The 47,053-nt window shown below is 29.6% G+C and carries 46 protein-coding genes and 1 pseudogene (1 of these 47 cut by a window edge); 12 read left to right on the forward strand and 35 right to left on the reverse strand.

From position 1 onward, the window contains the following. The 3 genes in view from ACY1IQ_RS02910 to ACY1IQ_RS02920 are tightly spaced (at most 24 nt apart) and all read right to left on the reverse strand, a layout consistent with a single transcriptional unit that may run on beyond the window. Nucleotides 1-263, reverse strand: the beginning of a protein-coding gene (locus tag ACY1IQ_RS02910; protein WP_461612545.1) for an MptD family putative ECF transporter S component. Its footprint begins 343 nt before the window's first position; 263 of the gene's 606 nt are visible here — the first part of the coding sequence; the start codon lies at nt 261-263; its stop codon lies beyond the left edge, outside the window. Between the two features lie 24 nt (nt 264-287). After that, nucleotides 288-1,835 (reverse strand): ABC transporter ATP-binding protein, encoded by a 1,548-nt coding sequence (locus tag ACY1IQ_RS02915; RefSeq protein ID WP_461612546.1) that lies wholly within the window; start codon nt 1,833-1,835, stop codon nt 288-290. Nucleotides 1,836-1,838: 3 nt separating this feature from the next. Beyond that, complete coding sequence (locus ACY1IQ_RS02920; protein WP_461612547.1) at nt 1,839-2,570, reverse strand: energy-coupling factor transporter transmembrane component T family protein; 732 nt, start codon at nt 2,568-2,570, stop codon at nt 1,839-1,841. Between the two features lie 1,029 nt (nt 2,571-3,599). Here ACY1IQ_RS02920 and ACY1IQ_RS02925 point away from each other — a divergent pair. After that, nucleotides 3,600-4,568 (forward strand): AraC family transcriptional regulator, encoded by a 969-nt coding sequence (locus tag ACY1IQ_RS02925; protein ID WP_461612548.1) that lies wholly within the window; start codon nt 3,600-3,602, stop codon nt 4,566-4,568. 241 nt (nt 4,569-4,809) lie between these two features. Here the strand turns inward: ACY1IQ_RS02925 and ACY1IQ_RS02930 are convergent, their stop codons facing one another. The 8 genes from ACY1IQ_RS02930 to ACY1IQ_RS02965 form a co-directional block, all read right to left on the reverse strand. Beyond that, entirely contained in the window at nt 4,810-5,577 is a 768-nt protein-coding gene (locus ACY1IQ_RS02930; RefSeq protein WP_461612549.1) for a C39 family peptidase, read from the reverse strand. 378 nt (nt 5,578-5,955) lie between these two features. Beyond that, nucleotides 5,956-6,624 carry an ABC transporter ATP-binding protein gene (locus ACY1IQ_RS02935; protein WP_461612550.1) on the reverse strand — a complete coding sequence of 223 codons (669 nt, stop codon included), beginning with the start codon at nt 6,622-6,624 and terminating at the stop codon, nt 5,956-5,958. Between the two features lie 9 nt (nt 6,625-6,633). Next, the gene (locus tag ACY1IQ_RS02940) at nt 6,634-8,058 is read right to left on the reverse strand and encodes an ABC transporter permease (RefSeq protein WP_461612551.1); all 1,425 of its coding nucleotides are present in this window, start codon (nt 8,056-8,058) and stop codon (nt 6,634-6,636) included. A gap of 444 nt (nt 8,059-8,502) precedes the next feature. Then, nucleotides 8,503-9,801, reverse strand: coding sequence for a sensor histidine kinase (locus ACY1IQ_RS02945; protein ID WP_461612552.1), 1,299 nt, complete (start codon nt 9,799-9,801; stop codon nt 8,503-8,505). 1 nt (nt 9,802) lies between these two features. Further along, nucleotides 9,803-10,489 carry a response regulator transcription factor gene (locus ACY1IQ_RS02950; RefSeq protein WP_461612553.1) on the reverse strand — a complete coding sequence of 229 codons (687 nt, stop codon included), beginning with the start codon at nt 10,487-10,489 and terminating at the stop codon, nt 9,803-9,805. 195 nt (nt 10,490-10,684) lie between these two features. Further along, nucleotides 10,685-11,425: a WD40/YVTN/BNR-like repeat-containing protein gene (locus tag ACY1IQ_RS02955; RefSeq protein WP_461612554.1), complete on the reverse strand. Its 741-nt coding sequence runs from the start codon at nt 11,423-11,425 to the stop codon at nt 10,685-10,687. An 819-nt stretch (nt 11,426-12,244) separates the two neighbouring features. Next, a complete protein-coding gene (locus ACY1IQ_RS02960) occupies nt 12,245-12,760 on the reverse strand; it encodes a DUF5780 domain-containing protein (RefSeq protein WP_461612555.1) in 516 nt (171 codons plus the stop codon). Between the two features lie 123 nt (nt 12,761-12,883). Further along, nucleotides 12,884-13,021 carry a hypothetical protein gene (locus tag ACY1IQ_RS02965; RefSeq protein ID WP_461612556.1) on the reverse strand — a complete coding sequence of 46 codons (138 nt, stop codon included), beginning with the start codon at nt 13,019-13,021 and terminating at the stop codon, nt 12,884-12,886. A gap of 733 nt (nt 13,022-13,754) precedes the next feature. Here ACY1IQ_RS02965 and ACY1IQ_RS02970 point away from each other — a divergent pair. Further along, nucleotides 13,755-13,982, forward strand: a complete 228-nt coding sequence (locus tag ACY1IQ_RS02970; RefSeq protein WP_461612557.1) for a hypothetical protein — start codon at nt 13,755-13,757, stop codon at nt 13,980-13,982. A 107-nt stretch (nt 13,983-14,089) separates the two neighbouring features. On the opposite strand, the gene ACY1IQ_RS02975 is transcribed toward ACY1IQ_RS02970, so the two are convergent. Next, nucleotides 14,090-14,458, reverse strand: a complete 369-nt coding sequence (locus tag ACY1IQ_RS02975) for a hypothetical protein (RefSeq protein ID WP_461612558.1) — start codon at nt 14,456-14,458, stop codon at nt 14,090-14,092. After that, on the reverse strand, nt 14,451-14,837 hold the full coding sequence (locus ACY1IQ_RS02980; protein ID WP_461612559.1) for a MerR family transcriptional regulator: 387 nt from the start codon (nt 14,835-14,837) through the stop codon (nt 14,451-14,453). The genes ACY1IQ_RS02975 and ACY1IQ_RS02980 overlap by 8 nt, the downstream gene beginning before the upstream one ends. 1,051 nt (nt 14,838-15,888) lie before the next feature. Between ACY1IQ_RS02980 and ACY1IQ_RS02985 the strand changes: the two genes are divergently transcribed. Then, nucleotides 15,889-17,418, forward strand: a complete 1,530-nt coding sequence (locus tag ACY1IQ_RS02985) for a thiol-activated cytolysin family protein (protein ID WP_461612560.1) — start codon at nt 15,889-15,891, stop codon at nt 17,416-17,418. A 137-nt stretch (nt 17,419-17,555) separates the two neighbouring features. Here ACY1IQ_RS02985 and ACY1IQ_RS02990 read toward each other — a convergent pair whose 3' ends face one another. The 8 genes from ACY1IQ_RS02990 to mntA form a co-directional block, all read right to left on the reverse strand. Beyond that, nucleotides 17,556-18,635, reverse strand: coding sequence for a 2,3-butanediol dehydrogenase (locus ACY1IQ_RS02990; RefSeq protein ID WP_461612561.1), 1,080 nt, complete (start codon nt 18,633-18,635; stop codon nt 17,556-17,558). 332 nt (nt 18,636-18,967) lie between these two features. Beyond that, entirely contained in the window at nt 18,968-20,878 is a 1,911-nt protein-coding gene (locus ACY1IQ_RS02995; RefSeq protein ID WP_461612562.1) for a sigma-54-dependent Fis family transcriptional regulator, read from the reverse strand. A gap of 708 nt (nt 20,879-21,586) precedes the next feature. Further along, complete coding sequence (locus ACY1IQ_RS03000) at nt 21,587-22,510, reverse strand: DUF5692 family protein (RefSeq protein ID WP_461612563.1); 924 nt, start codon at nt 22,508-22,510, stop codon at nt 21,587-21,589. Nucleotides 22,511-22,738: 228 nt separating this feature from the next. Next, nucleotides 22,739-22,897, reverse strand: a complete 159-nt coding sequence (locus ACY1IQ_RS03005) for a hypothetical protein (RefSeq protein ID WP_461612564.1) — start codon at nt 22,895-22,897, stop codon at nt 22,739-22,741. Between the two features lie 287 nt (nt 22,898-23,184). After that, on the reverse strand, nt 23,185-23,334 hold the full coding sequence (locus tag ACY1IQ_RS03010; protein WP_461612565.1) for a hypothetical protein: 150 nt from the start codon (nt 23,332-23,334) through the stop codon (nt 23,185-23,187). 67 nt (nt 23,335-23,401) lie between these two features. Next, a complete protein-coding gene (locus ACY1IQ_RS03015) occupies nt 23,402-23,671 on the reverse strand; it encodes a hypothetical protein (protein WP_461612566.1) in 270 nt (89 codons plus the stop codon). 156 nt (nt 23,672-23,827) lie between these two features. Beyond that, a complete protein-coding gene (gene hepT / locus ACY1IQ_RS03020; RefSeq protein ID WP_461612596.1) occupies nt 23,828-24,235 on the reverse strand; it encodes a type VII toxin-antitoxin system HepT family RNase toxin in 408 nt (135 codons plus the stop codon). Further along, nucleotides 24,228-24,635, reverse strand: coding sequence for a type VII toxin-antitoxin system MntA family adenylyltransferase antitoxin (mntA, locus tag ACY1IQ_RS03025; RefSeq protein ID WP_461612567.1), 408 nt, complete (start codon nt 24,633-24,635; stop codon nt 24,228-24,230). Before mntA ends, hepT begins: the two co-directional genes overlap by 8 nt. A 280-nt stretch (nt 24,636-24,915) precedes the next feature. Here mntA and ACY1IQ_RS03030 point away from each other — a divergent pair, with 280 nt between their 5' ends. Then, nucleotides 24,916-26,364, forward strand: a complete 1,449-nt coding sequence (locus ACY1IQ_RS03030; protein ID WP_461612568.1) for a TldD/PmbA family protein — start codon at nt 24,916-24,918, stop codon at nt 26,362-26,364. Continuing rightward, the gene (locus ACY1IQ_RS03035) at nt 26,354-27,682 is read left to right on the forward strand and encodes a TldD/PmbA family protein (RefSeq protein ID WP_461612569.1); all 1,329 of its coding nucleotides are present in this window, start codon (nt 26,354-26,356) and stop codon (nt 27,680-27,682) included. Before ACY1IQ_RS03030 ends, ACY1IQ_RS03035 begins: the two co-directional genes overlap by 11 nt. Before the next feature lie 152 nt (nt 27,683-27,834). On the opposite strand, the gene ACY1IQ_RS03040 is transcribed toward ACY1IQ_RS03035, so the two are convergent. The 5 genes from ACY1IQ_RS03040 to ACY1IQ_RS03060 form a co-directional block, all read right to left on the reverse strand. Next, complete coding sequence (locus ACY1IQ_RS03040; protein ID WP_461612570.1) at nt 27,835-28,359, reverse strand: 2-oxoacid:acceptor oxidoreductase family protein; 525 nt, start codon at nt 28,357-28,359, stop codon at nt 27,835-27,837. Between the two features lies 1 nt (nt 28,360). Continuing rightward, on the reverse strand, nt 28,361-29,143 hold the full coding sequence (locus ACY1IQ_RS03045; RefSeq protein WP_461612571.1) for a 2-oxoacid:ferredoxin oxidoreductase subunit beta: 783 nt from the start codon (nt 29,141-29,143) through the stop codon (nt 28,361-28,363). Beyond that, a complete protein-coding gene (locus tag ACY1IQ_RS03050; RefSeq protein ID WP_461612572.1) occupies nt 29,143-30,267 on the reverse strand; it encodes a 2-oxoacid:acceptor oxidoreductase subunit alpha in 1,125 nt (374 codons plus the stop codon). Before ACY1IQ_RS03050 ends, ACY1IQ_RS03045 begins: the two co-directional genes overlap by 1 nt. Beyond that, a complete protein-coding gene (locus ACY1IQ_RS03055) occupies nt 30,260-30,448 on the reverse strand; it encodes an indolepyruvate ferredoxin oxidoreductase subunit alpha (protein WP_454054858.1) in 189 nt (62 codons plus the stop codon). Before ACY1IQ_RS03055 ends, ACY1IQ_RS03050 begins: the two co-directional genes overlap by 8 nt. A 321-nt stretch (nt 30,449-30,769) precedes the next feature. Beyond that, the gene (locus ACY1IQ_RS03060) at nt 30,770-31,399 is read right to left on the reverse strand and encodes a TetR/AcrR family transcriptional regulator (RefSeq protein ID WP_461612573.1); all 630 of its coding nucleotides are present in this window, start codon (nt 31,397-31,399) and stop codon (nt 30,770-30,772) included. A gap of 534 nt (nt 31,400-31,933) precedes the next feature. On the opposite strand from ACY1IQ_RS03060, the gene ACY1IQ_RS03065 reads away from it, so the two are divergent. Both ACY1IQ_RS03065 and ACY1IQ_RS03070 read left to right on the forward strand, forming a co-directional pair. After that, nucleotides 31,934-33,022, forward strand: a complete 1,089-nt coding sequence (locus ACY1IQ_RS03065) for a DUF418 domain-containing protein (protein ID WP_461612574.1) — start codon at nt 31,934-31,936, stop codon at nt 33,020-33,022. Then, entirely contained in the window at nt 33,009-33,581 is a 573-nt protein-coding gene (locus ACY1IQ_RS03070; protein WP_461612575.1) for a TetR/AcrR family transcriptional regulator, read from the forward strand. Before ACY1IQ_RS03065 ends, ACY1IQ_RS03070 begins: the two co-directional genes overlap by 14 nt. A gap of 254 nt (nt 33,582-33,835) precedes the next feature. On the opposite strand, the pseudogene ACY1IQ_RS03075 reads toward ACY1IQ_RS03070, so the two are convergent. After that, nucleotides 33,836-34,072, reverse strand: a pseudogene (locus tag ACY1IQ_RS03075) (HAD family hydrolase); the annotation flags it as partial. Between the two features lie 12 nt (nt 34,073-34,084). Continuing rightward, nucleotides 34,085-34,531, reverse strand: a complete 447-nt coding sequence (locus tag ACY1IQ_RS03080; RefSeq protein WP_461612576.1) for a hypothetical protein — start codon at nt 34,529-34,531, stop codon at nt 34,085-34,087. Between the two features lie 433 nt (nt 34,532-34,964). On the opposite strand from ACY1IQ_RS03080, the gene ACY1IQ_RS03085 reads away from it, so the two are divergent. From ACY1IQ_RS03085 to ACY1IQ_RS03095, 3 genes are read left to right on the forward strand one after another with little or no spacing between them, the layout of a single operon-like run. After that, nucleotides 34,965-35,591, forward strand: a complete 627-nt coding sequence (locus ACY1IQ_RS03085; protein ID WP_461612577.1) for a TetR/AcrR family transcriptional regulator — start codon at nt 34,965-34,967, stop codon at nt 35,589-35,591. Then, a complete protein-coding gene (locus ACY1IQ_RS03090; RefSeq protein ID WP_461612578.1) occupies nt 35,591-36,838 on the forward strand; it encodes a cation:proton antiporter in 1,248 nt (415 codons plus the stop codon). The genes ACY1IQ_RS03085 and ACY1IQ_RS03090 overlap by 1 nt, the downstream gene beginning before the upstream one ends. Further along, on the forward strand, nt 36,822-37,457 hold the full coding sequence (locus tag ACY1IQ_RS03095) for a GNAT family N-acetyltransferase (RefSeq protein ID WP_461612579.1): 636 nt from the start codon (nt 36,822-36,824) through the stop codon (nt 37,455-37,457). The genes ACY1IQ_RS03090 and ACY1IQ_RS03095 overlap by 17 nt, the downstream gene beginning before the upstream one ends. Before the next feature lie 195 nt (nt 37,458-37,652). Here ACY1IQ_RS03095 and ACY1IQ_RS03100 read toward each other — a convergent pair whose 3' ends face one another. The 3 genes from ACY1IQ_RS03100 to ACY1IQ_RS03110 are packed head-to-tail and all read right to left on the reverse strand — an operon-like array spanning nt 37,653 to nt 39,468. Then, on the reverse strand, nt 37,653-38,723 hold the full coding sequence (locus ACY1IQ_RS03100; protein ID WP_461612597.1) for an FAD-binding protein: 1,071 nt from the start codon (nt 38,721-38,723) through the stop codon (nt 37,653-37,655). Between the two features lie 13 nt (nt 38,724-38,736). Next, complete coding sequence (locus ACY1IQ_RS03105) at nt 38,737-38,961, reverse strand: helix-turn-helix domain-containing protein (protein WP_461612580.1); 225 nt, start codon at nt 38,959-38,961, stop codon at nt 38,737-38,739. Nucleotides 38,962-38,976: 15 nt separating this feature from the next. Next, on the reverse strand, nt 38,977-39,468 hold the full coding sequence (locus ACY1IQ_RS03110) for a DUF2975 domain-containing protein (RefSeq protein ID WP_461612581.1): 492 nt from the start codon (nt 39,466-39,468) through the stop codon (nt 38,977-38,979). Between the two features lie 452 nt (nt 39,469-39,920). Here ACY1IQ_RS03110 and ACY1IQ_RS03115 point away from each other — a divergent pair, with 452 nt between their 5' ends. Continuing rightward, a complete protein-coding gene (locus tag ACY1IQ_RS03115) occupies nt 39,921-40,718 on the forward strand; it encodes a 4Fe-4S binding protein (RefSeq protein WP_461612582.1) in 798 nt (265 codons plus the stop codon). Between the two features lie 81 nt (nt 40,719-40,799). Here ACY1IQ_RS03115 and ACY1IQ_RS03120 read toward each other — a convergent pair whose 3' ends face one another. From ACY1IQ_RS03120 to ACY1IQ_RS03135, 4 genes are all read right to left on the reverse strand, one after another. Beyond that, nucleotides 40,800-41,372, reverse strand: a complete 573-nt coding sequence (locus tag ACY1IQ_RS03120) for a TetR/AcrR family transcriptional regulator (RefSeq protein WP_461612583.1) — start codon at nt 41,370-41,372, stop codon at nt 40,800-40,802. 641 nt (nt 41,373-42,013) lie between these two features. Beyond that, nucleotides 42,014-43,144 carry a zinc-dependent alcohol dehydrogenase gene (locus ACY1IQ_RS03125; protein ID WP_461612584.1) on the reverse strand — a complete coding sequence of 377 codons (1,131 nt, stop codon included), beginning with the start codon at nt 43,142-43,144 and terminating at the stop codon, nt 42,014-42,016. A gap of 719 nt (nt 43,145-43,863) precedes the next feature. Continuing rightward, nucleotides 43,864-44,706 (reverse strand): nucleotidyltransferase domain-containing protein, encoded by an 843-nt coding sequence (locus ACY1IQ_RS03130; protein ID WP_461612585.1) that lies wholly within the window; start codon nt 44,704-44,706, stop codon nt 43,864-43,866. A 103-nt stretch (nt 44,707-44,809) separates the two neighbouring features. After that, entirely contained in the window at nt 44,810-45,766 is a 957-nt protein-coding gene (locus tag ACY1IQ_RS03135; protein WP_461612586.1) for an aminoglycoside phosphotransferase family protein, read from the reverse strand. 676 nt (nt 45,767-46,442) lie between these two features. Between ACY1IQ_RS03135 and ACY1IQ_RS03140 the strand changes: the two genes are divergently transcribed. Further along, entirely contained in the window at nt 46,443-46,937 is a 495-nt protein-coding gene (locus tag ACY1IQ_RS03140; RefSeq protein WP_461612587.1) for a hypothetical protein, read from the forward strand. The last annotated feature ends 116 nt before the right edge of the window (nt 46,938-47,053 follow it).

Here is a 47,053-nt window from a genome sequence, read left to right on the forward strand (position 1 = left end):
CCACCAGGTGCCATAGTTAAAAAACATACTCCAAGAAGTGCGCCACTTATAATAAATATTCCAGTCATATCAGCTTTTGCAATCATAAGCATAAAGATAATCCCCCCAACAAGTGCCAAAATAATTGGCAGCACTACTAAAATTGGTGGAAACAGACCTATAGTAAATCCTAAAAGAAAAAATATTGCAATTATTAAAGCATTAAATATTCCAATTGTTATTAGCTTTCTTACAACATTACTATCGTCTTTCTTTTTAGCCATAATAACATCTCCTTTATTATAAAGTTATTTCATAGTTCTTGAATAAATTAATTCACTTGAATATTCATGAAAGGGTAAACTACTGAATTCTCCATTATTATCAAAATACAATAAACGATTAAAAGTATTCAATGCAAACTCATAATCATGGGTAATTATAAAAATACACTTTTCCTCTTTTGCCATATCTTTTAAAACATCACTAACTATTTTCATATTTCTTGCATCTAATCCACTAGTAGGCTCGTCCAAAAATAAAAACTTACTATCTTGCATGCATGCAAGAGCAATTACCAGACGTTGTTTTTGCCCACCAGAAAGTGAGGCAGGATGAACATCCTTATAGTTTTCTAAGTTAAATAACTTAAGATATTTTTCTGCTTTTTCCACTATATCTTTAGTAGTTTTTTTACCAACAAGCATTTCATCCCATACACTTGGAGCAAATAATTGATAATCTACATCCTGCATAACATAGAAAGAATTTTTAATACGACATTTCTTTCCTGCAGGCTTTCCATTTATGTATATCTTTCCATACTTTTGTCTTGTAAGCCCCATAAGTACTCTTGCTAAGGTACTTTTTCCAGCACCATTTCTCCCCATAATTCCTATAATCTCTCCTTCATTTGCATTAAAAGATATATTAGACCATAGTGTTTTTCTCATCTTATAGCCAAAGCCAAGGTTATTTACTTGAAGTAATGGATAACTTTCTTCTTTTACTGAAAATTTTTTAACCTTTGGAGATGAAAGTGTATCTAATGCAATATGACGAAGTCCCATATCATCAAACCATTGATTTGATTTTTGTTTAAAAACTTTTCCTTCAAGAATTTTTTCTATTTTTCCTTTCTTCATTATAACTACTCTATCTACTAAATTCTTTAAATAATATAGTTTGTGTTCAGAAACTATAATTGTATGTCCTTTAGCCTTTAATACTTTTAAAATCTCAGAAAGCTGTTTAGTTCCTTCCACATCCATATTTGCTGATGGTTCATCTAAAACATATATTTTAGGTTTTAGCGCATAAACGGAAGCAACAGCAACCTTTTGCTTTTCACCACTTGATAAATTTAAAATTTGTCTGTCCATTAAAGAATCTAATTTCAAATCCTCTATGGACTTTCTTACATTACTTTGTATTTCTTCTCTGCTAATCCCATAATTTTCACTTGAAAATGGAATTTCGGTTTTCACATGTAATGTAAAAAACTGTGACCGTGGATCTTGAAATACAGAACCTACCTCTCTTGAAATTTCTCTAAGTGGAGTGATACTTATATCCATACCATAAATAATAGCTTGTCCCTCTAGCTCACCATCATAAAATTCTGGTATCAAACCATTAATACATCGATTTACTGTTGTCTTCCCACAGCCGCTTTCTCCTGTCAGTACGATAAATTCTCCCTGCTTTATTCTTAAGCTAAAATCTAGTAGACTTTTTTCTTTGCTGTCTTTATATGTAAAATTAACATTATTAAATTCAATTACATTTTCATTAATGTTATTCTTTTTTTCTTTCCTTTGATTTTCATACAAATCAATCTCCTCATTTCTTTCCATTAATTAAATGAAAATATTACTGTTATGAATCACTATAAATAAGGCAGAAACAACTATACATCCAAGGCAATAAATAACATCTCTTATTTGAAATTTCACTTCAGTACATGATGTTCTTTTATGTTCTGTATCAAGCCCTTTACATAATGATGCAGCTGATAGCTCCTCAGATATTTTTCCACTTCGTATTAGCAGTGGTATCATAAAATTTTCTACAGCCCTTATAGGATGTGTTAACATTCCAATAAAAGAAGTATTTATTCCTCTCATCTTTAAACTTTCTCTTACTTGTGTTATTTCATCCTTGATGGTTGGAATATAACGATAAACTACGGCTAATGGAAGAATCACTACTTTCGGAATATGCATCTTTTCCAATGCATACAAAAGCTCATCCATATAGACTTTCTCAAGTAGTATAATACATGCCATGTAAACTGGAAATAAACGAAGGCACAAGAATATTAATGTTGTAAACATCATTGTAATAAGCGGTACTTGTAGATATATAAGCAAAGCATTACCTACATATAACAATATATAAGTAATTGCAAACCTAATTACCGTGGAAGTCATACCTTGAAATATCATTAAAATATCCATTACAATAAATAAAAATAATAGCTCCATAGGACGATTTATTACAAAATTGAGACTTGATACAACAATCACTTGAAATATCAACACTCTAGGATCAGGTTTCGATGCTTTAAACTCTACTTTATTATTCAACATTCTCACCTCCTAGGTTTTAGGAGTTAGTCCATACTAACCAAATATGATGATACATTAGCTTTTTTCACTTTTCAATTATTTTTATAACCTTCGTCTAATCATGGTAGATTTTCGTCTAATCGTGGCATAACAAATATTTTTATCTATAACTATAAAAAAGTTAGAAGATGATGCATATCTTCTAGTTATAAATTTTTATATTTATCCTATTCCAATAGATTATTGCTAGGAAGTACTCTCCATTTTTCTTTTAAAAGTTTTTCTTTAAATGCTTCAAATGACAGCTTATTTTCAATTTCTATTCTCATCTTCTTGTCTATTTACTGATTAGACGATATAATGTTTTAAAGTTAGTTTTAACTAACCTTGATATGAAATTGAGAATTGACGATTGATAATGGACAATTATGGTAAATTCTTAGCAGAAGCTGAAAAATTTAGAGTTGATTTGCTTTTAAAGTGCTGTAGTAACTTTTTAATAAAAAAACTAGCAATTGTAGTCTCTCAACAGTATTAGTTAAATTTATTGATGTCGTTCCGAACTATACTGCACCTCAGGGAAACCCTTATACAATTGAAAATTGACTATTGAGGATGGAGAATTATTGATATTTCTTCTTTAATGGAAGAAGTTTTAGATTGATTTATTTTTTAAGTGACAAAGTCACTTAAAAAATCTATTTAAAGAAATTAATTTATAAAATTAATTTCAACCATAATTGTGCATTGTCCATTCTCAATTCCCCATTGATTAGACTGTTCCCCAGAGGTGGAAAAACTAGCAATTGTATTGCTAGTAAAAATTTTATTAAAGAAATTAATTTGATTAAAACTAATTTCAACCTTAATTGTGAATTTTGAATTTTGAATTGTGCATTATTTTAAGTTGTGAATTGAAATATTTAATAGTGTAGTTATTAGTTATACATTAACTTTTTAGGTGGTTTATTCATAAGTAATCAATTTAATTTTAATATATATCTATTTGAGGTGTTTATTCGTCTAATTATGATATAAGGAGGTAATGAGATGGAGGATATTCTAAAAGAAATACACGATCCCTGTCTAATGAAATATGGTTTTTATTTAGATAAGGAATATAAAGGTTTTAACAGTGAAGGTATAACATATTCTATTCTCTCTGAAAAAAGTTCTGGTCATTATTGGGTTTATACTCATAAAAACTTATTTTCTATTTCTATTCATGATTTTGTATTTTCTGAAGACATATTTCTTGAATATAAAATACCAGAATATTTAAGTATTAGTTACTTTGAATCAGGATCAGGAGAAGAATTTAAACCATATAAACGAATAAACTGTGGCTGTATCAGAGGTTTTATTGGAAATCACAATTTATATCAAGCTCTATTTCATAAAAATATTCCTATTCGTTCTATTGGTATTGAAATTATGCCAGAATACTACAACGATTATTTAAAAACAAAGTACCCTGGAGAATATAAAAATCCATGCTCTGCTTTTTTAAGTATAGATGGTGCTACTAATTTTCCTGAATTAGTCCATTTATTGAAACAGATCAAGAACTATCGCGGAACTGGTATGTCAGCAAAACTATTTTATGAAAGTAAAGTAGCTGAAGCCATCTCTCTAATAGTTGATAAATCAAAAACTCTGGCTTCTACAACACCAGCTAAAAAAATATCCAATCAGGATATGGAAAGTATAAGAACTGTAGCTGCATATATTGATGATCATTACGCCTTTGATATTTATCTGGAACAACTCGCCAAAATTGCCTGCATGGGTACAACTAAGTTCAAATATACATTTAAAAGTGTTTACAAATGCACAATTACTCAATATATACAAAATAAAAGAATGCACGAAGCAGAACATATACTTTTAAATACAGATTTAAATATTAATCAAGTAGCCCAAATTGTAGGTTATAAAAATGCAAGTCGATTTTCTAAATTATTTTATAAAAATACAGGCTTACTTCCAAATGAATTTCGTAAAAATTTAAACCTTTAATTATATTTACTATAGATTTCTCTATAGTATTATCATATATAAAAATAAACATCTCAATACTCTTAATATGGATCTATAAATCTTTAATTTATTTATCGTTAAAAATTTAAAAGAGAAGTCCAATTGACTTCTCTCATTTTAGTCTTTATTTAATTTTATTTAGCTCATCTACAAAACTAGTCTTTTATATTTTTGAGTAGTTATAATATCCTATATACTCTTTCTTTAATATACTAAAAGATTATTCTTTAATGGTCATTGCTTGGGAACCCATTTGTTTCCATGCCTCTTCAAAATTTACACGATTTATTTTTTGATTAGCTTCTGGATAAAGTGGATCATTAATATAGATGAAATTATCATCATAACCTGTAATAATCACACTATGTTGATCATATGTAACTTGCATCTCACCTGCTTTTGTATTCCAAGTCTCAAATTCGTCCGAAGACAATACTTGAAAACTTGAGTTACTTATCACCCAAACTGGATGCCCTTGATCAATTTGATCATATAAATCTTTCATACTTTTTCCTGTGAGATTTATAATTCTTTCAGACGAAACATATTTTTCTGCTAAATCAATGATTGGTTCCACATAAACGCCTAAACCATTATTATCAAAAGTTTCCATATCGCCAACAAATCCTTCATGCATATTTCCACGTTGCTCATCTTCATCTATAAATGGAACATATTTTATCATTTTAGAAAGCTCCATTTTATCTACATTTATATTCATATACTGTAGAAGCATTGCAAGACTAGTTACTTCACATCCTCGCGCCAGCTCTGGTTCTTGCATAATTAGTGGAACTTCTAGACCTTGGCTCTTTTTAGAAATATTGCTTTCATAATTAATAATTGCTTTACTTTCTTTTTTCCCAGTGGCTTTAGCAATGTATTGATTGTTGATTACCCTCAAAAGAGTAATTAATGCAACAATTAATAATAAAAAGCTTACTATTCTAATAAATGCTACTTTATAGTGCAATTTTTGATTTTTCATTTTAATTTTTCTCCTTTGTTTTGTGCTCTATACATAAAAATATACAAAAATAAAATGAAGAAGAACTAAAGATTAATTTCTATTTTTACTAAGATTATATAATACAAAATATATAGACAGATAGTTTTACAATAATAATCATTAAATGCTATTGTAAATACTATATATGTGTGTAATGTTGAAAATGAAATCCTATCTGTCTATCTCTTCATTTATTTAATCTTTAAATCATTAGCTTTAATGCTTCAACATTAAATACGACCTGCTTGTCCATAATTTTACCACAAATTTTAAAACAGATTTATTAAACATTACCTTATAAAAATCAAATTTGCTATTGCATCTTTTTATCTGATGTTATTATTTTAAATTTCTTTACTATTGACTAATCTTTATTAACCTACCCTCATTAATTCCTAAAACTACATCAGCAACAGAAGTAACCTTTTTGGAGTGAGTAACAATAATAACACATTTATTCTCCTCATGAGCAAGAGCAGTGAAAATTTTGAGGATTTCCATTTCGGTATCTTTATCCAAATTTCCTGTAGGTTCATCTGCAATTATAACACCTGGGCTATGAGATAAGGCTCTTGCAATACCCACACGCTGCTGCTCTCCACCTGAAAGCCTTAGTATCTTACGATCTGCAGTTTCTCTGTCAATACCTACATTTTTCAAAAGCATATATGCAAAAGTTTTTTTATCTTTTTCATCACTACCACTGATATTCATGGATAGTACAATATTCTCCACCGCAGTTGCATTTGTTAAAAGATTAAAACCTTGGAATACTACTCCGATGTCCTTTGACCTGTATTTGTCACGATCAATATTTTTAAGATTTCCCTGTCTATACAATATCTCGCCGTCTGTACAAACGTCAAGACCTGAAATAAGGGAAAGTAGTGTAGATTTGCCAGAGCCGGATTTTCCTACAATGGTGTAAACTTTTCCTGCTTCAAATTCTGCACTTACTCCATTTAAAACTATCTTTTTTCCACCTTCATATTTATAGCTTACATCTTTTAATGACAATACACTCATATATCTCACCTAATTCCTTTCCATCAGTATTTTAATAGGTTCATATTTTGTGATTTTACCTATGGAAACAACTCCTGAAACTGAAGCAAGAAGTAATGAAATGGCAATAATTTCTCCTATTGTATCAAGTCCAAGAGAAACGTCCATATTATCTAGTGGCTCTGCATTTGTAGTTTTTGCTGGTTTTCCACCTACTATTACCATCTTAGGGCCTCCTTCACTTGCCTTAGTTTCTGCTAACTCTGCTGCTACAATTTGATTATCAAGTAAAATATTTGCTACAGGTTGCGCTGCAACTGTTCCTGAACTTATTCCAACCACTAAGCAGATACAAGTTATGATGAGCATCTCTACCCAAAGTCCTAAGGCTACTTTTCCTTTTTTCATACCCATAGCTCTTAGAACACCAACCTCATATTTCCTTTCACGAATAGAAATTGAAGAAAGAAGTGCAAGGATGATTCCACCAAGAATCAAAACTATAATCATAAAGGTAACAGAAATACTTTTTAGCCCTTCAACTGGGCCCACAATTTTATGATAGCTTGCTTCATCTGTTGCAACGTCATATATTTCGTTTAAACCTTTTTCATATACCTCATTTCTGAAATCTTCCAGCATATCTGGATTTTTTAAATAATAGGTAGCAGTAATCTCGATACCTCTTTGTCCTGAATCCATAGGAGCTAAAACTGTGTCAAAATCAGCTAGAATCTCATTACGTCTATTCATATAAGGACTTTTAAACATTGAGTTAGAATATTCTTCTGTTGTATCATAAAAAGTACCAACAACAGTTAATGCATATGTAATATTATGGGTATTACCTTCTTCATCAGTAAGCATTCCATCTAGAGTAATGATATCTCCAACTGAAATATTGTTAAGCTCAGCAAGATCTGTGCTTATAACACATTCATCTTTATTTTCTACCATCCTGCCCTCTGCAATTTCACGATCTCCAGCTTCAAAATCCTCCCAAAGATTTCCGTAAAGGCGCATTTCTGGCTGAAAGCCATTTGCTCCTTCCCGTCCCATCATTGTAGGTCCACCTTCTGCGGCATCTGCATCCATTGAGGTAATATTTTCACTCTTAACACCCACAGCCGCCGTATAAGTGCTGTTTAAAATATATTCTGAATCACCAAAGGTAATATATTGGTCAGGTGATATAGGTGGACGCTGCATTCTAACAGTGGTTTTACCACTATCTATTTGTGTTTGGGCCTGCTGTTTCATTTTTTCCATATTTGGAGTAATGGTAACCTCCGAGCCAAAACGAGCTTTATAATCGTCAATAATTCCACTTGCAGTATTGTTGATAATCAGTGCAACTACTGTTGTAACAATAATGGCAAAAATTATAATACCCATTAAAATATTTCTTCCACGATTTCGCACTATATTTTTTAATGCATTTTGAAAAATATACATATTGATTTTCTCTCCTTTAACGTCTTATATTTTGTGAATAACCACTCCATATTTAACATTATAATTTCTCAACCTTTAACGAACCTTAAATGGAAACTTTATTCTCAAACACTAAAAAATGCCCTTCAATAGTGAAGCACTACCAAAGGGTTATGACAAATTTTATCAACAATTGTGAATTATGACTTGTGAATTCTCCATTTATTGTAGCGGAGAACAGCATTCTCCATAAAACTCAAATCTATTCCCATTGTCAGATATTGAACATATAAAAATGGCGAACAATGTTCGCCGCTATAAAAATCTATTAAAGAAATTAGTTTGATTAAAACTAATTTCAACCTTAATTGTGAATTTGCAATTGTACATTATTTAAAGTTGTAAATTAAAATATTCAAGGCTGTAACTATATTTAGTTATATATTAATTTTTAAAGTAGTTTATCTATAATCCAAGTATAAAAGTAAAGGTCGTACCTTCATCTTTCACACTGTCAGCATAAATTTTGCCATCTAGCCTATCTATAATTGCTTTAGCAATAGACAATCCTAAACCATAACCACCATTTTCTTGTGTTCTTGCAGAGTCAGCCCTATAGAAACGATCAAACAGTTTTGTTATATTTTCTTTTGGTATACCCTTGCCACTGTTTTTAATAGAAAACACTAATTGATGTCTTGTTTTTCTCAACATAATATCAATACGACCTTTTTCATCCGTATATTTTATTGCGTTATCAACTAGTATAGTAACTACCTGTTTAATCTTTTCACAGTCACTTTTAATAATGATATTTGCTTCTATATCTTGTAAAAGTCTAATGTCTTTCTCAAAAGCTACAGCCTCCATTGATAATATAACATCACTTACTACCTCACTAATATTAAAAGGTATATAAAGTATTCTACTGTTTGTATCTTCCGTCTTAGCCAAGTATAAAAGATCATTTACAAGTTTACTCATTCTATCAATTTGGTTCTTTATATAATCAAGCCACTTCTTTTGACTTTTAATGGTTTCCTCCTGATTTGCAAGAAGGGCATCAGAATTGGCATTTATAATAGCAAGAGGTGTTTTTAATTCATGAGAAGCATCAGCAATAAATTGTTTTTGCTTCTCCCATGCCTCTGAAATAGGTTTAATAGATCTGTTTGCAAAGAAAAGACTGATTGCAAATATAACAAAAAGCATAATAATCCCTACAAAAAATAATGTAGTAAAGAGCTCCATCAATGTTTTGTGAGAATCTGTAACATCTAAAAATGTAATCTGATAATTGCCATCATTAAAGTTTATTATAGTTTTGCTCCCATTTTCACGAGTTATAAAATTTCTTCCAATAGGAGATACTTTATATTGCCATCGCTTGTTTTCAAGGGAAATGATGCTATAATCTTTTTTCTCATTCCAAGCAAGTTCCGCTGCCTTAAAATATATTTCCTCAGACATGTCAATATGTGAGATTATCTTAGCAATGTTACCATCTGAATTTACAAGTATACGAAAAGAAGAAGAAGAGTCGGAAGGAATCATACTAATAATTATGTTATCTTTTTTTGTACCGTCTGGTAAACTAAGAGCCCCTGTGTTTGCTCTTGAAGATAACATTTCAAGCTTATCCCTATTCTCTGTTTGTGTGTTATTATACGTTGTAAAATAAATAACTACAAAGGCACTAATCATAACCACAGATATAATTGACATATTTAGTATAATGAATCTATTACGTAACTTTTTAAACATATCAATCTCCATCCTTTGTAGTTTTTAAGACATATCCAGCGCCTCGCACTGTTTGAATGATAACTTGAGATTTTATACGATTTAATTTTTTACGTAAGAAAGATATGTACACTTCCACATTATTATCCTCTGCACAGGTTTCATATCCCCATAACTTCTCAATGATAGAGTCCTTTGAAATAATAATATCTTTTCGCTTGATTAAAAGCTCTAATAGTTGACATTCCTTTAAAGTCAATTTAAATTCTTTTCTGCCACAGCTAAGGTTTAAAGTAAGCGGATTCAATTCAATATCTGCATATTGTAAAATGTTGTCTTTTATCAGCTCATTTTTTCTCCGACTTAAAGCACGTAAACGTGCCATTAATTCTTCTGTTTTGAAGGGCTTTGCCAAATAGTCGTCAGCTCCACTATCAAGACCTATAACCTTATCCTCAGTTTCACCTTTTGCTGTCAACAGGATAACAGGTGCCTCAATATCATTTTTGCGCAACTCTTTTAATACGCCTATTCCGTCTATTTTAGGAAGCATGATGTCGAGAATAATAATGTCGTATATACCGGAAAGCCCACAGTCTAATCCATATTCACCATCAAAAGCTAAATCAACACTATAATTATTTTTTTTTAGAACCTGTTCTATAGCTTCCGCCATATATTTTTCATCTTCTACCATTAAAACTCGCACATACATCTCTCCTTTTTACTACGTCAAAAGCATAAATTATTGATATAATAGGTAATCTGTAACTTTATCCTAAGAAGTTATATTGAAATTACTAATATTTATTCTTTAAATATTATATCATAATAGCATCCGCACCAAAAAGGCTGCTATACCAATTTGTTGCGGATACTCTTTGACTCCTTCTTTATTAAATTCTTATTTAATTTCTATAGACATACCTTCTGGAAGATCTTCACTCCAAGTCTGACCGCCATCCTCAGAATAAAATCTTGTTCCATTTTCATTTTTCACCATAAAACTATTACCGCCCTTAGATAAAATGCCATCTTCAGACTTTACCTGTCTACCTATAAAAAGCTCTCCTTCTATTTGGCCAGAATTTTTAATTCCTATTTTTCCGTCTTCTTCATCGAATACGTCAATGCCTTCTGGAGCATTTTCACTCCACGTTTGACCTCCATCTGTAGAATATAATTTAACACCATCTTCTAACTTTACTTGTACACTAATGCCAATACCGTCTTCTGATATATTAGCGTTTTTAATTTTTATTTTCCCATCTTCGTCCTCAAATTCTGTCAAACCTTCAGGAGCATCTTCACTCCATGTTTGACCTCCATCTGTAGAATATAGCTTAACACCATCTTCTAACTTTACTTGTACACCAATGCCAATACCACCTTCTGACATCTTAGTGTTTTTAATTTTTATTTTCCCATCTTCACTCTCAAATCCTGTGAAACCTTCAGGAGCATCTTCACTCCATGTTTGTCCTCCATCTATAGAATACGTTATAACTCCATTTTCATTTTTTACTTGAATAGAATCATCAGCATTACTAGCAAAAGCTTTTCCTGTTCCTAATGTTAGAACAAGTGCACCACAAAGGATAGAAGCACCTGCTTTCTTTTTTGTTATATTCATAATGTTTTTCATACTATCTATACCTCCATTAAATTGTTTATAAGTAGCTACCTTATGACTTAATTATAAATGTTATACCTTTAATGAACCTTAAATAAAAAATCTTTTAAAAGAATTTTTGAGAATTTTAATTCATTGGTATTTTATAAGACATTATTAAAGTATAGATATATTACTCCTAAATCTAATCTATTTCTGAAAGCAATTAACATTAATATTGTTATTAAAACTACCAACTTTTACAAATTCACAGTTCACAATTGCAATTTCTATTATTTCCTCAATGATAACTAAGAAATTTAGAATTGATTTTCATCGTAGTGGCGAACACTGTCTTACCATTTAAAAACACTAGCAATTGTAATTAGTTAAAAATTCATTAAAGAAATTATTTTGATTAAAAAATAAATTCAATCTTTAATTGCATTGGTATTATGAATCGTGAATTGAAATGCACTTAAGTGGTCATATTGGAATATATATTAATTTTTGGTAGTTTGTCTATAGTAGATTTATTTCTAAAATCCAAATGTACTTCTTAGCTTTTACACAGTAAAGTATTTTAAATGATATATTTACTTTATTCAGGGCAAAATAAAGAAGATAGTTTTACAAACTATCTCCCTTCTTTTCCTCTTTATCTTAACCTATTAACCTTTACCATTAAATAATCAAGTCTCTTTTTATTAATAGTCTAAATCACTAATTACATAAAATTTGATTTTTCTTTTATTTCAATAATTAAACATATTCATTATTTACATATTAGCTTCACTTTTCAAAAGTACAAAAAACCTGTACTTTTATATTTAGTACAGGTTTAAGTTATAATTATTTATATGGTTTACCTAAATGTTCATCTTGCCAATAATTATAGTAATCATTTGTCCATTTGCTTCCATCATAATATTCAACATCTCTAACACAAGCAATTACTTCTTTTACAGTTCCATAATCTGTATATAAATTCCATGATCTATTATAACCAAATGTTTCACCTGCTTGTATATTTACGGACTCAGCTTTACCTTTAAATAATTGATTTTCTCCAGCAAGTATTCCTGACTTAAGAGGATATCCATTACCATCATACATAAGAATACCTACTGTAAAATTCTTAACAACTTTATTTGTATTATTTTTCACTATAACTTGAGCTTCATCGTCAATATTAAAATAGCCTGAAACTACACTACTATTAACTACAACTAACTCTTGCTTTCCTTTTAATTCTTCAATTTTTTGTTTCCTTTCAGCTTCTAATTTTTCTTGTTGTAATTTTTTATATGCTTCATTTTTTGCAGTTAAATCCACATCATCTGAAAAAACTGCTATTGCTTCAGACAATGTTGTTATTGCTTTATCATAGTCTTTTTTATTTGCAAATTCTTCAGCACTTTTTAATATTTGATCTTTATACTTTTTTCATTATTTTTAATCTGTTCTTTAGCCTTTTCATAGTTCTTATCATCAGATATTATATTTATATTCTTCTATAGCATTTTTTAAATCATTGTTTTTAAAAAACTCCTCTGCTTTCTTAAATGCAATTCTTGAATCATTAAGATTATTAATTTTAATAATTGAATTAGTAACATCAGTTGGCACTAATCGTATATTTTTTTATTGCTCGCCTACTTTTGGCTTTATCATAATCTATTTTTCATCCACAAATGATTTTTCAATTTCAATAATTTCATCCTTTAAAAATGAAATTACTTCTTCTTTTGTCTGAATCTCCTTTAATTTTATTATGGTAAAGTTTAACCGCTTCTGTCTGTTTATTATTTATAATTTCACTTTTAAATTTTGATACAGGATTATTAAAATAAATAATTCCAGATACCGTGTACAGATTGCTTACGCTAAAACTAAAATAATAACATAAAGATTTTTGTTATTAAGTACCTTGCTTGTCCTTAATTAACTTTGCTTTGTTTTTTCATTATTTTGATGAAAATCTCAAATACATTTGCACATGAAACAAGCTCTCCTTGATTTTTCGTGCTCATATTTCTAAAATATCATTCCCATCACCAACTTTATTAAATATATATCAAATTATAGTACATTTAAAAATTCAATTTTTGTTAAAAATGTTTTGAAACATTCATCCTCTAAAATCTTAAATAGCGCGCATCTGAGAAATCATTATGAATATGGACAATAATTAAAGGTTATCATAATTTTAAAATCCCCATCTATCATATAGAATAATATATAAGCAATATAAAATATTAGTATATACAATTTGTAATTAATTACATTTTGACTGTAGTTACCAAGGATCAGTACAATAGTTGTGTCACCTGATATTTACCAGTTAACGGTGGATACATTTATGATAAAAAATACATTTAGAACAGTTGGAGAGTTTGAAGAGCAAGACTCAGTAACCTTAATGTGGCCATTAACTAAATATGCTACAAAAACTGATGAATATGATAGAGATGCGGTAAGCATAAAAATTGTTAAAATTTTAGTGGAATATGTAGATGTTATTATAAGTTGTTATGATAAAAATCAAAGATGCAATAAATACATTACCATTAAATTTATATGGAGGTAGAATTCATTGCAATACTAGAAACATACCAAAGGCAAGTAAAGTTTAATTATAATTGCATAATTAAAAGGACTTTTATTATAAGTTAAAAGTCCTTTTGTTAATTAAATTTAATCTAATAATTCAATCCAAGTTTTAAAATAGTCATATTGTTTATTATCATAAGCAGATAGTAAATATCTACAAATTACAGTTCCAGTTGAATAGCCTTGATTTTTAATAAATGATAAGTGTTCATCTAAATCATTATCTAACCAATCATTAAATGCAGACCTAACTATACATAGAGCAAATTTATTTCTAGTTGTATTTTTATCCCAAAGTATCTCAGAATTATAAAAATCATAGGGTACAGAAATGCAATTACATAGAAATTCATTTTTATGTTTATCAAAAAAAATTGTGTAATGATATTGATCTTCTAAATATAGTTTTAATTTATCTTCCTCCGTAAAATTAAAAGAGACTATCTTATTCATCCGGGAAATCAAGTTTATATTCATTATTCTTAATTTCAAGCAATTCATCAATTTTTCTTCTTCTTGATTTTAATTTTTCATTTATATTAATTAGTTTATCTATCTCTTCTTCAAGATCCACTTGTGTTTCGTTAAGGATTGAATCTATCATAGAAAGATTTAACTTACTTAAGTCTTTTAACTTTTTTATTGGTACATTAAGGCTTCTATAAAATATTATATCAGATATTTGAAGCATTTCTGGAAAGGCATATTGACGGTAGCCATTTTCAGTATTTTTATCAACATGAATTAAATTTTCTTGTTGCCAATAACGTAATGTTGGGGCAGGAATATGAAAGATTTTTGAAATTTCACTAATAGTAAAAAAATTTTTCATAGAATACCTCCATGGTTTTATAAAGTCATTAAAAATTAAAGTATATAAATATTTCTAATATTAATCTAATATAAGCTTTTTATAATTATAGCAAAAATATTCTTTGCATTAAAGTTACTTTACTGAGGTAATAAGTATTCTCTTTCTTTAAAATTTTAATTTTTATAAAATAATGTAACTTTACTTAACACATAATTATGAACCATCCCTTAAACAAAATGTTTTCCCATTAACATCCAATTAGTTATCATTACAATTTAACTCTAATACAAAAAACATTTTTAAATTTAAATCATTTAATGTATTGTTCAAATATTATCAATTTATTACATTTTCTTCTCCATATTAATGTTATAACAATTAAATATGAATTTAAGAACATTTATGCAAATTATAATTTTATAAATAATATTATTTATATAACAATTCATGCCATAATCTTACACAATGTATGAATTCATTTATAACAACAATAAAGTATTTTAGGGTTAAAATACCATGAAAAGATATTGATATTATTTAATCAATAAGATAACAAAGTTTATGAGGCAATATTTTAATTTTTTTCGTATTAACAAGCATAAAGGGTACTCTACTAAAGCATAAAATATATTGAGCTTCTCTAAAGATTATAAATATACATTATTTATAAGAAGTCGATATATTAGACATTTTATAAAAAAATCCGTGCATACTATTGACTAAGAAATTTTATTGTAAAATTTAGAAAATAAATTTCTTAATTTTTTCTAAAAATTCTACTGACCTTTTCAAAATATATAACAATAAATTCATCTACAATAGTATTAACAATTATTTAAATATCAATCATTATAAAAAATAATGATAATTTTACATTTTTTAATTTGAATCCATATCATTTCCTGGTAAATATTATAAGTTATAGTAGCCCTTACAATTAAAATCTTTAAATCTTTACTTTAATTGTTATATTAGTATTCATGTTAAAGTGAATTTATTAGTTAAACTATCAAAATAGTTTAAATTGATAAACTCAATTAACATCATATACAAGAGGGGGATAAATATTATGAGGCTAAAAAAACACTTTAAAACACAAAAATTATTAGTATGCTTATTTCTTAATTTATGTGTTATTTCCTATCCATTCGTTGCCTTTGGTAAAACACTTACAGTTAATTCATCAGTCGCAACAAATAATTCAAGCGATATCGATTCCGGTATATCAAACTTAAATTATGATCGAAATGCAATTCTAGCAGTAAATGGTGATAATATAGAAAGCTTCGTTCCAAAAGAAGGTTTTGAATCAAAAGGAAAATTTATAGTAGTTGAACGTAATAAAAAATCACTTACAACATCACCAGTTGATATTTCAATTATTGATTCCGTAAATGATCGCACATTTCCAGGTGCATTGCAACTTGCAAACGATGCTTTTGTTGAAAATCGACCTAATATATTAATGTGCAAAAGGAAGCCTTTAAACATCTCTATAGATTTACCAGGTATGAAAAATGAAAACACAATAACAGTTCAAAATCCAACATATGGTAATGTATCGGGGGCAATAGATGAATTAGTATCTACTTGGAATGAAAAATACTCAACAACACATACTTTGCCTGCAAGAACACAGTATTCAGAATCTATGGTTTATAGTAAAAATCAAATATCAAGTGCTTTAAATGTTAATTATAAAGTTCTTGATAATTCACTTGGAGTAGATTTTAATGCTATATCTAGTGGAGAAAAAAAGGTAATGATTGCTGCATATAAACAAATATTTTACACTGTAAGTGCAGAACTTCCTAATAATCCATCTGATCTTTTCGATAATAGTGTTACTTTTGAAGAATTAACTCGTAAAGGAGTAAGTAATGAAGCTCCACCAGTTATGGTATCAAATGTAGCCTACGGTAGAACAATTTATGTAAAATTAGAAACATCATCTAAGAATAAAGATGTACAAGCTGCCTTTAAGGCACTACTTAATGGTGTTAATGTAGAAAGCAATCAGCAATATAAAGATATTTTTGAGGACAGTTCATTTACTGTTGTAGTATTAGGTGGAGATGCACAAGAGCATAACAAAATTATCACAAAAGATTTTGATGAAATAAGGAATGTAATTAAAAACAATGCTGAATTCAGCACTAAAAATCCTGCATATCCTATTTCATATACAAGTGTTTTCTTAAAAGATAATTCAGTTGCTGCTGTTCATAATAAAACAGATTATATTGAAACTACATCTACAGAATATTCTAAAGGTAAAATAATTCTTGACCATAGCGGTGCATATGTTGCTCAATTTGAAGTATCTTGGGATGAATTTTCATATGATGAAAATGGGAACGAAATATTAAATCATAAAACATGGGACGGAAACTATAGAGATAAAACAGCACATTACTCTACTGTAATACCACTTCCAGCTAACTCAAAAAATATAAGAATTTTGGCAAGAGAGTGTACAGGCCTTGCATGGGAATGGTGGAGAACAATTATTAATGAATATAATGTTCCATTAACAAATGAAATAAAAGTTTCAATTTGGGGAACTACATTATATCCATATACTAGTATTAGTCATTAATAAATAAAAATTTTAATACCATAGTAATCTTTTTTTAAAAAAGTTACTATGGTATTTTTCTATTTAATTATTTCATTTTTGTTGCATATATTAGTTATATGCTTAAATTTCTTTATAAAAAATGATTAGGTTATTTTTTATTCATTTAAAAGCGATTTATCTGGAGTTACAAGAATCTTTACATGCTTTTTCTTTTCAGGACCTGTTAGAGCTCCAAAGCCTTCTTCTACTATATCATCAAGAGCTATCTTCTTAGTTATATATCCTTCTGCTTTAATCCTTCCATCGTTCATTTGTGCAATTGTTGCTGGAAATTCATGTCTATAAGCTAAGGTCCCCACTATTTTCTTTTCAGAAAACACTAATGTATTAGGATTAAAACTTACATCCTCTTCCCAAATACTTGTCACTACAAGAGTTCCTTCACACTTTAAGCTATTTAATCCTACATCAAATCCTATCTTTGCTCCTGTAGTTTCAAATGCTGCATCTACACCTATTTCATTAGTAAGTTTTTTAACTTCCTCAGCTATATCAACTTCATTTGGATCAAGTACCACATCTGCTCCTGCTCTCTTTGCATATTCTTGTCTAATTGATTTTCTTTGTAATACTACTACTAATTTTGCTCCTGCCGCTTTTAAGCACTCAATGGTTGCAAGCCCTATTGGTCCTGAACCAAGTACAATAGCAGTATCTCCTGTTTTAAAATTAGAAATTCTAATAGAATGAAGCGCTACAGCCATTGGTTCTATTAATGCTGCCTGCTCATAAGACATGCTATCTGGTATTTTATGTATAAATTCTTCTGGAAATACAGTATATTCTGCAAGTCCTCCACCACTGCCACAAAGTCCATGGAATCCTAGTGAAGAGCATAGATTATATTTACTTTCTCTACAAGCTGGGCATTCTCCACAAGCTACTATAGGTTCTACAGTAACTCTATCTCCAGCTTTAAACTTAGTTACACCTTCTCCAACTTCTACAACCTCTCCTGAAAATTCATGACCTAGAACTACTGGTGCCACATTACCACTTAAAGGATGTGGTTGTCCAACTGGTATAAAAATAGGTCCTCCTAAATATTCATGTAAATCTGAACCACATATTCCACACCATTTAACTTTAATTTTTACATTTCCTTTAGTAACCTTTGGTTCCTTTATTTCTTCAACCCTAATATCTTTTTTATTGTACCATAACGCTGCCTTCATAATAAAATACCTCCTAAAGATAATCATCGCATATTGTTAATATTCTCACATACCTATAAAGCAATTGTTATACCAAGGCATCAAATTGTGATACTTTTTTAGATATTATTTAATTTCTCTTATTCACTTTGTTACAAATAGTTATATCAAGCTATTTTTCTATAATTTAAATCTATATAATTAAAACTTAATTTAATATAAAAAATAATTATTAAAATAAATAATCTCAAAATGATACATATTTCACTGTTTTATTTTGAGATTTTCTTTATTTTATTCTCATTTTGATACATGTATGATGACATTTATTGATAGTTAAAAAACAAACAAACCTATATATTTTTTATATTATATTTCTTTATCTTTCTATAAATAGTAGCTCTACTTATTCCTAACATTTCTGCAGATTTTACTATATTACCTCCACAAAGGTTAATAGCTTTTATTATACTTTCTTTTTCTAAAACATCTATAGGAAGTATCTTATCTAACTCCTTTGATTCTTCATTATTAAAATTACTTTCTATTATTGAATCATTTTCACTAGAGTAATAATCCCTCTCTATTACATTCCTAAGTTCTCTTATATTACCAGGCCAATCATGCTTTTTTAATTGATTTATATAATCTTTTTTTATAAGCTTACATTTATCCATATTTTTTATATTAAGATTATTAACAAAATATTTTGCTAGTATTTCTATATCTTCTTTTCTTTCTTTTAAGGGGATTGTTTTTATGTTCATTACATTTAGCCTATAATATAAATCTTCTCTAAAAGTTTTTCTATTTATTTCTTCTCTTAATTCTTTATTAGTCGCCCCTATTATTCTCACATCTAATTTCTTTTCATAATTTCCGCCAACTCTAACAATGGTATTGTTGTCTAAAACTCTTAATAGTTTAGATTGCATATCTAGTGGAAGCTCTCCTAATTCATCTAAAAAAATAGTTCCCCCATCAGCTAATTCAAACTTTCCTGGATGCCCTTCTTTAGCAGCTCCAGTAAAAGCACCTCTATCATATCCAAAAAGTTCACTTTCCATTAATTCTCTAGGAATTGAAGCACAATTTACAGCTACAAAAGGACCATTACTTCTTTCACTATAATTATGTATAGCTTGAGCTATCAACTCTTTTCCAGTACCGCTAGCTCCTTCTATTAATATATTACAATCACTTTTTGAAGCTTTCTTTGCAAAATTTATCATGTTTATCATTTTCTCGTTACTAGTTACAATATCTTTAAATGTATAAGTTGCATTATAACCTACTACTTTATTTACAAACTTATGTACAAATTTACTTTCCCTAAAAGTTATAACTACTCCCATAAACTTGTTATTAACACTCATTGGTACCACATTCAATATACACTTTATTCTTCTATTTTTAATATGAAAATCACATTCTATATTATTATAGGACTCCTCATAGTTTTCTATAATGTAATTAAAATTTAAATTTCCTAAGGCTTTCTTTATATCTATTTTAAATATTTCATTTCTATTTATACCTAAGATATTTTCTGCTCTATGATTTACTTTCTTAATATTAAAATTTTCATCTATAACTATCATACCTTCTACAATAGAATCAAAAGTTATATTTAATAGGTTATAGGATAATATAAGTTCTAATTGTTTCTTTATAGATTCAGCTGCTGCAATAACTATTCCTAAAGTATGCAGATGAGCATCTTTACATATACCAGACATATTAATACATCCTAATATTTTGCCGTCGCTATCATGAATAGGTGCTGAAGAACATGTCCAAGAATGTTGTTCTATTCCATAATGTTCAGCACCTATAGTTTGTATTGGTTTATTTAAATATAAACAGGTCCCTATAGCATTAGTTCCTACTGCTTTTTCCGACCATAATGCTCCCTTTATAAATCTTAATTCTTCAGCTTTCTCTAAAATATTCTCATCGCCAATAACATCTAATATATATCCATCTTTGTCTGAAAGAAACAGTGCAAAACCTGAACCCGATATTGTGTTATATAAATTCTCCATTATAGAATGTGCCACTGAAACTAACTCCATATTCTCTCTTATTTTAATTTCTACAGGAACTTTATATTCCTCAATACCTCTTCCATCCATATAGTCTACATTATATTTTTTGCACCTTATCCATGAATCTCTTATGTCTTTTTTAATTTCTTTATTAACCTTATTATGTTTTACAAATTCATTCCAAGCTTTTTCAACAAATTCCATATAATCATTCATATTACCACCCCTTCCCCCTATGTATAGATGTATCTCTTTTAAATTTAATCTATCCATTCATAAAATTGTACTATTAGTTATTTAAGCTTACACTTATACAATACGAATTGACTATTGATAATGGACAATTATTGATATTTCTCTCATAAGAGAGAAATTTTAAATTTATTTATTTTAAAAATGATAGAAACACTTTTATCAAAAAATCTATTTGTAGTGAAAATTAGTTTTAATCAAACTAATTTCTTTAAATATTTTTTTATTAGCAATACAATTGTTAGTTTTCCACCTCTAGGGAACAGTTTAATCTATAAAGAATTGAGAATGAACAATGTACAATTTATGAATATTATTTAGTTTTTCTGGAGAACACTGTTCTCCCCTACAATTAGTAAATTCTAAATTTCTCAGTCTCTGCTAAGAAATGTCCACAATTCTTCATCCTTCATTATTAATTCTTAATTAATAAGATGTGGATTGTGAATTGAAGTCCCCAAGGTGTAGTTATATTAGTTGTAATCTTAAATATTTCAATTCACATCCTAATTTTAACAAACTATTCAATGTTAATAAATAGAGATAGCTTCAAAATAGATTTTATGGGTATTATCATCCTTTAGTTTTAAAAAAATTTATAAAGAGGGTGCTAATTTTGCACCCTCTAAATTATTTAAATTTATTAAAATTTTTATATATTAATTATTAAAATTATTCCACTATATCTTTAGCCATAACTACTTTGTATTCTTTTAAATCTGTATATATTTCATCTTTAAAGGGATTTCTCTTATATTTTATTATCCTTCCAAAATGATATATAAATACTCCAATATTAGCTGCAAGAGCTAATCCACTAACTACCCATAATGCAGCCTCATTATGTGATGAATACACAGCAAATTTAGAGGTATCTGCAAATGTTGGGAAGGTTAAAGAGAACATTGTCCAAAGTGCTAAGGTTTGAGCACGATGCTGTAACCAAGCACCTTTCTTTATAAAGAATGCTGGAATTGTACATGATAATAATAATATTGCACCTGCATAAAAGGAATGATCAGCAATACAGTTATAAACATAAGCAAAATTCCAAAGATCATAAGCAATTATCCAAAACCAAAGTTGATCTGGCCAAATCATATCTTTACTCTTATCCTTTGACACATAAATTCCAACCCAGCCTGAAATAGTAATAATATTTAAAATACCTGCTATTCCATTCATAATATTCCAAGGTCCGCCAGAGATAAATATATTATCTACAATACCATTAAAATTATAACATTGAAATTCACGAAAAACTGCTTCTAAAATATTAATTGAAAGGATAAGCGGTGGAAATGCCAACATCCATTTCTTAGTATCTAAATTTTTAATATATCTTAGTGCCATAAAACCAAGTACTCCTGCTAATGCAGAATAGGTTTTCACCCATGGAAACCAATAACCTACTGTTGTTCCTTTGCCTGCTGTTTTAGGCCACACAGCAATAGTCATTACAATAGGTAATACAAAATACATTAATATAGCAAGCCATTTACTTCTTCTTGTTATTTCATTAATAAATATTAGACCTGCTAATACTACAAGTCCTACTAATGCAGAATACCATGGTATATTTTCGAATAAAAACATATTCTCTCCCTCACAATTCTTAAAATTTAAAGACCTAAAACTGTATTTCTACATTATCCATAGTATATAATTTACAATAATATCTATAATGTGCTTCTCTATTAATATTGCTTCATATGTTTTTTGTCATACCTCAATTAAATATTAACATATATTCAATATTTTTTAAACAATTTATGTAATTTATTACATTTTATACATTTCATTAATTTCCTATATAATTAATAGCTATCTAACTTTAGGAATTTTTATAGTTGAAACTACTTCCTTATCTTTTCCACTTTCAACGATAAATTTTCCATTATAAGTTTCTACAATGTTTTTAACAATAATTGTTCCAAAACCATAATCTTGATTTATATGATTTTTAAAATTATTTATGTTCATCCACTATTCATTACTTTCTTGATAATCTACATCATAACCCTCTGTATTCATTAACTTTTTCTTCTTTTTTATTTTTTAATATCTCCTTTAAATGTATACTATAAATTACATTCTGCTTTTCCTAATATTACTTACAGAATCATCAGAAGTTCTATTGCTTTTTTTATTAATTGTCTAATATTTTCTTAAAAGCACATAATCTGCGCTTCCTCAATTTATATAAGAATAATTATATTCTTCTTACAGAGTTTACGCAGATTATTTTCACTTTTAAGTATTTTATTAAATTATTTTGTATTTACACTAATATACTCAATATTAGGTGTTCCATTTTTCCCACTATAACTAAAAATATATTCACTAGTTAAATCTTCTGAAGTAATCTCAACCTTATATTGTGGTATTCCTTCTGGACGAATAAGTTTAGTACTTAACACAAAATTCTCAGGAGTTTTTTCACATTCATATATCTTTTTATTAGGAACAAGGTTATTATCTTTAAATTCAAGAGACCATATTAAAATGGTCTAATTTAAAATTTTCACTAATGGTAATCGACTTTAATTGATTACTGCTAGGATTATTAACAATCAATAAAATTGTATCCTCTGGTGCATCTTTTCCAAGGATTTCAAAAGGTGATGATGAATTAGCTGTGTTAGGTTTTGAGTTAATTTCTCTATTATCTTTACAACCTACTAATATAATACTACTAAAAATGGTAGACACTATAAGGACTATAATAAACAAATAACTTTTCCATTTATAAATCACCTTAAATACCTCCATTAATGAATTTAGGAACTTATGAAAATTTATTATTTCTTAATTGTTCCATATAAAATAATTGTTTCATACTTTAAACTCTTTATTCTTTACTCTTCTAAAATATAAGATTTCTATATTACCTAGACGGAACATTATCCTTCATTATATAAATTTATTTACAGCTGCAACAAACTCTTCAAAATCCCCTAAGTGATTTTCTATAACTTTTTCTAGAACTTCTAAATTTAATTTCTGATAATTATGAACAGCAATATTTCTAAATCCAATCATACCTTTAATTTTATTTAATAGGCTATCATTGATAATTCCATTAACATTTAAAACCTCAAAAGCATCTCTGCTATTTTGAGGAATACCCAATTTTTTCTTAGATACTATATGCATAGATATATCAATACATGCTTCTACAGCTCTTTGAATATTTAGTATTATTGAGTCTTGTTTTGTATAGTCTTTTAAATTTTCTGGATTATTATCATATACTTCTTTAATTCTTATTAGACATCTTTCAATTATACTAATTTTATTATATAGCACATCATTAACCATAAATTTTCCCATCCTTCTTTATAGCATCTAATACTACTTGTCTTTCCTCATTAAGCTTTGCATAATCCTTAAAAGCTCTAATTTCATATTCAATCCTTTTATTTTCTTCTATTGAATAAATTATTTCTCTAGTCCCAACTATTTGAGCACTAAAAACCGTACTTATATTTTTTAAATTAATTAGTTGAACATCTCTTTTTACAATAAAGCTAAGTTCATTAGCCAATGTAAATAGTTCATATTCATCAATCTTACCATCTACATGTATTGCTACATCTATATCACTATCTTCTCTTCCTTCACCTTTAGCAAAAGAGCCAAATAAATAAATAAAATTAGGCTGTAGTTTTTCAACTAAAAACTCTACAATTTTATTCACATCTTCATTTTTTAAAAACATAAAAATTCACCTCTTTAACCTCATTAAAATTTAATTAACTCTTTTAATAAAATAATTTAATTATAGATGAAGCTACTAAAATCAACATCTCTTATGTACTATTAATTATACCCAAATGAAAAGATTTAAACAACTACAACAGTTAGTTCATAACTTTTTCACTTCTCCATTCTTATATCCTACTTCACTCCTCTAAAAATAGTTAAAAGGATATTTAAGTATTTTATGGAATATACATACATATATTTATTTGGAATTTGTTAATTTAGGAGGGATATTTTTGAAAGAACTGATTAAAAAAGTATTGGATTTTCTAAAATCTAATGGTGCTAGTTACTCAGACATACGTATTGTGGATAGAACTAAGGAATATATTTCAACTGAAAATCTTAAAGTTAATAACTTAGAAAACTCTAGAAGTAAGGGAATAGGAATTCGGGTTATATATGATGGTTCTCTTGGATTTGCTAGTTCTCAAAATATAGATGATATAAAGGAAGTGGCAGAAAAAGCTTTAAGGATTGCTAAAGCTAGTAGAACTATTCAAAAAGAAAAGATAAATCTCAGTTCTAAAGATGTTGTTGTAGACCACTACTCTACCCCTATAAAAATTGACCCTTTCACAATATCAAAAAAAGAAAAAATAGATTTATTGACTAAAGCAGAAGAAGCTATGAGAAGCAGCGGAAATCTATTTAAGACCAACGGCTATATGCAATTTCAAAAAGAAGAGAAAATATTTGCTGATACTGAAGGCAGCTATATAACCCAAACTCTTTATGAATCTGGTGCTGGTATAGAAGCGATAGCTGCTAACGACCATGATAGACAAATTCGAAGTTATCCTACTTCTTTTGGTGGAAATCATGGCACAGCTGGATACGAGTTTGTAACTTCCTTAAATCTTGTTGAAAATGGAGACCTTATAGGTAAAGAAGCTCTAATGCTGCTTGATGCTGAAGAATGCCCTAGCGGAGTTTATGATTTGATAATAGACAGCTCTCAAATGGTACTACAAATTCATGAAAGTGTTGGACATCCTTTAGAGCTTGATAGAATTTTTGGTTCTGAAGCAGCCTATGCCGGAATGAGTTTTGTTACTACTGACAAAAGAGAAAATTCTTTTAAGTATGGCTCAGAGCATGTAACCATAGTAGCTGATGGTACATTAGAACAAGGCCTTGGCACTTTTGGTTATGATGATGATGGTGTAAAAGCACAAAAAACAGTATTAATAGATAAAGGAATATTAAAAAATTTCCTTACTTCAAGAGATACCGCATATAAAATTAGCGAAAATTCTAATGGAACTAATAGAGCTGATGGATGGAATAACCTACCTATTGTTAGAATGACTAATATAAGCCTTATGCCTGGAGAATATGAATTTGATGAACTTTTATCTGGAATAGATTATGGATTTTATTTATCCACTAATAGCAGTTGGAGTATAGATGATAAAAGAATTAATTTTCAATTTGGAACTGAAATAGCTTATGAAATTAAAAATGGTAAATTAACAGGAAAAATATTTAAAAATCCTATATATACAGGTATTACTCCTGAATTCTGGGGCAGTTGTGATGGAGTATGTAATGAGAAGTATTGGAAACTTTATGGTGTACCTAATTGCGGAAAAGGCCAACCAGGTCAAGTTGCCCATGTAGGTCATGGTTCATCTCCTGCTAGATTTAGAAATGTAAAGGTAGGTGTGAAAGATGTTAAATAAATTAGAAATCTATAATCTAATAGATAAGGTCTTATCAGAAGGAAAATATTTTACTTCTGTTTCTCTGAAATATATGGAGAATGCCCTAACTCGCTTTGCTAATTCTGAAATTCATCAAAATGTATATTCTAAGGATTGTGAAATAGACATATCCGTATTTCGCGACAAAAAGATGTCTAAACTCTCTACTAATGTTTTAGATGAAACTTCACTCCTAAAAACTTTAAAAGAAGCAGAAGAAAATCTAGAATTTCTTCCACAAGGAGATTATAAATATACCCATGTTGATAGCCCTAAATTTTTAGAGTATGAAGACCCATATATCCATAGCTCAAGTAATCTAGATATTGAAGATAGAGCTACTATATTAGAAAAATGTCTTAACTCTCTCCCTGTAGATTATTTAGCTGCAGGTGCACTTTCAAGAACTGTTACTATTTTAGCTTTTGGAAACTCTAATAAAATTAAAAGATTCACCTCAAGAAACTCCCAAGATTTCAATGTAGTAGTAATGCATAAAGATGGAGCTTCTGGTTATGGAGAAATTACTGCTAATAACCCTAAGGATTTTTTAGTTGAGGGAACCTTCAAAAAGGCTTATGAGAAGGCTGTTCTTGGACTTAATCCTGTATCCTTAGAACCTGGTACCTATGATGTTATTCTTGAGCCACTAGCGGTTTCTGAATATGTATCAATGTCATCTTATATTGGAGTAACAGCAGATAGTATTAAAGATGGAGTATCTTTTTTAGAAGGTAAAAAAGGAGAAAAAGTTTTTGATCCTAAAATAACTATAAAAGATGACTGGAAAAACAAAGATAGCTTTCACCTTCCTTTTGATTTCGAAGGCTATGAAAGAAAATGTATAACTATATTTGAAAATGGAGTATTTAAAAATATAATTAGCGATAGCAAAAATGCTAATCTATTAAATGAAGAAAATACAGGTCACTCTTTAGGTTATGGTTCTGGCTCAGTTCCTCTACATCTAGTTATGGATGGTGGAGATAAAACTCTAGCAGAAATTATTAAATCTACTAAAAGAGCTCTTTTAATAACTAGATTCCACTATATGAATATAGTAAATCCTAGAGAATCTTTACTTACTGGTTTAACTCGTGATGGAGTATTTTTAGTTGAAGATGGTGAGATTAAGTGTGCTGTTAAAGATATGAGGTTTACTGAGTCCATATTAAATGCCTTCAATAATGTAGAAGAAATAAGCTCAGATAGAGAAAAAATAAACTTCTTCCTTGGTCCTATAATAATTCCAGCAATGAAAATAAAAAATTTTCATTTTACTGGCAAAACAGAATAATAAATCTTCCCATAGCGATATATACGCTATGGGAAAGTTTATTTATTCTAATATATTTTATAAATAAATCTTATATTAAATTTATTCTTTCAATAATAAATATATATTTTTTAAATTCTATTATTTAAACCTAGCAATAATATTCAATAAATCTAAGCACTTACCATATTTATGCCTGCTTGAAAAGCAAGTAAATTTTTATCTATGCTACTTTTAGGTACATTTTCACAAATAGCTTGCCTAACTGCTTCATAGCTTACAATTTTAGTAGTTTCAGCTAAAATACCTAAGCATAACATATTTATAGATTGAGAATTTTTTAAAATTTCTTCAGAATATTTTACTATATCATATTTTCTATACTTTTTATTTCCTTCTAATTGAAGATTTTCATCAACGATGATAATAGCATCTTCTTTAGAGCATTGCAAAAATTTATCCAAACCATTTTGACTTAAAGCAAATAATATATCTGCATTGCTTACTCTTGGATAATAAATCTCCTCATTAGATATTATCACATCAGATCTACAGTATCCTCCTCTAGATTCTGGTCCATAATTTTGGATTTGCACAACATGTTTTCTCTCCAGCACCGCTGCCTCTGCTAATATAACCGCAAACTTTACTATGCCTTGACCTCCTAAGCCTGTAAGAATTATCTCTTTTCTGTCCATGCTAAAACACCTCTTTAAAACTTTTTAAGTATTCTTCTACATATTCTGGTTCTCTTACATTCTTTAAAATGCCTATTTTAAATTTACTGTCTTCCCTTTCGGAGGCTTTTTGCTTTAGAAGCTTAACCATGTCTGAAGGCTTTCCTATTTTATTTCTTCTACCATATTGCACTGGACAAGGAGTTAAAGCTTCAACTAGAGAAAATCCCTTATTATCAAAAGCTTGCTTTATAATATTTACTAAATGTTTATAGTGTGCTACAGTGCTTCTTGCAATATAACTTCCTCCTGCTGCATCGCAAAGCTTGCAAAGATCAAAACTTCTTGATATATTTCCCTCTTCTGTAGTGGTGGTTCTTGCATCAATAGGAGTGGTAGGAGAACATTGTCCCCCAGTCATTCCGTATATATTGTTATTAAATACTATTACGTTTAAATCTATATTTCTTCTGCAAGCATGTATAAGATGATTACCCCCTATAGCGGCACAATCACCATCTCCTGTTATTACTATTACTTTAAGCTCTGGGTTAGCTAGCTTTATACCTGTAGCATATGGTATAGCTCTTCCATGTAAAGTATGAATGGTGTCAAAATTCATATATTGTGCCGCTCTGGAAGAACAACCTATACCTGAAACAATGCATAGCTTATCCCTCTCTATATTTAAATAATCTATAGCTTCTATCATGGCACTTAAAACTATTCCATTACCACAGCCAGCACACCAAATATGAGGAAGACGGTGTTTTCTTAAATATTCATTCATTAACTGTTCCTTCATTACACATCCACTTCCCTTATGCTATTAATTATTTCTTCTGGCTCAAATATCTCACCACAATATTTATTTATTCCTATAACCTCACATCTTCTACCTACTATTCGTTGTATCTCATAAATCAATTGTCCTGCATTCAGTTCAGGAACATAAATTTTTTCAATAGCATTTTTATTTACTATATCTAAAAGTTCTTTATCTGGGAAAGGCCCTAAAGTATAAGGTATAAAGAGTCCTGTATTTTTTATCCTGTTACTTTGGACTAAATCTATACATAATCTTGATACAGATCCAAAGGAAACTATAAGATTTTTACAGTTTTCAGTGTTTACTCTATCAAACAGTACAATATCATCTCTATTCTTATCTATTTTAGACAATATTCTAGTTAATAGTTGCTCCGCCACTTCTGTAGAGTTTGATGGATATCCATATTCATCATGATTAAGTCCAGTTACATGAAATCTATATCCTTCCCCTAAGTCTGCCATAGAAGGAACCAAATCTTCCGTATTCTCATAAGCCTTAAAAGTTTCCTTTTTAGATGGTTTCTTTCTACTAACTATTTCTACTATATCCTCTAGCTGAACGCTTTCTCTCATATGAGCTATAATCTCATCTAATAAAAGTATTACAGGCACCCTATATTTTTCTGAGTAATTGAAAGCTTTAATGGTTAGAGTGTATATATTAGAAACACTGGTAGGTGCTATGACTATAACAGGGTGATCTCCATGAGTCCCCCATCTGCTTTGCATAACATCTCCTTGAGAAACAGAGGTAGGCAATCCTGTACTTGGACCTCCTCTCATAACATTTACTATCACACAAGGAATTTCTGCCATAGAAGCATAGCCTATAACCTCCTGCTTAAGTGAAAATCCTGGTCCGCTGGTAGCAGTCATAGCTTTTACTCCTGTAAGAGAGGCTCCTACCACAGCAGCCATGCTTGCTATTTCATCCTCCATCTGTATAAACTTTCCTTGAACCTGAGGAAGCTTTAAGGATGAAAGTTCTGATATCTCACTAGCAGGGCTTATAGGATATCCTGCATAGAACTTCATACCTGCCTTTATTGCTCCCTTTACACAGGCCTCACTACCCTGCATCAATACAAAATTACTCATCCTTATCCCTCCTTAAATGAATGGCAAAGTCAGGGCAAATATTTTCGCAAATACCACATTTTATACAATGCTCTTCCTGTGCGATTTCTGCCTTTCCTAAAGATTTTATTAAAACTTTTTTAGGACAAAAGTCTACACAAAGACCACACCCCTTGCAAAAGCTTTCATTTATATATAACATCAAACAATCCCCCTAAGCTTACATAAATTATTTATTAACCTTATAATAGATAAAATAGTCAAATTTAGTTTTGAATCTATCCTCCATTCACCTATGAGCTCACCCTTGAACTTAGAATGTGCTATGTTAACTATGGACATCCAATATGAAAATTTAAAATATACTCTGGAAAATATCTTTTCTAAAAATTTGAAGTAATTACTGCTTTTTTCTTAAGCGATGAGTACCTCAAAATTAATAAAATATAAAATAAAATCTGTCAGGTAAATTTGTAACGTAAGCTTCAGAAGCTTATTGTTTGTATTTCATTTCAGTAAGCACTTATACATTACCTTTTACGGCTTTACTAACAATACTTACAAGTTCATTACTGTATGTTTGCAGGTCAACTTTTTTTGTTATAGTATTGCCTACCATATATTGTTCAATTGCTCCTTGAATCATGTTCGCTATGACGTCTATATTAAATGTTCCAAATTCTCCGTTTTCCTGACCTTTTCGCAGTATCTCTCGAAGTAAATTTACAGCTGGCTCTTCTTCATAATCACCAGCAAATTTATAATAAGGAACATCGTTGAGTGTTCTTGCATTAAAAATAATTTCTATCAACGCAATAGTATGTGTCGGATTTGTATACTGATAAGTTAAGCTGGCCTCTATAAATTCCTTTAATTTCTCTTGCGACGTACTCTTTTTCTCTACTCGCTCTGAAATATATGAATTTGCTCTTTCAATAAGCTGTACTAGTAAATGATTCATCAAATCATTTTTGTCTGAAAAGTGGTAAGAAATCAACGCTGTACTGATTCTTGCCCTTTCAGCAATTTGAGAGAGACTAGCTTTTACATATCCAATTTCATCAAGAGTTTTTATAGCTGCCTCAGTAATTTGTGCACGTCTCGCTTCTGCTATAAATGATTGTTTATTTTCAGTTTTATTTTCATGTTTCATTAATATATCACCTCTTTAGATTAAAAACTTAAACAGCAATGAAATCCTCACACCATAGAGAATACTTCATCGATTAATATAATTTTAAAATTTATAACACTTTATTTAATTATTCTTTTTACTGGTTCTAAGCATTTTCTGATTAACTAGTCAAATATTTGATTGATTAATCAAATATTATCATAGAGAAAGATAGCTGTCAATAGATTAAATATTAATAATAAATATATTTTTTCGCTAAAATTCATCACGTACTTTTTCTTCTCCATAAAGCTCAAGATATAAAAAAAAGCGTGTTTATAGACAAATTTGCCTATAGATACTGGATCTCGCTAATAGTTTCAAAAAATTGATGATATCCCAATATAAAGTTTCAGTTTTATAAGTCATTAATTAATGTTTGTAAAACATTTTAATTCCTTATCAACTAAAAAATTACAAAAACATATTGCCAAAATAATATGTAAATGTTATATTTTATTTACCTATCGTTAAGTAACTTTTTTAAAAATATTAATGTAAAGGAGATTAAGAATGAAAAGATTAGAAGGTTTAGATTTTGCAAGGTCCCTAGCCATATTAGGGATGATGCTTGTCAATTATAGTTTAGTCTTTAACGCAGGAGAACCTGAGTGGCTTGCCCAAGCATTTACTCTATTTGAAGGAAGAGCTGCTGCTGTTTTTCTGACACTAGCAGGCATAGGTATTAGCCTCATGACACGTAAGGGTCGTACAACAGGAGATAAGAGCATTCAGCATAAAGAGCGTGTCACAATCGCCAAACGTTCAATTTTTCTATGGATCATTGGTCTAATTTTATTTACAGTTTTTGAGTGGAGTGCTGATATTTTGCATTACTATGGAGCTTATATGCTTCTAATGTTGCCAATTTTGTACTGGGAACCTAAAAACATCAAAAAATTAATGATAGTGGTGTTGCTTGTTACTAATTATTTACAAATAGTATTTAATTATACTGCTGGCTGGCAATCAGACTTCATGGCCTATACGGATTTTTGGACCTTGTCAGGCTTTTTTAGAAATCTTTTCTTTAATGGCTTTCACCCAATTTTTCCATGGTTTACTTTCATGCTCCTTGGCTTTGTCATAGGACAGCTGGATTTGACCAGCCATTCACTCAGAAAGCAGCTTTTAGCATACGGATTCACCACAGCTATAATCACTGAGTTGGTTTCTATGTCCTTAATCACCTTGACAGGTGGTACTGAGTTAAGTATCTATTTATTTGGTACAAAACCTATGCCACCAAGCCTTTTTTATATCTTTGCTGCGTCAGGCTGGGCAATTTGTTGGATTACTCTCTGTCTATCATTAATTGACAGATTCCAAAAAAGCCGTTGGATTCAGGTTATGGTTAAGACGGGGCAAATGGCTCTTACCCATTACATTTTCCATAGTGCCTTTGTGCTATCCCTTATGTTCTTTTTAGGGCTAATTACTCAACAAAGTTCGGTATTTGTGTTATTATTATCATTAATAGTTTATGGCGTCATGATGTGTTTTTCTGTGCTATGGCGTTTTAAATTCCAGAGAGGTCCCTTTGAGACTCTTATGAGATTAATATCAGATACTAGGGAGGATAAAACATATGTCAACTTATGAACAAATTTTAGAAGCTGCCTTTAAAGAATTCGCAGAGCTAGGCTATGAAAAAGCCTCATTGAGTCTTATTGCCAACAAAGTTGGTATTTCAAAACCTGCTCTTTATCATTACTTTACGTCTAAGGACGCTTTATTTGAAACTCTTTATGATGCGATAATTTCGGAAATCATTAACGGCTTTCATATTGATCTAGAGAGCTGGACAATGGAGACGTACGTTGAGAATTTGACGGAGGTCGGCTTAGGTGACATTTGCTACTTAAAAGAGCATCCTCAATTAGGGAGTATTTTAAAACAATATCATCTTTTATCCATGCGTCAAGAAGGATTAAAACAAAAGACTCAGTATTTAGAAGAAAAAACCTTCGCCTATCATCAGCGTCTAATTAATCGTGGAGTAGTCTTAGGTTTTTTCAAAAAGGAAGAAGCCAAATTCATTGCTGAGGTATTTAATTCTCAATTAGCAGGCATTTCTTGGGGGATTATAGTAAGACCAACAGGTTCTTACGAATTATCATGGCAAATTTTTATGAGCAAATTGTTAAATCATAAAAAATAAGGCTCCCTTTGGGTACTAGTGTTACAAGAAGTAAAATATACTTGTTGACAAGTATATGATGTATAATTAGCTTTTATATTTTATTTTCAAAAAATAAAATGCAGAAGTTGCTCATAAGCCTATAACTTCTGCATTGATTAGTAAATTGCTTTAATTTATATACTATAACTATAAAAGCATTAAATAATAAGCTATATTTGTATTTCTTAATGTACTAATTCTATCTCCCATAATTCTTTATGATCTAAATAATTTTATAACTTCAATAATTCATTTAATGACCTAATTATAGGATATTTACTTTTAAGATCTTCTGTATCATACCTATCAATTAGTATTGGAATCATACCAAACTCCTCAGCAGCTACAAGGTTTGATTCACTATCATCAACAAATATTGCTTCCTGTGGCTTTATTCTTAATTTTTCAATGGCTATTTTAAATAAGGTCTTTTCAGCTTTATATGAACCATATATAGAGGACATTATAAAAGTTGAAAAATACTATTTTAGATTTTTGTTATTAAATACTCTTTCTAATGATGGCCAAGTATCTGAAACTACTCCCAATAAGTACGTTTCTTTTAGCTTAATTAATGCTGGTTCTACGTCATCGAAGAATAAAAATTTCTCATCATTATAAACATTATCTTGTGCTAATGGTTCTATAATTTCATTACTAATATTCGGATAATCAATTTCTTTTAGTACAATTTTATAAAACTCTTTAAACATAGAGAACTCATCTTCTTCAGTTTCTACTAATAGTATTTTATTAATATGATCAAAGGCTTTTCCCATTGCTTCATCTAATTTTTCCTCTGTACAAGTAAAATTTGAATTGTCGATAATATTAAAAAAATTAGGCGTAATAAACCAATGCCCTGTTCTAGGTACATTTAAGGTACGGCCTGAATCAAATATAATTGCTTTAACACCCTTCATTTCCATTATAAATTCCCCCATAAATTTAATCATAAACATAAGTACATATGAATTTATAGCTTTTCATCGATTTTACTCTTTTCATATGTATTAGTTTATTTCTCAACTGCATTATTTTACTAAAGCCCAATTTAAAATAAATAATAAGCCATTCCACATACTCCTCCAAATCAAATATATAAGAAAAAATGTAATATCTCAATTTGATATTTCCATGTTCTGAAAAAGGGATTAATTCTTAATTTTAAGGAATTAATCTACTTTTATAGAAAATCTATTTTCCATAGTGTATTTTAAATCCTCACACTATATCCCTATATCAACGTACATATAGAATTCACGGTAAAACTTTGCATTTCATTTATTGACCAGTTAGTCTGTTTTTGTTATAATATAAAACAAACCACATGGTCAATTTTTATTTTAAAGGAGGAAAATAATGAAGCAAGAAGAAAAAAATCAAATTAGTAAAGAAAAAATATTAAATGCTGCTATTGTAGAATTTGGAACAAAAAGCTATGAAAATGCTTCACTTAATAATATATGCAGCAATAATAATATTTCAAAAGGACTAATCTATCATTATTTTAAAAATAAAGATGAATTGTTTCTTAGTTGTGTAAAAGCTTGTTTTGATACACTTGTCGATTATCTAAATAAAGAGGACTTTAACCAAAATGATTTTCAAGATAACATGGAAAAATATCTTAATTTACGGTATCGCTTTTTTCAGGAAAATTCTTATTACAGCCAAATATTCTTTAACATCTTATTACAACCACCTATACATTTGAAAGAACAAATCAAAGATTTGAGAAGTGATTTTGATGCACTGAATATCAGTCAATATCGAATGGCTTTATGCAATGTAACACTGAGAGAGGGTATTAGCGAGGAAGAAGCAATTGAATACTTTTTTATTTTTCAAGAAATGTTTAATGGATATTTTCAAAGTAAAGCCTATGAAAGCTCTGATTTTAATTCCCTAATTGAAGCACACGAAGTCAACCTTCGCAAGATACTTAACATTATGCTCTATGGCATTGCAAAGGAGGAATCAAAATAATGATACTATTGTTATTAAGACTTTTATTAGCAATTATAATTGCTTTTCTTGTGGGTAAGCTTGTTTCAAAAATTAAACTGCCTGCTATTTTAGGTTGGCTACTTACAGGTATGATACTCGGTCCACACGCATTGGCACTTGTAAATGACGCAGTTTTGAATGCACAATGGTATCAAACTGTTGTACATATTTTGGAATGTGCTGTTGGCCTTTTAATTGGCACAGAGCTTGTTTGGAAGAAAATAAAAAAGTCAGGCAAGCAGATTATTGTAACGACCTTAACTCAATCATTAGGTACATTTTTTGTTGTATCCTTGGTATTTGGTATCGTGTTTTATGTTACAGGGGTACCACTATATCTTGCGGTCATCTTTGGCAGCATTGCCCTTGCAACCGCACCTGCACCTGCGCTATCCATTGTGCAGGAATTTAACACAGACGGTCCAGTAACTAAGACCTTAATTCCCATGGCGGCACTTGATGATATGGTAGGAGTTATTGTGTTCTTTTCGACTATTTCCATTGTTTCTGCTAATATCTCAGAGCAAAAGTTACCTGCTTATATGATTTTATTTGTTGTATTATTACCTATTGTTATCGGTATTGTGACAGGACTTATAGCAGGATTTGTGCTAAAAAAAGAACGCTCACCATTAATGACAGTATTACTTTTAATTGCAACAATACTTGTAGCATCAGGAGTAGGATTTATATTCAACAATTTGATTTTGCCAAATCCTGTGCTTAACTTTATGCTCATAGGTATGGCTTTTTCAGCAACTTTTTCCAATATGATTTCGGAGGAGCGATTAAATCAAATAATGCATTCCTTTAATCCTATTCTTGGAGTTTCTATGATTGTAGTGATTCTAAATCTTGGTACCCCACTGGACTACCATCTAATTTTCGGAGCAGGCTTATTTACTGCAGTTTATATTATTGCAAGGGCTGTTGGAAAATACGGTGGTGCATTCTTTGGTGCAACCATTACCCATTCACCGGAGATCGTAAAGAAATACTTAGGACTTACCTTACTCCCTCATTCTGGTGTATCTCTTGTGTTTACAGGAATTGCGGTATCTGTTTTAACTGTTCCAGCTCCAGAATGTGCAAAAATTATACAAGGTACAATTGCGGCAGCGGCAGTTATCAACGAAGTTATTGCGGTGATTGCCTCTAAAAAGGCTTTTGAATGGGCAGGAGAATTCAATAAAAAAGTGGAGGTAAGCAATGAATGTAATATATAGAGAAATTAAAAAAAGTGATTATGGTGCAATTGAAACCATTATAAATAATAGCTTTGGACTTTATAAGTATATTAACGACCCAAAAGTCTTGAAAAGCCTTTTGAAAATGTACCTGCAAAGCTGCCTTGCAGAAAAAACATTTAGTTGTATTGCAGAAAAAGATGGAAAAGTCGTAGGTGTAATATTAGGTCAGGCAAAAAGCGATTATAAATATTTGTCGCACTTAAATCATATTTTTGCTATGAAATTTCATTCAGTAGTGATGACTTTAAAATCTACTTTATACAAATGTAGCACCAATGACTACAAAAAAGTCCATGAGATTTATCATAAGCTTATTTCAGGTAAAGAAAAAGAATTTGACGGTGTACTTACCCTTTTTGCCATCACACAAGATTGCAGAGGTTTAGGTGTTGGTAAAAAGTTACTATTCAATTTTTTTGAGTATTTGAAAAAGAAAAACTCAACACACATTTACTTGTATACTGATTCCTCTTGCAACTATGGCTTTTATGATAGCCAAGGCTTTGTGCGACTAGGTGAGGAAACTGTGCAAATCACAAGGGAAAGTAAAGCAAGTACACTTGACGTATTTTTATATGACTACACATTAAAATAATTAAAAGGACACTAGGCCAAAACTATTGGCTACTGTCCCTTTTTTATTTACAATGCTACTTTATATAGATTTCACTGTTCAGCTGGCAAGAATGAGATTTGTCCTCCCTTGAAAAAAGATTCAAATATCAGTTTCTGCATTTTCTGTGAATGTATCTACAGCTGTCCTTATCTGCACTTAATTCATCTTTACACTTTAAGGTTCTTCCGAAATAATATCAATACTTTGGAATCTGCTTTTCAATACTAGCTTACGTAAAAAAGAATTGTACATAAAGGGACATTTAAATAGTTTCAAAAATATTTTTAAATGAATATTAAGAGTTTTTAATTTATATTTTTTGTTTACATTTTTACTATGAGCATTTAGAACTTCACTCAAAGCTCGTGCACTGTTGATAGCTGAACTGATTCCCTCTAGTGAACTTGGACTAATAAAGCCTGCAGATTCCCCAATCAAAAAAGCGTTGTCCTTACCGCAGCAAAAATCATGAAATGCTGACGGTCGCAGTACCATACAGGCCTCGGTTTTTATAGGCTCTCCAAATCGGAATCCAATTTTCTCAAGCTTTTTTTTCTGATTTTCAAATCGTTGTCGGGAATTATCCATAGGAAATGCGCCACCAAAAATAAACTGATTGTCCTTGGATATGGACCAAGAGCAGCAATCGGTATTCTCCAAGTCGAAAATACAAGAATAAAACGGGTTGGTATGTGTTTCAGGAAACCATTGTTGGATTGACATGTAAGTTCGTATTTTCTTTTTGGGATAAAGTGTTCGACGTACCAAAGAATTGGCACCATCTGCCCCCACTAGATATTTGGCTATAATCACCCGTTCCATACCATTTTCATGAAAAGTTACTCTATAAGCTTCTGATACTTTTTCAACAGCAGAACAACGAGAATTATTGTGAATTTCAACATGATTCGGAATAAGTGATTTTAGCCATAAATCAAATTTATGACGATCAAGGTTGATATAAAACCTCTGATAATGACGAATGAGATCATTTTTTAAATCTATGGTTTTAACAGCAAAAATCTGGGGATCTACCATAACATCTTTTGGAATGGTCATGTCTAACTTTGCCAATGCTTTCTGCGCGTCGGAAGAAAGCAATCCGCCACAGGGTTTCTGAAATCCATTCTTGTTAGAGTCTTTTTTATCGATGGCAATAATTTTATATTTTCTTGAAAGCAGTCGTGCCAGTATGGAGCCAGAAGGCCCAAGCCCAATAATTGCAATATCATATTTCATAATCATCATTTTTTCCTCTTTATTTTTCATTCTCTAAAGCATTATCTTCTCTATATTCTAAAATGTCTCCAGGTTGACATTGGAGTATTTTGCACAAAGCATCAAGAGTGGTAAAACGAAAAGCTTTCGCTCTCTGATTTTTAAAGTTCGATACATTTGCCATTGTCATTCCTAATTGTTCTGATAACTCCGTTAAAGATATTTTACGTTTTGCCATCATAACATCCAAGTTAACTATAATCATATTTGATTCCTCCCTTTAGAATGTCAAATCATTTTCTTCTTTGATTTCAGCAGCTCTTTTAAATATATTAGACATTACCAAACATAAGAATCCGATTGTCACTGCAAGAAAAACTACAATTATCAAAGGTATTATAGTTACTGCATATAGATAAAAATCAAATACTATATATAAAAATAAGTTACTCAGAATGTAGATAATAGCTTCCGCAAATGCACAAATAGCAATTACTTGAAACTCTTTCGATATAATTGGTGAAAATGAATTTTCACCTGTAAGCAATCTACAAATTTTTTTCAACTTAAATAAAGCTATCACATAAGGAACTGCACACAGATAAATACACACTGTCAATATCCACTTTATATTTGGAGCTGATAGTTTCATAGTTGAACTCTTTAAAAATGCTGTCAACACAAGTGGAGTGCCTATAAGAGCAAGAATTGTTAAAATAATTCCTACAATAACTAATCCATTCAATATTTTTGAACTTGTTCTTTCTTGCATAAAAATTACCTCTCTTTGAAATAGTTTTTCTTCATTATTTACACCCTAATTATATATTATATTTTTAACTATTACAATAATTATTTATCGTTATTCTTTATATTTTTATCGTTTTAGTTATCTTTCTCCTTTTATTTAGGTATTAGAATGATGTACTATAACACAAACTTCCCATTTGTAATCTCCATAGTCTTTTGCTTAATCAATTTGTAGTTATTAATAACACCTATACTTATCGCTGAAAATAAATGTATCCTTGAACTCCTGAACATGAGCTATCAAATATAAATATCTTCTTATAATTATTTACATAGAGTACAATATATGTTATATTAAAAATAATAGACCAGTCGGTATATTATTTGATACTTTAATTAACTTCTGTAGTTAGTGAATGTGTGTACTATTGCTTTTCTAAAACATTATTTAAGTAAGAAAGGGAAGATGCTTTTATGATAAATATTCAAAATGAAAATTATATAAAAAGAAAATTTACTAAGTTTATAGAAAACGATCCTCGAAATGTACTTCATGATTATAACAATATGAAAATTTATGATGCTCCTCTTATTGGTATTGCTTCAGCTAATGACCCATACTTTGAAGAATTTCGCAAGCCAAATATTGTTGGAGCGAAATTTATTTTGCCCAATGAATGGTTACCAGGAGCAAATTCAATAATCTCTTTCTTTTTGCCTCTTACAAAAGAATTGAGAGATACTAATCGAAATGTCGGCCTCCCCTCTGAAGAATGGGTTTCGGAAAGGATTGACGGTCAGGTTTTCATTGACGCTGCACATATTTTTCTTGTTGAACTATTAAAAAGATTGGATGCGGAGGCTGTAGCACCAAGTATAGATGCACGTTTCCAAGTTGAGAACAGGATATCCAACTGGTCTGAACGTCATATTGCTTTTGCAGCAGGGCTTGGTACCTTTGGACTACATCGAGCACTTATCACAGCCAAAGGAACGGCAGGTCAAATTGGCAGTGTAATAACCACACTTTCACTGACACCAACACTACGTCCTTATAGTCGATATGATGAATACTGTCCTTTTCTCACAAGTGGAAAATGTGGAGCATGCATGCGAAGGTGTCCACCAGTTTCAATCAGTGAAAAAGGTAAGGATAATCAACTTTGCAATGAGTATATCGATAGAGAGATACTGCCTAGATTCTTTCCACGGTATGGTTGTGGCAAATGTAATATAAATGTACCCTGCGAAAATAAAATTCCAATAATTTAAAGACATTTTACATCTCAACAAATAAATAGCAATATTTAAAAAGCCGCCTATTCAGACGGCTTTCCTGCTCTATACAAGAAATTAAATATATTTATCAATCATTTTTAAGTCTCTTAGAAGTTTTTCTAATTCATTGATGTCTTTACTCATTCTATAAAACAATAAATATCCCTCATACATAGCAAAAGCACGTTCTGCAATTATTGCTGCTTTATCTTCAGATATGCCAGATCTTTTAAGAACATCAACAAATATACCTACTTGATTTTTGATTGTAGTATAATATCTTTCTGCAATGTCTGGCTCTAAAAAAGAAACTTCCATACCTAATACAGCATTTGGACAACCATAGCTATTTTGTTGCTTTGCTTTTTCTATCTCATCACCTACAATTTTTTCAACAAATGATTCCCATGTTCTTCCTTCTGCAGCTTTCGAAATCTCATTTACTTTAATTCTATTATAGTACTCAGCAACCTCCATAGCTAAGTCTTTCTTACTGGCAAAATAAAAATAGAAGGATCCTTTTGATAAACCTGCACTATTTAAAATATCATTTATACCAGTTGCATTATATCCTTTTTCCAAGAATAATTTGGCTGCACATTCAATTAAATTTTCCTTAGACTTTTCTCCTTTAGTATTTTCACTCATAAAAGATTCCTCCAGTCTTATTTATTTTATCCTAATAATTTATTAACATTACTTAAAATAAAAGCTCACTTATCAAGCATTCATATGCTTAAATTTTGATTACATCTCATAAATATTTATTTCTATAAAATAAACATATCAGTCTATTTTTAGATTGTAACATATCTATTAGCCATGTCAAGAAGTTAAATAACCACTTCTTTTAATAAAAGGAGATCTTTTTTACTACACTATTCGCTAAAGCTTTTCAAAACTTACTAGTATAGCATGTAGTTTTAAATATACAAAAAAATTTTTCATATTTTACAATAGTGTAACCATCCCCACATATAGCATCTATGACAACATATCTGCTGGCTATAATTTTAAGATAGAATTATGAACTTTTTCTTAAGTATTAGAGCAGTTAATCTCTTTTAGTATAAATTTATAAAGCTTTTAAACATAAAAAAAGGGCACATATTTGTATGCCCTTATTTTTATACCAAATTATTAACAGTAAAAATTAACTGAAAGGTCTATGAATGTTACATTGTTTTACTTCTAATTTTATTGTTATAATATCCATGATAATTCCTTAAATCTTTATCTTGTATTATAAATTTTTCCTATAAACATAACATATCATATTATTCTCTTTCCTATGGCTTTAGAATTACTTTTATACACTCATCATCTTTTTCATCAAAAATTTTATATCCATATTCAGCTTTATCTAGTGATAATCTATGAGTTATAATATCCTTTGCATCAAATTTATTTTCTTTTATAAGCTTTAATATAGGGTCAACATAGGAGTGAACTGGACACTGTCCCATCTTAAGCGTAATATTTCTTGAGAAAAAGTCCCCAAGAGGAAAAGCATTATACCTTGCTCCATAAACTCCTACTAATGATACAGTTCCGCCTTTTCTTACTGCTTGAGTAGCTATTTCAATTGCGGACTTTGAACCACCCTGCAGTTTTAAAAGCGTTTCTACTTTTTCAACCATAGTCATTTTACCATCCATACCAACACAATCAACTACAACATCAGCACCACCATTGGTTATCTCTTTAATACACTCACCTACATTATCATGGTCTTTTAGGTTAACTGTCTCTACTCCGTTAAATTTGCCTGCATGTTTAAGTCTATAATCTACATGGTCTACAGCTATTATCCTTTTAGCTCCCATATAAGCTGCCCATTTTTGTGATAGAAGTCCTACAGGACCACAGCCTAATATTACAACAGTATCTCCATGTTTAACATTACCATTTTCAACTCCCCAATATGAGGTAGGAAGTATATCTGTTAAAAATAAAACATCTTCATCTGTAAGCTCTTCTGGCACAATCACAGGTCCTACATTTGCATATGGTACTCTTAAGAATTCTGCTTGACCTCCATTATATCCACCTAAAGTATTGCTATATCCAAATACAGCTCCAACTTCTCCATTAGAGTTTGAATTATCACATTGGCTCCATAAGTCATGTTCACAATACCAGCAGTGACCACAAGATATAGGGAAAGGTACTATTACCCTGTCACCTTTTTTCAACTTAGTTACTCCTTTTCCTACTTCCTCTACAATCCCCATAGTTTCATGCCCCAAAACATAATCTTTAGGAGTATTTGGTATCATCCCATGTAATAAATGCAAATCAGAACCACAAATTGCTGTTGATGTAACCTTCACTATTATATCGTCTTCTTTCTCAATAGTGGGATCTTTTACGCTTTTGACTTTAACGTCCTTTATACCTTGATATGTTAATGCTTTCATTACAAACCTCCTCAAATATACTTTATTTTATCTTTCCCCAAAATTTTTAAAATAACATTTGAGAGATTTATATATTAATGTTCTATAAAATCTAATTAAGATCAATGGTAAAATGGGTTACTCTAATTTAGATTAACTTTATGAAGAAGTTACATGTATTTTCTTGTGTCTACTTAAAAAATGCAAACAAAAGTGTTCTATTGCTTCATTTTCCACTCTTCTATCAGTCAATGTCCTGCCTTTTCTAAAACATGCATTCTTTCCATATTAAACGATCGTAGAAAAACTCCATCATTCTATTTCTAAAATATCGAACAAATAAAAAAAGGATGGTACTTACCATCATCCATATTATAATTATATTTTATAAAAATATGGATATATCCATATTATCATTTTATTATTTATTGAATTTATTTCCAATACCACAACACAAAAACCTGCCACTAAAGAGCAGGTTTAAATAATATAATTTTACACCAACCAAGCTGTCATAGTAATGATACGAACCTTAGATTCTATTTTTTTACATCCCTGATTTTTGACATATTTCTCCTTAGTGGTGATAATTCAGTTATTATTTACAACAATAATACAATTATTAGTAAATAAATTCTCTCATTCTTAATATCCTACGAAATCATCTCATAGCAATATATTTATAACTTCCACATGATTAGTATCAAATCTCTGTCAATTCTATTTTTGATAAGACTCCGTTATCCTTTTCTATTTATACTCTCAGTTTTGAAAACAAGATCTTGGAGTATTTTTACTGCTTCCTTTATTTTCTCTCTATCTGAAGAAACCAATGTAACAATCTTGTCAATTGTTTTTTTGTAATCTTTTGGTTTAATACTAAAATTATCAATCATAGCTACAGCCTTTTTTTCATTGATGCAGTATTCTGCGTTTTTAGCAAATAAGACTTGATTTAAACAAGAAATGGTACGAAAACAGCATCCAGATACATATGAAATATCGTCTCTATCTGAATTATCATTAGCAAACTTTAGAGAAAAATTTGCTTCAAACATAAAATATTTTATTATCGCATCCTGTAATTTTTTAGGATATGGTATAGTTTTTGTCTTTAATTCTGCAATTCGATTTGTTGGATCAGCTAATATTTTACATATGGCTACTTCACCCATGTACATCATATTTAAATAAGCATGAGGATGACCAGCGTGGTAATGGGCTGAAACATTTCCTAACAAGCACTCATCTATAACCTGTGAAACTCTTTTTATATCTCGGAATATTAAATCTACATGATATCCTTGAATCACAAGCCAACCGCCACCATTAACCCATGGTCCCCAACCACCTAAATGTGTAATGAGATTTTCTCTATGATAATCATCAATTTCAGTAGCAATTTTATCAACTTCTTTCACATCAAACCCCAAAGATTCATCATAATAAATACCAATATCAATATCAGAAGTTGGTCTGTGCGTACCTCTTGCTCGTGATCCTCCAAGAACTATCCCTTCAACACCATTTATATGGATTAATTTCTCCTTTATAGAATCTAATACTTGTTCTATAGTATTCATAAGTTAACTCACCTCATAAAATAATATAGTATAAAAAATATTATACTCCCTTTTATTATTTTTTTATATTATTTATTCATAAATTGTAATAAATTATATTTTATTATATAGTTTTCAAAAACTTAATATCTTCTAATTCTCTTTTTAAATAACTAAAGTTCTGCATCATACTATGTTCATTCTGATTATCAAATAAGAATTGCTCAATAAATTCCCAAATATCTTCTAATTTGCGTTTTATTTTATAAAACTCTAAAGCTTTTTCGTTAATTTCAAAATTTTTATGGTATTTACAATAGATATCTATAAATAGATTATAATAAGGCTTATCTATTAAAAACATTAAGTCAGCTTCTGGAGGGGCTATCTTTAATCCTTCCCAATCAATTAAAACTAAATCTTCATTGCTTTGCATTAAATTCCAATAATGAAGATCTGTATGACACAGTACCATTTTCATACTCTCCCCTTTTAAAGATACTGATAAATTTTCTAGAGTATCAATTAAATAATTAATAAATTTTATATAAATATTTATTAACTCTTTTACTTCCTTAGGAAGAGTGCTATTTTCTCTTTTTAATTCCTCTCGAAGATTAGATAAAAAGGGAATGTCAAAATTTTCTTTTATGCCTTCTGTATTAAGAGGTATTTCATCATTGTAACAGTGTAGTACAGAAACAATTTCTGAAAACTCATAGATTTGCTTTTTTGATAATTCCTTATTTCCAATGGTTTCTCCATGAATATATTCATAAAGTAAGTATATTCCTTCATGGTCTTCACATTTAAATTTTCCCTCCTTAGTCAATAAAGGAACAGAAATTTTCTCTCTTAAATCCGTATTATCATTAAGCCAAATAGTAATAGGAATGTACTTCTCAATAAGTGCTGTTAATTTAGAAGTAGAAGCTCTACTCTTCTCATAAACCTTTAGAAAGTAGTTATTCACTCCATCTGCAACTTTATATGCTAGTGCTGACCATCCTCCTATTTGCTTAGTAATACTAATACAACTTATTCCATATTGATTTTTTATTATATCCTTAATCTTATTCATAGCTCCTCCTATACTAATATTTATTTCATTAAAGACTAATTTTTAGTTTAAAGAAAATATCTTAGCAAGCAAAACTAGCATGTAATATACCATTTAATCATATACTGAACCATCTTAAATGTGAATAAAAATCTATAAGCAAGTTTAAAATTTCTTATCTTTACAAAAAATAGTTAATAACTAGGTTTTAACTATGTGTAAAATTCAATGAATAGATGGACATGATGTTTCTAGAAAACATATGATAATTTCTGTAATTCTTTGTATTACATTACAAATCAACTACTTAAGAACATTGCATTTTTGGTAATTCAACATACATATTTCATTATATATTCTTTTTTATAACAATGTTAATAGAACTGTAAAAGTTATTATTTTTTATCTCTAATTAAAAATTGATATATTCATGTTATGTTATAAATTATTTCTGTTCTCTACTACTTTTTAATTAAATATTTTTATAATATGATTTTTGTTATTTGTTCTGCACTTAGTTCAGATTTTTAAACCTTAAGATACAACTAAATAAATATGCAAATTCTCTTTAGTTCTGCATATTTACTAACTCTCTAAAAAGAAAGATTATTGAAGTTTTTTATGTGAAGTAGTAACATAAATTCCTAATAATCAATAATATGTTATATAGAAGTTAAAATAGGAGTGGAAGAGTAAAATGAAAAATTTCAAATCCTTTCATGGCACTATTATCATGATTGATGATTTTTGGATAACTCCAAGTGGAGAAGGGTTAGGATGTTATAAATTAATGTCTGTAGAAGACGAACTCGGAACTTTAATAAATTTCGTCGTATCACCATCTACTTACTTTGTAGATCATGTAATGGTGGCAGCAGGAGATATGGTAACTGGATTTTATGATGCAAATGCACCTGTTCCCCTAATTTTTCCACCACAGCTTCGAGCAATTGTTATGGCAAAAGATACAGAATACCAAAATGTGAAAGTAGATTATTTTAACAGTGAGTTAGTAAGTAGTGATAACCAACTAAAATTAAATATTGACCAACATACTCCGATAGTATTGGAAAATGATCAAAGATTTACTAGAAACCCTGCAAACCGAAACCTAATTGTTGTATATGGTGCTACCACAAAGAGTATCCCAGCTCAAACATCACCATATAAAGTTATTGTTATGTGCTTATAGTTTTAAAGAAGAAACTATTTCTCTTTTATTTTATAAATTTACTTATTTTTTTCATATTTAGCTTTTGCCATTTTTGAAAGGAATTAGTTCAGGCTGTAAAGAAATTCTCTAATATC

Source organism: Clostridium sp. Marseille-QA1073, assembly GCF_054863625.1.

What these genes read in the sequence shown, in the direction of transcription:
- ACY1IQ_RS03105 (WP_461612580.1), bottom strand. Translation starts at nt 38,961, where the DNA reads ATGATTATAGTTAACTTGGATGTTATGATGGCAAAACGTAAAATATCT.
- ACY1IQ_RS03060 (WP_461612573.1), bottom strand. Translation starts at nt 31,399, where the DNA reads ATGAAACATGAAAATAAAACTGAAAATAAACAATCATTTATAGCAGAA.
- ACY1IQ_RS03115 (WP_461612582.1), top strand. Translation starts at nt 39,921, where the DNA reads ATGATAAATATTCAAAATGAAAATTATATAAAAAGAAAATTTACTAAG.
- ACY1IQ_RS03140 (WP_461612587.1), top strand. Translation starts at nt 46,443, where the DNA reads ATGAAAAATTTCAAATCCTTTCATGGCACTATTATCATGATTGATGAT.
- ACY1IQ_RS03065 (WP_461612574.1), top strand. Translation starts at nt 31,934, where the DNA reads ATGAAAAGATTAGAAGGTTTAGATTTTGCAAGGTCCCTAGCCATATTA.
- ACY1IQ_RS02970 (WP_461612557.1), top strand. Translation starts at nt 13,755, where the DNA reads ATGATAAAAAATACATTTAGAACAGTTGGAGAGTTTGAAGAGCAAGAC.
- ACY1IQ_RS03085 (WP_461612577.1), top strand. Translation starts at nt 34,965, where the DNA reads ATGAAGCAAGAAGAAAAAAATCAAATTAGTAAAGAAAAAATATTAAAT.
- ACY1IQ_RS02935 (WP_461612550.1), bottom strand. Translation starts at nt 6,624, where the DNA reads ATGAGTGTATTGTCATTAAAAGATGTAAGCTATAAATATGAAGGTGGA.
- ACY1IQ_RS03005 (WP_461612564.1), bottom strand. Translation starts at nt 22,897, where the DNA reads ATGAACATAAATAATTTTAAAAATCATATAAATCAAGATTATGGTTTT.
- ACY1IQ_RS03110 (WP_461612581.1), bottom strand. Translation starts at nt 39,468, where the DNA reads ATGCAAGAAAGAACAAGTTCAAAAATATTGAATGGATTAGTTATTGTA.
- ACY1IQ_RS02945 (WP_461612552.1), bottom strand. Translation starts at nt 9,801, where the DNA reads ATGTTTAAAAAGTTACGTAATAGATTCATTATACTAAATATGTCAATT.
- ACY1IQ_RS03090 (WP_461612578.1), top strand. Translation starts at nt 35,591, where the DNA reads ATGATACTATTGTTATTAAGACTTTTATTAGCAATTATAATTGCTTTT.
- ACY1IQ_RS03120 (WP_461612583.1), bottom strand. Translation starts at nt 41,372, where the DNA reads ATGAGTGAAAATACTAAAGGAGAAAAGTCTAAGGAAAATTTAATTGAA.
- ACY1IQ_RS03070 (WP_461612575.1), top strand. Translation starts at nt 33,009, where the DNA reads ATGTCAACTTATGAACAAATTTTAGAAGCTGCCTTTAAAGAATTCGCA.
- ACY1IQ_RS02975 (WP_461612558.1), bottom strand. Translation starts at nt 14,458, where the DNA reads ATGAATAAGATAGTCTCTTTTAATTTTACGGAGGAAGATAAATTAAAA.
- ACY1IQ_RS02920 (WP_461612547.1), bottom strand. Translation starts at nt 2,570, where the DNA reads ATGTTGAATAATAAAGTAGAGTTTAAAGCATCGAAACCTGATCCTAGA.
- ACY1IQ_RS02990 (WP_461612561.1), bottom strand. Translation starts at nt 18,635, where the DNA reads ATGAAGGCAGCGTTATGGTACAATAAAAAAGATATTAGGGTTGAAGAA.
- ACY1IQ_RS03100 (WP_461612597.1), bottom strand. Translation starts at nt 38,723, where the DNA reads ATGATTATGAAATATGATATTGCAATTATTGGGCTTGGGCCTTCTGGC.
- ACY1IQ_RS02915 (WP_461612546.1), bottom strand. Translation starts at nt 1,835, where the DNA reads ATGGAAAGAAATGAGGAGATTGATTTGTATGAAAATCAAAGGAAAGAA.
- ACY1IQ_RS02985 (WP_461612560.1), top strand. Translation starts at nt 15,889, where the DNA reads ATGAGGCTAAAAAAACACTTTAAAACACAAAAATTATTAGTATGCTTA.
- ACY1IQ_RS03095 (WP_461612579.1), top strand. Translation starts at nt 36,822, where the DNA reads ATGAATGTAATATATAGAGAAATTAAAAAAAGTGATTATGGTGCAATT.
- hepT (WP_461612596.1), bottom strand. Translation starts at nt 24,235, where the DNA reads ATGGTTAATGATGTGCTATATAATAAAATTAGTATAATTGAAAGATGT.
- ACY1IQ_RS02995 (WP_461612562.1), bottom strand. Translation starts at nt 20,878, where the DNA reads ATGAATGATTATATGGAATTTGTTGAAAAAGCTTGGAATGAATTTGTA.
- ACY1IQ_RS02925 (WP_461612548.1), top strand. Translation starts at nt 3,600, where the DNA reads ATGGAGGATATTCTAAAAGAAATACACGATCCCTGTCTAATGAAATAT.
- ACY1IQ_RS03040 (WP_461612570.1), bottom strand. Translation starts at nt 28,359, where the DNA reads ATGGACAGAAAAGAGATAATTCTTACAGGCTTAGGAGGTCAAGGCATA.
- ACY1IQ_RS03050 (WP_461612572.1), bottom strand. Translation starts at nt 30,267, where the DNA reads ATGAGTAATTTTGTATTGATGCAGGGTAGTGAGGCCTGTGTAAAGGGA.
- ACY1IQ_RS03130 (WP_461612585.1), bottom strand. Translation starts at nt 44,706, where the DNA reads ATGAATACTATAGAACAAGTATTAGATTCTATAAAGGAGAAATTAATC.
- ACY1IQ_RS02940 (WP_461612551.1), bottom strand. Translation starts at nt 8,058, where the DNA reads ATGTATATTTTTCAAAATGCATTAAAAAATATAGTGCGAAATCGTGGA.
- ACY1IQ_RS02980 (WP_461612559.1), bottom strand. Translation starts at nt 14,837, where the DNA reads ATGAAAAATTTTTTTACTATTAGTGAAATTTCAAAAATCTTTCATATT.
- ACY1IQ_RS02955 (WP_461612554.1), bottom strand. Translation starts at nt 11,425, where the DNA reads ATGAAAAACATTATGAATATAACAAAAAAGAAAGCAGGTGCTTCTATC.
- mntA (WP_461612567.1), bottom strand. Translation starts at nt 24,635, where the DNA reads ATGTTTTTAAAAAATGAAGATGTGAATAAAATTGTAGAGTTTTTAGTT.
- ACY1IQ_RS03000 (WP_461612563.1), bottom strand. Translation starts at nt 22,510, where the DNA reads ATGTTTTTATTCGAAAATATACCATGGTATTCTGCATTAGTAGGACTT.
- ACY1IQ_RS03125 (WP_461612584.1), bottom strand. Translation starts at nt 43,144, where the DNA reads ATGAAAGCATTAACATATCAAGGTATAAAGGACGTTAAAGTCAAAAGC.
- ACY1IQ_RS03080 (WP_461612576.1), bottom strand. Translation starts at nt 34,531, where the DNA reads ATGGAAATGAAGGGTGTTAAAGCAATTATATTTGATTCAGGCCGTACC.
- ACY1IQ_RS03055 (WP_454054858.1), bottom strand. Translation starts at nt 30,448, where the DNA reads ATGTTATATATAAATGAAAGCTTTTGCAAGGGGTGTGGTCTTTGTGTA.
- ACY1IQ_RS02930 (WP_461612549.1), bottom strand. Translation starts at nt 5,577, where the DNA reads ATGAAAAATCAAAAATTGCACTATAAAGTAGCATTTATTAGAATAGTA.
- ACY1IQ_RS03135 (WP_461612586.1), bottom strand. Translation starts at nt 45,766, where the DNA reads ATGAATAAGATTAAGGATATAATAAAAAATCAATATGGAATAAGTTGT.
- ACY1IQ_RS03035 (WP_461612569.1), top strand. Translation starts at nt 26,354, where the DNA reads ATGTTAAATAAATTAGAAATCTATAATCTAATAGATAAGGTCTTATCA.
- ACY1IQ_RS03045 (WP_461612571.1), bottom strand. Translation starts at nt 29,143, where the DNA reads ATGAAGGAACAGTTAATGAATGAATATTTAAGAAAACACCGTCTTCCT.